This window comes from Ulvibacter sp. MAR_2010_11, assembly GCF_002813135.1.
GTDB lineage: Bacteria > Bacteroidota > Bacteroidia > Flavobacteriales > Flavobacteriaceae > Altibacter.
This window is the reverse complement of the sequence record NZ_PHTY01000001.1, coordinates 634,216-691,886: the sequence shown is the minus strand read 5'-3', so window position 1 is coordinate 691,886 and position 57,671 is coordinate 634,216. Positions and strand designations below refer to the sequence as shown.

Annotated in this window: 55 protein-coding genes and 1 tRNA gene (2 of these 56 only partly in view); 26 read left to right on the top strand and 30 right to left on the bottom strand. The window is 40.2% G+C overall.

Going from position 1 to position 57,671, the window contains the following annotated elements:
- From ATE92_RS03305 to ATE92_RS03290, 4 genes are all read right to left on the bottom strand, one after another.
- Positions 1–261, bottom strand: partial view of a cellulose synthase family protein gene (locus tag ATE92_RS03305; RefSeq protein ID WP_100802344.1) — the beginning only. The gene continues 1,233 nt to the left of window position 1, outside the view; the window shows 261 of its 1,494 coding nt (coding positions 1–261); its start codon is at positions 259–261; its stop codon lies off the left edge, out of view.
- A complete protein-coding gene (locus ATE92_RS03300; RefSeq protein WP_100802343.1) occupies positions 258–953 on the bottom strand; it encodes a glycosyltransferase family 2 protein in 696 nt (231 codons plus the stop codon). Before ATE92_RS03300 ends, ATE92_RS03305 begins: the two co-directional genes overlap by 4 nt.
- Positions 954–1,109: 156 nt before the next feature.
- Positions 1,110–2,699, bottom strand: a complete 1,590-nt coding sequence (locus tag ATE92_RS03295; RefSeq protein ID WP_100802342.1) for a 4Fe-4S dicluster domain-containing protein — start codon at positions 2,697–2,699, stop codon at positions 1,110–1,112.
- 3 nt (positions 2,700–2,702) lie between these two features.
- Positions 2,703–4,001: an NAD(P)/FAD-dependent oxidoreductase gene (locus ATE92_RS03290; protein WP_100802341.1), complete on the bottom strand. Its 1,299-nt coding sequence runs from the start codon at positions 3,999–4,001 to the stop codon at positions 2,703–2,705.
- Positions 4,002–4,159: 158 nt separating this feature from the next.
- On the opposite strand from ATE92_RS03290, the gene ATE92_RS03285 reads away from it, so the two are divergent.
- Both ATE92_RS03285 and ATE92_RS03280 read left to right on the top strand, forming a co-directional pair.
- A complete protein-coding gene (locus ATE92_RS03285; protein ID WP_100802340.1) occupies positions 4,160–4,876 on the top strand; it encodes a DUF547 domain-containing protein in 717 nt (238 codons plus the stop codon).
- A gap of 102 nt (positions 4,877–4,978) precedes the next feature.
- On the top strand, positions 4,979–5,992 hold the full coding sequence (locus tag ATE92_RS03280) for a glycoside hydrolase (RefSeq protein WP_100802339.1): 1,014 nt from the start codon (positions 4,979–4,981) through the stop codon (positions 5,990–5,992).
- 49 nt (positions 5,993–6,041) lie between these two features.
- Here ATE92_RS03280 and ATE92_RS03275 read toward each other — a convergent pair whose 3' ends face one another.
- The 12 genes from ATE92_RS03275 to ATE92_RS03220 form a co-directional block, all read right to left on the bottom strand.
- Positions 6,042–6,755: a TIGR04283 family arsenosugar biosynthesis glycosyltransferase gene (locus ATE92_RS03275; RefSeq protein WP_100802338.1), complete on the bottom strand. Its 714-nt coding sequence runs from the start codon at positions 6,753–6,755 to the stop codon at positions 6,042–6,044.
- 43 nt (positions 6,756–6,798) lie between these two features.
- Positions 6,799–7,602, bottom strand: coding sequence for a DUF547 domain-containing protein (locus ATE92_RS03270; RefSeq protein ID WP_100802337.1), 804 nt, complete (start codon positions 7,600–7,602; stop codon positions 6,799–6,801).
- A gap of 37 nt (positions 7,603–7,639) precedes the next feature.
- The gene (locus ATE92_RS03265) at positions 7,640–8,524 is read right to left on the bottom strand and encodes a sterol desaturase family protein (protein ID WP_100802336.1); all 885 of its coding nucleotides are present in this window, start codon (positions 8,522–8,524) and stop codon (positions 7,640–7,642) included.
- Between the two features lie 83 nt (positions 8,525–8,607).
- Positions 8,608–9,720: an inorganic phosphate transporter gene (locus tag ATE92_RS03260; protein ID WP_100802335.1), complete on the bottom strand. Its 1,113-nt coding sequence runs from the start codon at positions 9,718–9,720 to the stop codon at positions 8,608–8,610.
- An 86-nt stretch (positions 9,721–9,806) separates the two neighbouring features.
- Positions 9,807–10,775 (bottom strand): arsenosugar biosynthesis arsenite methyltransferase ArsM, encoded by a 969-nt coding sequence (arsM, locus tag ATE92_RS03255; RefSeq protein ID WP_100802334.1) that lies wholly within the window; start codon positions 10,773–10,775, stop codon positions 9,807–9,809.
- A 17-nt stretch (positions 10,776–10,792) separates the two neighbouring features.
- Positions 10,793–11,605, bottom strand: coding sequence for a purine-nucleoside phosphorylase (locus ATE92_RS03250; RefSeq protein ID WP_100802333.1), 813 nt, complete (start codon positions 11,603–11,605; stop codon positions 10,793–10,795).
- A gap of 7 nt (positions 11,606–11,612) precedes the next feature.
- Positions 11,613–12,299: a TIGR04282 family arsenosugar biosynthesis glycosyltransferase gene (locus tag ATE92_RS03245; RefSeq protein ID WP_100802332.1), complete on the bottom strand. Its 687-nt coding sequence runs from the start codon at positions 12,297–12,299 to the stop codon at positions 11,613–11,615.
- Positions 12,299–12,796, bottom strand: a complete 498-nt coding sequence (locus ATE92_RS03240) for a rhodanese-like domain-containing protein (protein ID WP_100802331.1) — start codon at positions 12,794–12,796, stop codon at positions 12,299–12,301. Before ATE92_RS03240 ends, ATE92_RS03245 begins: the two co-directional genes overlap by 1 nt.
- A 25-nt stretch (positions 12,797–12,821) precedes the next feature.
- Positions 12,822–13,889 (bottom strand): arsenosugar biosynthesis radical SAM (seleno)protein ArsS, encoded by a 1,068-nt coding sequence (arsS, locus tag ATE92_RS03235; RefSeq protein WP_100802330.1) that lies wholly within the window; start codon positions 13,887–13,889, stop codon positions 12,822–12,824.
- Positions 13,890–13,900: 11 nt separating this feature from the next.
- A complete protein-coding gene (locus ATE92_RS03230; protein ID WP_100802329.1) occupies positions 13,901–14,239 on the bottom strand; it encodes an arsenosugar biosynthesis-associated peroxidase-like protein in 339 nt (112 codons plus the stop codon).
- Positions 14,240–14,343: 104 nt separating this feature from the next.
- Positions 14,344–15,096, bottom strand: a complete 753-nt coding sequence (locus ATE92_RS03225) for a DUF481 domain-containing protein (protein WP_100802328.1) — start codon at positions 15,094–15,096, stop codon at positions 14,344–14,346.
- 444 nt (positions 15,097–15,540) lie between these two features.
- Positions 15,541–15,613 (bottom strand) — tRNA-Phe (locus ATE92_RS03220).
- A 145-nt stretch (positions 15,614–15,758) separates the two neighbouring features.
- On the opposite strand from ATE92_RS03220, the gene ATE92_RS03215 reads away from it, so the two are divergent.
- From ATE92_RS03215 to ATE92_RS03185, 7 genes are all read left to right on the top strand, one after another.
- Positions 15,759–16,487, top strand: coding sequence for a type III pantothenate kinase (locus ATE92_RS03215; protein WP_100802327.1), 729 nt, complete (start codon positions 15,759–15,761; stop codon positions 16,485–16,487).
- A complete protein-coding gene (locus ATE92_RS03210) occupies positions 16,487–17,725 on the top strand; it encodes a hypothetical protein (RefSeq protein WP_100802326.1) in 1,239 nt (412 codons plus the stop codon). The genes ATE92_RS03215 and ATE92_RS03210 overlap by 1 nt, the downstream gene beginning before the upstream one ends.
- Before the next feature lie 19 nt (positions 17,726–17,744).
- A complete protein-coding gene (locus ATE92_RS03205) occupies positions 17,745–19,106 on the top strand; it encodes a lipopolysaccharide assembly protein LapB (protein ID WP_100804339.1) in 1,362 nt (453 codons plus the stop codon).
- Between the two features lie 2 nt (positions 19,107–19,108).
- Positions 19,109–19,681 (top strand): LPS export ABC transporter periplasmic protein LptC, encoded by a 573-nt coding sequence (lptC, locus tag ATE92_RS03200; RefSeq protein ID WP_100802325.1) that lies wholly within the window; start codon positions 19,109–19,111, stop codon positions 19,679–19,681.
- Positions 19,671–19,871 carry a hypothetical protein gene (locus ATE92_RS03195; RefSeq protein WP_100802324.1) on the top strand — a complete coding sequence of 67 codons (201 nt, stop codon included), beginning with the start codon at positions 19,671–19,673 and terminating at the stop codon, positions 19,869–19,871. The genes lptC and ATE92_RS03195 overlap by 11 nt, the downstream gene beginning before the upstream one ends.
- Positions 19,871–21,118, top strand: coding sequence for a hemolysin family protein (locus ATE92_RS03190; protein ID WP_100802323.1), 1,248 nt, complete (start codon positions 19,871–19,873; stop codon positions 21,116–21,118). Before ATE92_RS03195 ends, ATE92_RS03190 begins: the two co-directional genes overlap by 1 nt.
- Positions 21,119–21,313: 195 nt before the next feature.
- Positions 21,314–23,413, top strand: coding sequence for a peptidylprolyl isomerase (locus tag ATE92_RS03185; RefSeq protein ID WP_100802322.1), 2,100 nt, complete (start codon positions 21,314–21,316; stop codon positions 23,411–23,413).
- A gap of 58 nt (positions 23,414–23,471) precedes the next feature.
- Here the strand turns inward: ATE92_RS03185 and ATE92_RS03180 are convergent, their stop codons facing one another.
- Complete coding sequence (locus tag ATE92_RS03180; protein ID WP_100802321.1) at positions 23,472–24,374, bottom strand: GYDIA family GHMP kinase; 903 nt, start codon at positions 24,372–24,374, stop codon at positions 23,472–23,474.
- Between the two features lie 2 nt (positions 24,375–24,376).
- Complete coding sequence (locus ATE92_RS03175; protein WP_100802320.1) at positions 24,377–25,690, bottom strand: hydroxymethylglutaryl-CoA reductase, degradative; 1,314 nt, start codon at positions 25,688–25,690, stop codon at positions 24,377–24,379.
- 145 nt (positions 25,691–25,835) lie between these two features.
- On the opposite strand from ATE92_RS03175, the gene ATE92_RS03170 reads away from it, so the two are divergent.
- The 4 genes from ATE92_RS03170 (at position 25,836) to ATE92_RS03155 (ending at position 31,893) form a co-directional block, all read left to right on the top strand.
- The gene (locus tag ATE92_RS03170) at positions 25,836–28,049 is read left to right on the top strand and encodes a S9 family peptidase (protein WP_100804338.1); all 2,214 of its coding nucleotides are present in this window, start codon (positions 25,836–25,838) and stop codon (positions 28,047–28,049) included.
- Positions 28,050–28,078: 29 nt separating this feature from the next.
- Positions 28,079–29,464, top strand: coding sequence for a peptide MFS transporter (locus ATE92_RS03165; RefSeq protein ID WP_100802319.1), 1,386 nt, complete (start codon positions 28,079–28,081; stop codon positions 29,462–29,464).
- A gap of 69 nt (positions 29,465–29,533) precedes the next feature.
- Entirely contained in the window at positions 29,534–31,282 is a 1,749-nt protein-coding gene (locus ATE92_RS03160) for a peptide MFS transporter (protein ID WP_100802318.1), read from the top strand.
- Between the two features lie 77 nt (positions 31,283–31,359).
- Positions 31,360–31,893, top strand: a complete 534-nt coding sequence (locus ATE92_RS03155) for a thioredoxin fold domain-containing protein (RefSeq protein WP_100802317.1) — start codon at positions 31,360–31,362, stop codon at positions 31,891–31,893.
- Positions 31,894–31,919: 26 nt separating this feature from the next.
- On the opposite strand, the gene ATE92_RS03150 is transcribed toward ATE92_RS03155, so the two are convergent.
- The 5 genes from ATE92_RS03150 to surE are packed head-to-tail and all read right to left on the bottom strand — an operon-like array spanning position 31,920 to position 36,819.
- The gene (locus tag ATE92_RS03150; protein ID WP_100802316.1) at positions 31,920–33,947 is read right to left on the bottom strand and encodes a ComEC/Rec2 family competence protein; all 2,028 of its coding nucleotides are present in this window, start codon (positions 33,945–33,947) and stop codon (positions 31,920–31,922) included.
- 48 nt (positions 33,948–33,995) lie between these two features.
- Positions 33,996–34,574, bottom strand: coding sequence for a C40 family peptidase (locus ATE92_RS03145; protein WP_100802315.1), 579 nt, complete (start codon positions 34,572–34,574; stop codon positions 33,996–33,998).
- Positions 34,575–34,622: 48 nt separating this feature from the next.
- A complete protein-coding gene (lpxB, locus tag ATE92_RS03140; protein WP_100802314.1) occupies positions 34,623–35,741 on the bottom strand; it encodes a lipid-A-disaccharide synthase in 1,119 nt (372 codons plus the stop codon).
- A 2-nt stretch (positions 35,742–35,743) separates the two neighbouring features.
- On the bottom strand, positions 35,744–36,043 hold the full coding sequence (locus ATE92_RS03135) for a hypothetical protein (RefSeq protein WP_100802313.1): 300 nt from the start codon (positions 36,041–36,043) through the stop codon (positions 35,744–35,746).
- The gene (surE, locus tag ATE92_RS03130) at positions 36,040–36,819 is read right to left on the bottom strand and encodes a 5'/3'-nucleotidase SurE (RefSeq protein ID WP_100802312.1); all 780 of its coding nucleotides are present in this window, start codon (positions 36,817–36,819) and stop codon (positions 36,040–36,042) included. The genes ATE92_RS03135 and surE overlap by 4 nt, the downstream gene beginning before the upstream one ends.
- 261 nt (positions 36,820–37,080) lie before the next feature.
- Between surE and ATE92_RS03125 the strand changes: the two genes are divergently transcribed.
- The 3 genes from ATE92_RS03125 to ATE92_RS03115 are packed head-to-tail and all read left to right on the top strand — an operon-like array spanning position 37,081 to position 41,184.
- On the top strand, positions 37,081–39,249 hold the full coding sequence (locus ATE92_RS03125) for a carboxy terminal-processing peptidase (protein WP_100804337.1): 2,169 nt from the start codon (positions 37,081–37,083) through the stop codon (positions 39,247–39,249).
- A gap of 7 nt (positions 39,250–39,256) precedes the next feature.
- Entirely contained in the window at positions 39,257–40,360 is a 1,104-nt protein-coding gene (locus tag ATE92_RS03120; protein ID WP_100802311.1) for an ABC transporter permease, read from the top strand.
- A gap of 5 nt (positions 40,361–40,365) precedes the next feature.
- Positions 40,366–41,184 (top strand): DNA/RNA non-specific endonuclease, encoded by an 819-nt coding sequence (locus ATE92_RS03115; protein WP_100802310.1) that lies wholly within the window; start codon positions 40,366–40,368, stop codon positions 41,182–41,184.
- Here the strand turns inward: ATE92_RS03115 and rodA are convergent.
- From rodA to purH, 6 genes are all read right to left on the bottom strand, one after another.
- Positions 41,181–42,437: a rod shape-determining protein RodA gene (gene rodA, locus ATE92_RS03110; protein WP_100802309.1), complete on the bottom strand. Its 1,257-nt coding sequence runs from the start codon at positions 42,435–42,437 to the stop codon at positions 41,181–41,183. The two genes, ATE92_RS03115 and rodA, sit on opposite strands and share 4 nt — an antisense overlap.
- Positions 42,437–44,305 (bottom strand): penicillin-binding protein 2, encoded by a 1,869-nt coding sequence (mrdA, locus tag ATE92_RS03105; protein ID WP_100802308.1) that lies wholly within the window; start codon positions 44,303–44,305, stop codon positions 42,437–42,439. Before mrdA ends, rodA begins: the two co-directional genes overlap by 1 nt.
- On the bottom strand, positions 44,305–44,811 hold the full coding sequence (locus tag ATE92_RS03100) for a rod shape-determining protein MreD (RefSeq protein ID WP_100802307.1): 507 nt from the start codon (positions 44,809–44,811) through the stop codon (positions 44,305–44,307). Before ATE92_RS03100 ends, mrdA begins: the two co-directional genes overlap by 1 nt.
- The gene (gene mreC, locus ATE92_RS03095) at positions 44,798–45,628 is read right to left on the bottom strand and encodes a rod shape-determining protein MreC (protein WP_100802306.1); all 831 of its coding nucleotides are present in this window, start codon (positions 45,626–45,628) and stop codon (positions 44,798–44,800) included. The genes ATE92_RS03100 and mreC overlap by 14 nt, the downstream gene beginning before the upstream one ends.
- 13 nt (positions 45,629–45,641) lie before the next feature.
- Positions 45,642–46,670 carry a rod shape-determining protein gene (locus tag ATE92_RS03090; protein WP_100802305.1) on the bottom strand — a complete coding sequence of 343 codons (1,029 nt, stop codon included), beginning with the start codon at positions 46,668–46,670 and terminating at the stop codon, positions 45,642–45,644.
- A gap of 124 nt (positions 46,671–46,794) precedes the next feature.
- Positions 46,795–48,327, bottom strand: coding sequence for a bifunctional phosphoribosylaminoimidazolecarboxamide formyltransferase/IMP cyclohydrolase (gene purH / locus ATE92_RS03085; RefSeq protein ID WP_100802304.1), 1,533 nt, complete (start codon positions 48,325–48,327; stop codon positions 46,795–46,797).
- A 129-nt stretch (positions 48,328–48,456) separates the two neighbouring features.
- Between purH and ATE92_RS03080 the strand changes: the two genes are divergently transcribed.
- Positions 48,457–49,713 carry an ABC transporter permease gene (locus ATE92_RS03080; RefSeq protein ID WP_100802303.1) on the top strand — a complete coding sequence of 419 codons (1,257 nt, stop codon included), beginning with the start codon at positions 48,457–48,459 and terminating at the stop codon, positions 49,711–49,713.
- Positions 49,714–50,174: 461 nt separating this feature from the next.
- On the opposite strand, the gene ATE92_RS03075 is transcribed toward ATE92_RS03080, so the two are convergent.
- The gene (locus tag ATE92_RS03075; protein ID WP_100802302.1) at positions 50,175–50,630 is read right to left on the bottom strand and encodes a GAF domain-containing protein; all 456 of its coding nucleotides are present in this window, start codon (positions 50,628–50,630) and stop codon (positions 50,175–50,177) included.
- Positions 50,631–50,718: 88 nt separating this feature from the next.
- Between ATE92_RS03075 and xrtF the strand changes: the two genes are divergently transcribed.
- The 9 genes from xrtF to ATE92_RS03030 all read left to right on the top strand — a co-directional run.
- The gene (gene xrtF, locus ATE92_RS03070) at positions 50,719–51,264 is read left to right on the top strand and encodes an exosortase family protein XrtF (protein WP_100802301.1); all 546 of its coding nucleotides are present in this window, start codon (positions 50,719–50,721) and stop codon (positions 51,262–51,264) included.
- Positions 51,261–51,689 carry an exosortase F system-associated protein gene (locus ATE92_RS03065; RefSeq protein ID WP_100802300.1) on the top strand — a complete coding sequence of 143 codons (429 nt, stop codon included), beginning with the start codon at positions 51,261–51,263 and terminating at the stop codon, positions 51,687–51,689. Before xrtF ends, ATE92_RS03065 begins: the two co-directional genes overlap by 4 nt.
- A gap of 37 nt (positions 51,690–51,726) precedes the next feature.
- Complete coding sequence (locus ATE92_RS03060; protein ID WP_100802299.1) at positions 51,727–52,272, top strand: DUF3347 domain-containing protein; 546 nt, start codon at positions 51,727–51,729, stop codon at positions 52,270–52,272.
- Between the two features lie 56 nt (positions 52,273–52,328).
- A complete protein-coding gene (locus ATE92_RS03055; RefSeq protein WP_100802298.1) occupies positions 52,329–52,739 on the top strand; it encodes a hypothetical protein in 411 nt (136 codons plus the stop codon).
- Positions 52,740–52,822: 83 nt separating this feature from the next.
- Positions 52,823–53,605: a hypothetical protein gene (locus ATE92_RS03050; RefSeq protein ID WP_100802297.1), complete on the top strand. Its 783-nt coding sequence runs from the start codon at positions 52,823–52,825 to the stop codon at positions 53,603–53,605.
- A 22-nt stretch (positions 53,606–53,627) separates the two neighbouring features.
- Positions 53,628–54,260: a heavy-metal-associated domain-containing protein gene (locus tag ATE92_RS03045; protein WP_100802296.1), complete on the top strand. Its 633-nt coding sequence runs from the start codon at positions 53,628–53,630 to the stop codon at positions 54,258–54,260.
- 82 nt (positions 54,261–54,342) lie between these two features.
- Positions 54,343–55,185: an NHL repeat-containing protein gene (locus ATE92_RS03040; RefSeq protein ID WP_100802295.1), complete on the top strand. Its 843-nt coding sequence runs from the start codon at positions 54,343–54,345 to the stop codon at positions 55,183–55,185.
- 20 nt (positions 55,186–55,205) lie between these two features.
- Positions 55,206–56,012: a hypothetical protein gene (locus tag ATE92_RS03035; RefSeq protein WP_100802294.1), complete on the top strand. Its 807-nt coding sequence runs from the start codon at positions 55,206–55,208 to the stop codon at positions 56,010–56,012.
- Between the two features lie 4 nt (positions 56,013–56,016).
- Positions 56,017–57,671 carry the 5' portion of a heavy metal translocating P-type ATPase gene (locus tag ATE92_RS03030; protein WP_100802293.1) on the top strand. It continues 853 nt past the right edge of the window, so the window shows 1,655 of its 2,508 coding nt (coding positions 1–1,655); it begins with the start codon at positions 56,017–56,019; its stop codon lies off the right edge, out of view.

The following is a 57,671-nucleotide window of genomic DNA, read 5'->3' as shown; positions in this document are numbered from 1 at the left end:
TAATTTATCTTTGGGGTATTCCAATGCTGAAATGTTTTTCAGCAAACGCTCCATCACATACATTTCGTTATACACAGGAAGCTGAATGGTCACCAACGGAATTTCATCTGAATTTTCGAAATCGAATTTCTCACAGTTTTTTTCACATTTTCTACGCGCACTAAGGTAATTGAACAGCAAATTAAGCTGTGCCAATGCATACATGAAGATAAGCAGTAATGCAATTGAATAAACCGTAATTACAAGTGTTTCAAGTATCATTTTTTAATGCTGTATTTAAAAATCCAACCCAGAATTTTAATGCCCGCAAAGATAGCACCTTTTACGGTTCCCGAAACTTTTGACACTCCAATTCGGTTTCTGTAATGGACAGGAACCTCAATATAGGTGTATTTTCGTTGTAATACCTTTAATTGCATCTCAACTGTCCAGCCATAAGTCTTGTCGACCATCCCCAAAGCCTCTAACTTCTTGTATTTTATGGCTCTAAACGGACCGAGATCAGTAAATTCAGAACCAAAGAACCATTTCATTAGGGTAGTGGCCAAGCTGTTTCCAAAGCGCTGAGGAAAAGTCATGGAACCTTTTTCACGTAATTCTTTTACACGCGCTCCAACAACAAAGTCCAAGTCGTCTTCGATTATCGGGGCTATAATTTTAGTAAGTTCTTCGGGGTAATCGCTATAATCCCCATCCAAAAAAACAATGATATCGGGTGTAATTTGTTGTTTCGAAATGTATTCCATGCCTTTCAAACAGGCTAGTCCATAGCCTTTTTCCACTTCGGAAAGCACGGTAGCTCCTGCGCTTTGAGCAACCTCGGCTGTACGGTCCGTTGAGTTGTTATCTACCACAATTATTTCAGAAACCAAGGTGGGAATGTCCCGGATTACCTTTGCAATAGAATCTGCTTCATTGTGTGCCGGGATGATGACTTTAATAAGGTGCTTCATGAATGTATTTCGTGATGCAAATTTCAGAAAAATTTACAACAAGACTTTAGACGAAGGTATATTTAATTACTAACTAAAATTATTGAAATAGGTAACGACAGTACTTTTCTGTGCAACTAATTTTATAGTCAGCTGAACTTTTAAAAAAGCTATCATCTAACGATTGTTCACGTATTGCATCAAATCTACATCGTTGCCCAATAAGATTTCATTGCCCTCGATTCTGTTAGCAAGCGGCCCGTTTTCCAGTTTTAAAACCCCTCTGGGACATACAGCCGAACAAATTCCACAGCCTACACAGCTGGCGCGAACAATATTCTCGCCTTTTTGAGCATACGCCCGCACGTCGATCCCCATTTCACAATAGGTTGAACAATTGCCGCAGGAAATACATTGTCCGCCGTTGGTTGTAATTCTGAATTTAGAGAACAAACGTTGCTGCAATCCCAGAATTGCTGCCATAGGACAACCAAAGCGGCACCAAACTCTGTTCCCGAAAATAGGATAAAACCCCGTACCAATGACACCGCTAAAAATAGCGCCTATAAGAAAACCATACGACTGTCGTAGCGTTTCAGCTTCAAAGAGGAACAATGTTTTTCCGGCTGTAAAATGCATCCCGATTAACACCAGTACAATCACCAGATATCCGAAGGCTCCGTAACGGGCATCTTTTTCCAGTTCCTTACGTTTAAAAAACCATATTGCGGCGAAAAGCAGTGTAAGAAATACGCCAACGCCAATTAAAAACACATCTTTTGTGAGCCAGTATTTTGAGGCATCATCACCCAAATAGGAGTGTACTACTGCTGTGGTCATTACCACTACAAAAACCAAGACACTATGCACCACCCAACGTTCAATTTTCCAGGCGTTCATACTTTTATCGCTCAAATGTCTAAAGGGATCTCCGGCAGTTTCGGCAAGACCGCCACAGCCGCACACCCAGCTGCAGTACCAGCGTTTGCCGTACTTATAGGTTAGGATCGGGGTAATTATAAAGATGGAGGCAATTCCGAAGAGCAACAAGGCCAGTCCCACATCGCCTGCCGAAATAAAACTGTCTACCCGGTACTGCTCGAAATTGTAATAATTGAGCGGCCAGATATTTTTTAGATCGTAATAGGGTAGTGAAAAGGTGTCCGAATTTAACCGCGCCATAAATTCCGGGATCAAAAAGGCGAATGCGGTTTGGAAAAACATCACACTTATTGTTCTGATACGTTCGTATCGGTTATGCCGATATTTCCATATAAATTTTGTTCCGAAGGAAAGAATTGCAATGGTATATAAGGTTCCGTACACAAACCACTGACTCGCAGGATTGCCGCTCAATAGCTTGCTCAACGGGTCGAAGAAGGCAATAAGCCCCTTGTTGTCACCTTCCTGCACCAATCCCAAAAACTGCGGGAAGAAGTACAAAACAATATAAAAACCGGTAAGCGAAATTCCTGTAATCCAGGCCAAATACCCGCGACTGGTAATGGATTTAAACCAAACCCCATCATTTTTAATACCCTCCTGCTTATTTTGGTAAGCACCTTTGGCAAACCAGACCACTCCGCCGAGAATAGAAATTAGAGCAATCCCTAACCACACCCCTTTGTTGGGAAAATTGAGATTGACAGCAGCCAGCACTAAAAGGAAAAGTCCGAAGACACCCAGAAATGTAGCCAGTTTTTGCTGCGTATTAATCGATTTGGGAGGTTCGCCTGTTAGAGACATATTTCGTTGTACAGTACTCATAACTTAGACGTTTACGGGTTGATTGTTATAGGTTGAAAGTATTTCTTTTTCGAATCCGGAATAAAACTCCGGATCGAAATTGGCTTCTTTTAAATGTTTTATGATATAATCGATAGACTTTTTTTCTGAAAGCCATCGGTCCAATACTTCGTGTTTCATTCTAATTCCGAAGGTATTTATACCTAAAAATTCTTCGGTCTCTTTATGATAAGCTACGGTAATACATTTGGTATCGTCCTCGTGTTTCCAATGAAAATGGGCTTCGTATTCTTTTGGTTTTGCAAATACCCACCCATAGGTTTGGTATTCGATGTCAAAAAATTTGGCACTGTTAAACCAATGTCCGGGTTTGTATTCCCGTTTATTTCCGCAGATGGTTTGGGCGACCACTTCGCCCATCATACGGCCGGTATACCAAACTGCTTCGATGGGCCGTCGATTGCCGATGGCCTCGTGTTGTTCGGCGCAATCACCAATGGCGTAGATGTCTTTTTTATTGGTTTCCAGAAAACGATTCACCTTTACACCGCGACCCAGTTCAATTCCGCTGTCTTTTAAAAAATCGACATTGGGAGTGACTCCTGCTGTTAAACCCACAACGTTGCAAGGCAATTCTTCGCCTGTTTCTTCAATTACTACTGCACGGGCTCTCCCGTTTTTATCAGGAAGGATTTTTTTTAAATTGGTGGAAAGTCTCAGGTCTATATGGTGACTTTTTATATGCCGATTCAACATTTCGCTTTCGCCTTGCGGAAGTACTACGTTCCAAAAACTCTCTTCCCGAACCAGAAAGGTCACCGGAATTTGTCGTGTGGAAAGCATTTCGGCCAATTCAATTCCAATGAGTCCACCGCCTACTATCACAGCGCGTTCGCATATTTTATTGTTAGGCGCATTTTTTTCCAAGGCTTCCAAATCCTGTAACGAATACAATCCTTGCACACCGTCCAAATCCTGTCCCGGCCATCCAAACATATTCGATTTGGAACCTACCGCGATAATTAGTTTGTCGAAATTAATTTGTTCACCATCAGATAATGTTAGCACTTTGTCTTCGGGAGAAACGGTTTTTACAAATCCGCGTTTCAGGTCAATCCTGTTTTTCTTCCAGAAATAATCTTCGTAGGGTTTGGTGTGTTCATATTGCATATGTCCCATGTAGATGTACATAAGGGCGGTACGAGAGAAAAAGTGATCGGATTCGGCAGAAATTATCGTAATTTTTTTATCGGAAAGCTTTCGAATATGACGGGCAGCAGTAATGCCTGAAATTCCGTTGCCAATAATGACGATGTGTTCCATAAACTGAAATTGGTTGCTGTGTATGTCGCAACTAAAGTTACTAACATTACAGGGATTGTCTCTTTTTAAATGATAAAATTTTCTTAAAACGAAATATCTATCCAATCTGTAAGTTACATAATAGGTCGCCCGACTTACTGACGAACGAACTCTGAAGCATGATACCTAAACTTTGTATTCTTCCCGTATTATTTTTTGTGGGAATTTTAAACGTAACAGCCCAATCTCCCCAAGCTTTTTTTGACGAAGCCGATGCCCTCTTCGGGAAGTATGTTGCCAATGGAAAAGTAGATTACAAAGCACTTCATTCCAATCCGCAAACTTTACAAATAGCACTTACCACTGCAAAAAACACCAGGGTTTCAATATCCAAGCCAGACGAATACCAAGCCTTTTGGATCAATGCCTATAATCTGGCAGTATTACAGGGTGTTTTGAGTAATTATCCCACAAATTCTCCGTTAGATACCAAAGGGTTTTTTGATACCGTAAAGTATGATGTAGGAGGTCAATCCCTTACGCTTAATGATATTGAAAACAAGATGCTTCGGGCCAAGTTCGATGAACCCAGATTTCATTTCGTTTTGGTCTGCGGCGCCAAAGGCTGTCCGCCGCTAATTTCGCAAGCCTATCGTCCTTCAGTTTTAGAAAAACAATTACAACAACAAACAGTTTTGGCCTTAAATAACGATTCATTTATAAAGGTTACCGGTGGAGAAGTGAGTGTTTCGGAAATATTCAAATGGTACCGGGAAGACTTTGTAAAGGAGGGAAAATCTGAAATCAATTTTCTGAATAGCTATCGAAAAGAAAAGATATCGCCCAATTCGAAGCTCTCATACTACACCTACGACTGGCGTTTAAACAGCAAATAGTTAAGTCTTCCCGCCTGTGGTGTAACCCTCAAACACTGCAGGCTGCGGAAGCACAACACAAGAAAATTTATTGTATTTTTCGGAAGCAATTACTATTTTCTTATGAAAAACCTCACCCTTATTTTATACGGTCTTTTTGTCTTAACCGGTTGTGCCCAAAAGTCGCCCGACGATCCTAAGATAAATGGAGTGAGTTTTGTTGCCTCTCCCGATGAAGTTTCTCAAGACCATATTGTTCCGGTATTGAATCTCAATGCAAATTATGCTTCGGTGATGCCATTCGGTTTTATCAAAACTCTGGATCATCCCGAGGTTGTTTTTAATACAGAGCGTCAGTGGTTAGGTGAAACCAAGGAAGGTGTAAAGCAATGCATTACCAAATTACATGGTAACAATATTCAGGTGATGCTGAAACCACAAATTTGGATATGGCGTGGAGAATTTACCGGGAATTTAAAAATGACTTCCGAAGAAAATTGGGAAGCGCTGGAAGCCTCATACCGTACTTTTATTCTTGAATTTGCACAGGTGGCAGAGGAGACTCATGTTGCTATATTTTGTATCGGGACCGAGCTGGAGCAATTTATTATTCACAGACCTCAATTTTGGCAAACACTTATTGTCGAAATAAAAACTATATATAACGGAAAACTCACCTACGCCGCAAATTGGGATGAATACAAACGAGTACCTTTTTGGGATGCTCTGGATTATATTGGAGTGGATGCTTATTTTCCGGTTTCGGAAAGTAAAACACCAACTTTTGAAGCAATAAAATTAGGATGGCAACCCTGGAAAGTGGAGTTGAAATCGGTGGCTGAAAAGCACAGGAAGAAAATTATTTTTGCCGAATTTGGTTACCGTAGCGTAGATTATGCCGGTAAAGAGCCCTGGAGGAGTGACCGCGATATGAATGAAACAAATCTGGAAGCCCAGACCAACTTGACAAAAGGTTTATTTGAAGAAGTATGGAATGAGCCCTGGTTTGCCGGAGGTTTTGTTTGGAAATGGTTTATACAACACCCGGAAGTGGGAGGTATGGAAAATAATCAATTTACACCACAAAATAAGCCTGCCGAAGAGGTTATCCGACAGGCTTATAAAGAGAACAATTAGTATATGCGTAAATCTGCACTATTTCTTCCTGTAAACGATAAGCTTATTTTTAAATTTCCGGTCTGGAGATATGATTGAGATAATAGCTGTATAAGGCTTCGGGAGAGGCTCCCATTCGGTTTTTTAAATGAATCATCATAAAATGAAACTGGAGCGCCCAAGTTCCCCGTTCACGGTACTTACGGGAAGAGGTAGTGATATACTCGGGGATTACCGTAAAACGCGTTGTACTGTACAACCGATTAATAAATTCACAATCTTCGTAAATGGTATAGGTTTCATTAAATCCGCCTAAACTCTGAAACAATTCCTTTGTTATAAATAAGGACTGGTCACCTCCTCTGCAAACTTTGAGGTTAAATCGCGTAAACCATTGGGAAATTTGCAATAACGGATGTTTGGTGTCAAATTTCATACGAAAACAACCTGTGGTGTCTCCTTTTTTTACTTTCTCTACAATATGTTTGTCGAAATGTTTCGGCGGAAAAGAATCTGCATGCAGGAAATACAGTATACTGCCTGAGGCATGTCGAGCGCCCGTATTCATTTGTATGGCTCTCCCTTTATCTGAAGCAATAAACTGAATCGTAATTTCGGTTTTTTCTGAAATATCGGCAATTACCTTTGGCGTAGTATCTGTGCTTCCTCCATCTACTACAAGTATTTCAGTAACAAAATTAGGAGTGCTGTTTTTTTGCAAATACAACAACAACGCTCCAATGGTTGCCTCTTCATTTAACACCGGAATAACGATACTTATCATATTCTAAACTTACAAAATAAAAGCGGCCCTACTATTAGCAAGCCTATTTTTGTTCATTGAGATTCCAATCGTATTCTTTGTATTGGATGGTTGCACTCTTGGCTATTTGAGTCTTACTAAACCGATTCACATATCCAATAACGTCTTGTTTGCCATTTACTTCAAAGTCTTTTTGATACCAATCAAAAATAGAAGACAATTTAGGATTATTGGTATTGAGGTCATTTTTATCGCTATTGATAAATTCTTTAGTAGCTCTGTCTAATTGTTCATTGATTTTTGAAGCGACAAAGGCTTCGTTAAGCAATTTAGGACAAGAAATGGATGCACAATTAATAGCAAAATGAATTCTCGGCTCGTTCATTTTCCGAAGGATACCATTTTCAATTCCCCCTAAAGAGAGATTGTTGTCACCAATTGGCACCGAACCCTTGGTCCAGACTCCACTTATATCTTTAATGCTTTTTACCGGATAATTGTCCAAAATAGCATTTACCGTATAGGCGTTATAGGCATTAATGTAATAGGCGAGCAATTCTTGCACACTCCAGTCATCGTTTGGTTCTTGCTTAGACAGCATTTGCAAATATCCCGTTAGCGCGGCTCTGTCTTTCTGAAAACCTTTGTAATCTACCAGACCATCACTATTAACGTGTTTTTTTAACAGGGCATCCCATTGTTTATGGTTCACATTTACAGCCGAATTTGCCGTAGTTGAGGTAAGTTTTCCTTCAACCTCTTTAGTAGGTTGCCCCTGACTGCTCAAGCCTGCAGCCGAAAAAAGATTACAGCTTTGTAATAAAAAGGTAAAGAAGAAAAGAGTTAGGCCAAATTTTAAATAGTTCATGGTTTCTGTGTTTAGTTCAAAAAATATACGAATCTGCTTACTTTTTGGTTTTTAAGGGGTATAATTCCTGCGTAATAAAATCCTTTGGAAAGGTTTCATCTCCTGAAAAACCCAATTCTATATCCCGACCGTCATGAGGAACGTGATTCGTTTTAAAAAGATAATCCCAAAGACTTAGAGTAAGACCGTAGTTAACACCGTATTGGGTATGTTTTGGCAAAACTTTGGCGTGATGCCAAATATGCATCTTCGGATTGTTGAAAATATAACGCAAGGGACCGTAGTCCCAACCCAGATTGGCATGATTTAAATGTCCAACCGTAAGTGCGAAAAAGTGAACAATGGCTACATCTTCAATATTGAATCCCCCGATAATCGCAATTGGAATGTACAATAGCGATTTATACACTACGGGTTCCATCCAGTGATACCTAAGATGAGCCGCAAAGCCCATTTCCTTAACTGAATGATGCACCTTGTGAAAATTCCATAAAAATGGAACGCGGTGTAATAATCTATGGGTGTTCCACTGCACAAAGTCTGAAACCACAAAGAAAATAAGCAGACCAACCCCATAGGGAAGTGCATTGGCATTAAACAGTTCGAAGTTAGAAATTTGCAATCCTACTACCCCAAGAAAATCGTTGAATAGTGCTTCGGCAGTATTGGAAAGAAAAATAAGTACGATGAGATTCAGCAGAAAAAAATTAAAAAACATATAAAAGGTATCCAGCCAAAAATCCTTTCGGAAGACCTTTTGGTTTTTCCGCCAGGGGAACAGTAATTCCAATATCCAAACTCCCAGCGACACGGCAATGAGTCCGTAAAAATAATTTTCCCAGTGAAAACGGGTAATTTCATCCAGTAGATACCGAAAATATCCTGCATAAGACTCCCTGAAAATGTCGAGGTATTTTTCCATTTGGTTTAAGCGATTGCGGGTTGGTCGAAAGTTATATTCACTAATTTCATAAAATATTCGTGAAATAGTTAAAATTATTATCCTTACAGCGCACTCTCGAGCAATTTAAAAATCAAGCCACTTATAATGGCCGCAATGGGCAAGGTGAGCAGCCATGAGAGTAAAATTTTTGAAACCATTTTTACATCGGCCTTCTTGGTAACCGTTCCAATTCCAAAAATGGATCCCACCGAAACATGGGTTGTTGAAACCGGGAGTCCATGCACACTGGCGGTGGTAACCAAAATCCCCGTGATCATATTTGCCGTAAATCCCTGACCGTGATTCATAGGTGTAATTTTCTTGCTCATAGTAACGCCCACTTTTTTGGCATTGACCAGTCCACCAATTGCCATGGTAATAGCAACGGCTATCATACCCCATTTAATATCCATGGCATCAATTATCACCAAAAGACCTACAATTTTTGGGGTGTCGTTCAAGCCTCTGGCAAAACTAACAACTCCTGCACTTAAAAAATGCAGGCTGTCCAAAACCGATTGGGAGGTAAGTCCTAAAATTCGACCTTTATAGGTTTCGGAACAATCCTTTTTACAGGTGGAAACTTCAATAGTGGTAAAATCGTCCATTTTGTCATTCGAATTTGCAAGTTGTAAAGCGGCTTGTTTTTCAGAAACACAAACACAACTTTTCTTGGTAATTCCCAGGTTTTTGCGAGCCTTTCTGAAAATAATATAGAGGATAAAGCTCAAGACGGCCGCCATTAACGGACTCAAAACAAGCGGAATTAAAAAGGTGTTTCCCAGTTTCGAAAAATTGAAATCGGCGCCAATCGCCATAAAACCTGCTCCAAACAAAGCACCAACAAGTCCGTGTGTAGTAGAAATTGGCATTCCTATTTTTGTGGCTAAAAATACTGTGATCGCTGCTCCCAATGCAATAGATATGGCAAATATTGGATTTTGTATTAGCGTATCGGGCACCAATCCTTTTCCTGAAAAGTTCTTTACCAGTGCTCCCGCTAAAAATATGGCTGCCACCGATCCTCCAAAAGTGGTGATGGTAGCCCAGCCGATTGCTTTTTTGTAGTTGGTCGTTCCACTGCCAAACAGAGTAGCTACTCCTTTAAAATTGTCGTTTGCTCCATTACTAAAGGCCAGGAAGCAAGCAGCAATAAAAAGTAGCACTAAAATCATAACAGCTTTTTTTGGTTTGAAATAGTTACGAAATAAATTGAAGCTTAGTTTTTAAACAACCTCTGTTTGTTTCTCACCTGTTTCTGTTAACAGCATCCTCCTCCGTCGTAATGGAAGGTAGATTCGCTGAAGTAAATATCATCTCGTCCTAAGCTTTTCAAGGCTGCTGCAGTTTTATCACAAATAGCCAACGGCTGATTTTTCAATAAAATATGCCCTTTTTTATCATCTAGGTAATCCTGGTCACCGAAATAGATAGCAGCTTTTCCGGTAAACACACAGGGGCCGTCTTCGGGCATGGGATCTTTAATGGCGGCTACTTCAATTGATTCTATGTAAATAAGCTCGTCGGTTGGATAGTTTTTGGGGTCGAGAATACGGTAAGGTTTTCGGGCTCTTATTTCGATGGTCCCGAATCCTACATCGGTTAGGGCTTTTACATAATCGGCTATGGGAATGCTTCCGCTAAGACATAAGGCACGTAGTCGGGCATCGTTTCGCAAGGTGTCATTCATAGGCTGTTCACAGGTAGGATCGCTCATTACCAATCGGCCGTGAGGTTTCAACACACGATACATTTCTTCGATGGCACGTTTTAAATCTTCGGCTTTAAAAATATTAAACAAACAATTTTGAGCCGCCACGTCTATGGTATTATCTTCAACAGGAAGATGTAAGGCATCGCCTTTTTTAAGTTCCACAAATTCACTTTTAAACCATGGATTTCCCGCTTCGGCTTCTTTGAAATTTTTTCGGGAGGCTTCCAGCATTTCGTCAACCACATCTACACCAACCACACCGCCTTTTTGCCTGTTGAAATACGCAAACTGCAGCAATTCCATTCCGCCGCCAACACCCACGTACAAAGTTCTGGGGTTATTGGTTAAATCGCGAGCATGTACGGTACTTCCGCAGCCGTAATTCATTTCCTGCATGATTCTGGGTATTTTTAATCCGGGTAATTCCCAAACAGGGTTAGTAGTACAGCAAAGTCCTACATCGGGGGTGAGTGCTGCTTCTTTATATAGGTCGTGGGTAGTATCCAGGTAGCTCATAAATTCTGTTGAGTTTGTTATAATTGTTTTAGTAATTCGGTAAACAAGGTAATCATATTGGGTTCGGCTTTTCCGGCCATGGCTATAATTTCGTTGATGTCTACGGGTTTTAAATTGTCCGGATCACATTCGTCGGTTAAAACCGATAAGGCTGACACCGGGAGTCCCAAATGATTGGCGACTATAATTTCGGGAACAGTACTCATGCCAACGGCGTCGGCACCGATAGTTTTTAAATAACGATATTCGGCACGGGTTTCCAGCTGTGGTCCCACTACGCTTGCATATACTCCTTTGTGTAAAGTGATGTTGTTCGATTTTGCAATGGCTTCCAATTTCGAGTTCATTGCGGCATCGTAAGGGGCGCTCATATCCACAAAACGTTCGCCCATTTTATCGACCCCATGAAAGGCGAGGGGAGAACCCCCTTGCAGATTTATATGATCGTCGATCAACATGATCTCCCCTTTTTTGAAATCGAGGTTTATTGCTCCGGAAGCATTGCTGACCAATAATTTTTTTACACCTAGCAGATGCATGACTCGTACCGGAAAAGTAACATCCAGGAGGCTATACCCCTCGTACAGGTGAAAACGACCTTGCATTACAATTACTTTCTTTCCTGAGAGCGTTCCGTAGATTAACTTGCCTTTGTGAAACTCAACCGTGGCGGTTGGAAAGTTGGGAATGTGATTGTAGCTTACTTCGCTTTCTATTTCAATCGTATCGATTATTTGTCCAAGTCCGGTGCCTAAAATTATACCAACTTCCGGGGCTTCAAAACCGCGTTGTTGCAAATAGGCTACCGATTGTTCAAGAAATTTGTTCATGCGTTGGTTAAATTGTTTGTTCAGTTTGGTTTAAAAGTTGTTGAAATACCGGATTATCCTTTATGTCCTCATATATATCTACATCGTTTCTAAGAGGCAGTTTATATAGGGATTCATTTTTCAAGTCGGTCAAGGTACTGTCTAATACCGAATTTGTTCCCCATTGTTTGTTGCTGAAAAGTTCAGGTTTCACATGCCGCATTCCCAAAAGGTAGTAGCCGCCGTCGGTTGCAGGGCCAATCACAAAATCATGCATTTTTAGTGCTGTAAACGCCTTTTCCAAATGGGTTGAATCTATATCGTACATGTCGCTTCCAATAATAATGGCTTGTTCGTAGCCCATGGTGAAAATTTCGGAAAACGCATTTTGCATTCGTTCCCCTAAATCGGTCCCTTCCTGTAATTTCTTTCTGAAAATTTCAGAATCCCAACAGTCGTCTTTCCAGATTTGTTCGGAATAAAACACAAATTTATCTGCCGAAACCGGTTTGGTAATCGCAACGGTATGAGCGAGTAGGAAGTTGTATATTTTTAAGGCTTTTTCGTCGCCAATAGTTGCGGCAAGTCGTGTTTTGCATTTCCCCAATTCGGGATTTCGGGTAAAGATAATCAGGGCTTTTTTGGACGCAGGAAAATGAAAATCTTTCGCAAATTCCGCACCTCCTGCCGTGTCTTTCTTCGTTAAAACTGCCATTAGTAAACTTTTTCGGCTTTGGTAAGCCATTTTCCCCATAGGATGGAATACGCGTGTACTCTTTCGGTTTTGTTTCCTGTAGAATCTATAACAGGATAGCCTTTATTTTTCCACTTAAAAACTCCCCCATATAAATTCTTTACATTGGTAAAACCTGCTTTTTTCAGTTTTTCGCCAATTTCTTCTGAACGAATTCCGAGGGAACAATAGACCACCAAAGGTGTATTTTTATTCGTAATTTCTTTTGAAATCACTTCCGAAGCAAACTCCGTAAAACCTATGTATTTTGCTGAAGCGATATGACTCACCTCATATTCTTCTTTTTCTCGGGCATCCAGAATTACTACCGGTTCATGCAGCTGTAAACGGCGCAACTCTTCTACCGAAATATACGGAATACTGTGTGTATTGAAAACTTTAAGCAGATTGTCAATCGACTCTTGTGCAAACAAGGAAGTTGTTACTAAAAAGCCGAATATGAGCAAGGTGTTTTTCATTCGCAAGTTATCGAAACAGTGTATATTATTCAGCTACCGCTCCCTGACAGCTACTGCCGGCACCGGCCGTGCATCCGTAACAATGCTGGGAGGTCACAATGTTTCGGTTGTTCAGTAAATCCTCGTTGTAGTCGTTAATGTGCTTTACCTTGCTGGCTACTTGCAATCCCAGCATCTGATTGAAATCGCAGTCGTATAAAAAGCCATCCCAGCTAATTGAAATGGTATTGGTACACATGACGTTGGTCACTGCCTTGGGATTGTACGCATCTACCAATTGATACATATAGTCTTCGTAATTCTCGGAAGCAATTAAATAGTCCAGAAAACGTGAAATTGGCAAATTGGTAATGGCAAACAAATTGTGAAACTGTACTCCAAAATCGTCCATTAAGGCCTTTTTGAAATCCTTTTCCATACTCGCCTGATCTCCCGGTAAGAAAGCACCACTGGGGTTATAGACCAAATCGAGACGCAGGTCACTGTTTGGCATTCCGTAACCAATTGCGTTTAATTCTTGTAGGGCTTTTATAGACTTGTCGAAAACACCATCGCCACGTTGTTTGTCGGTTTTACCGCGTGTCCAGTGGGGCATAGAGCTTACCACGTGCACATTGTGTTCTTTAAAAAATTGTGGCAGGTCGTAGTATTTTTTGTTGGCGCGAATGATGGTAAGATTACTTCTTACAATAAAGTCCTTGATTCCGGCCTTACTGGCCTCATCGACAAACCAACGGAAATTCGGATTCATTTCGGGGGCACCGCCGGTAAGATCCAGGGTATGTGCGCCGGTATTTTTTATAACTTCCAGACATTGTTCCATGGTCTCACGGGTCATAATTTCGGTACGATCCGGGCCGGCATCTACGTGGCAGTGTTCGCACACCTGATTGCACATATAACCGACATTAATTTGAAGGATTTCCAGTTTTTTGGGGCGAAGCGGAAACTGATGTGTTTCTTTTATTTTTTGCGCAAAGGTTGGTAGGCCGCCACTTTGAAAAATACCATTGGACAATATTTCCAGTTGTCTTTTGGCTTCAGCGAGCTCACTTTCTCGTTTGTGTAGGGATTGGGTTTTTAGTTTCGACATAAAAGGGATTCTTATCCGTCCAGTTTGTTTACTTTATTCATCATCATCACTCCATGAACCAGGGAAGCACCACTTTTTATGGCAGCGCCCACGTGCACAGCCTCCATCATTTCTTCTTTGGTGATACCGCGTTGCAGTCCGTCTTTGGTATAAGCATCGATACAATAGGGACACATTTCGGTGTGGGCAACGGCCAGCGCAATTAGCGACTTTTCGCGTGCTGTCAAGGCCCCTTCTTCGAATACCTTTGTATAGTAATCGAAAAATTTTGCACCCAATTCTTCTCCCCATTCGGTGATGTTACCAAATTTTCTGAGATCTGCCGGGTCGTAGTAGTTGTTTCCTGCCATGGTGATTTGCCTATAAATACGAATAAAATGCGTAAACGGTTTGTATTTCGTAAATATAGACAATAGTCTTGCTTACGAAAAAAACTTACAAAAGATTTAAGAAATTAGTCGAAGAAATAGGCTACTCCTGTGGTAAAATCGTATTGTGAATTAGGAATACCTACTGCCGGCGCTTGGTCGAATAGAAAAGTATATGTAGTTGAAAAGGCAAAGTTTTTGAACAAGGAGATGGTTAAGGACGACTGATTGGAAACCCGGTAATCACTAAATTTTGACAATTTTGGCTGATAATAGGTAGTGCTATTGAAGCTAATGGTTTCGGTAGGATACAGACTGAAAGAGAGGTAGGCGCTGCCTCTAAAATCTCTTTGAATGGGCGTAATGCCATCGGCCAGTTCTTCGTGTTCATACATGATAAGAGTGCCGAGATAGAATTTATATTTTTCGGAGGTGGAGAGTTTAAATCTGGGTCCTGTTCCCACCAGACCTCTAAAATCGATTAAGGATACCTTGTTGTATTGTCCTTGTACAAAGACTTCCCATGCGATACGCGGGTGAAATCGATAGTTGTAACGGAGGTGGGAAATCCCGTTATTCTCCAGTTTTTCTCCTTCAATTTTTTGAAATTCCACATCGTTTTTGAAAAGTACCAGATGTTCGTGCATCTTGTACTGAACGTGAATATTACTGGAGATAGTAAGGAAGTCGTTGGTATTGCGTTTGAGTGCAAAATTTAGTCCGGCCGATCCGGAAAAGCCGCTGGTATCGGTCACTTTCCGAAGTGATTCGGCATTGAGAACCTGAGCGTGTATATTAAGTGAGAAGCATAGAAAGAGAGTGAGAAGAAGATATCTCATGGCGCGTTGGTTGGTTGGTTAGTGTTATAAAAGTATGAAAAAGACTTTTTATCACAAATTAAAACAACTCACTACCTTATCGAAACAAAATTTTGCTGTCACATTGAGCGCACCTGCCTGCCGGTAGGCTGGGTCGAAATGAAAGCAAAATCAAATGTCCGATGGACATTTGGTGAAGATACCCGCGACAGCGGCGAGTTGAGATTAATATTTAGAAGGTTAATAAGAGCGCTATTAAACAGCCAACTACTAATAAATACGGCTCACTATCTCCAGGGTTCATTCGCCTGTGGCGAATGTTCCTTTAATTCCACTACTGCAACTACAAAACCCACTGCCCTTGGCAGTTTGGTTATTTATTGTCAGCTTCTCAGAAAAGTAAAATTCTCTTCGAATCTTCCAATAAAAAACCCGAAACTTTCGTTTCGGGTTTTGTAAGTGATGTGGTACCTCCAGGAATCGAACCAGGGACACACGGATTTTCAGTCCGTTGCTCTACCAACTGAGCTAAGGTACCATTATTGAGAGCGCAAATATAACCCTATTTTAGCTTTTGCAAAATATATATCGAAAAAAATAATGGAACTTTCATTTTCAATTTAATACAGTCTTAACAATTCCTTATAACTTCAAATTGTACATTTAACCCCTTATACCACCCAATGAATTTAGTTATAGATGTAGGGAACACCTTATTGAAGTTTGCCATTTTCAAAAATGATGCGATTCAATTAAAAAAAACGTGTTTAAAAAAGGACTTTCTGGAAACCCTCACCGAAGCATTAGACAGCTTCCCCGATGTCCACAATTGCATCGTTTCTACAGTTGCGAATCTTTCGGAACACCAATTGTTGAAATTACAACAACGCGTTCCGGTTTTTGAACTCACCCATTCGGCAAAAATTCCTTTTTCAAATTTATATCGTACGCCAACTACGTTGGGCGTAGACCGAATTGCGCTGGTAAGTGCTGCTGCAAAATTATTCCAAAATAGCAATGTGTTGGTGGTAGATGCAGGTAGCTGTATTACCTACGATTTTCTTTCAGAAAATAAAGAATATCTGGGAGGTGCGATATCACCGGGAATTGAAATGAGATACAAAGCTCTAAATACGTTTACTGAAAAACTCCCGTTATTGGATGTTAGTTCTCCTAAAAAATTGATTGGTAATTCGACGGCAACCGCCATCCATTCAGGCGTTGTGCGAGGAGTTTTGTACGAAATTGACGGTTTTATTGAGGCGTATTCTGAAAATTATAGCGATTTAACAATTATTTTAACAGGAGGAGACGCTCATTTTTTGCGAGATAGCTTAAAAAATGGCATCTTTGCCAACTCAAATTTTTTATTGGAGGGCTTGAATTATATATTAGAACTTAACAAAGATTAATGTTGAAACAAATCATAATAGCGGTATTTCTACTAATTACGGGTGTTTCACTGGCCCAGGAGGGGACCACTTCTCCCTATTCTTTTTACGGTATTGGAACCCTGAAGTTTAAAGGGACAGTAGAAAATAGAGCTATGGGAGGGTTAAGTATTTATTCCGATAGTATTCACCTGAATCTCCAAAATCCGGCCGGAATGGCCGAATTACAATTGGTAAACTACAGTGTTGGCGCAAGTCATAAATACGTAGATCAAAGCACAACAGATGCCAATAGAAGAGCATCTACCACTTCTTTAGATTATTTGGCTATCGGTATCCCAATGGGGAAACTAGGGGTTGGCTTCGGATTAATCCCGTATACCTCAGTGGGGTATAGTTTACGATCTGAGGATGGAGACACTACTACAGATTACACCGGCTCCGGCGGATTGAACAAGGCCTTTTTATCGATGGGTTATAAGGTAACTCCAAAGCTAAATATTGGGGCTGAGGTGAATTATAACTTCGGAAATATTGAAAATACTACCATAAGTGACACCGGAGTGCAGTATGCCACTCGGGAAATAAACAGATCCGATTTATTAGGGTTTAGTTTTAATTTTGGAGCTTCCTATAAAACAATGGTTTCTGAAAACCTGGAATTATCCACTTCGTTGACCTATACACCCGAGACCAATTTCAATGCCGAAAATAGCCGATTCCTTGCTTCGGTGTTGTTAACCGATTCAGGTGCTGTGGGAGTAGTTGTGGAAGATGAAATTCCTGTAGATGATACAGATTTTACCTTTCCTTCACAATTTACAATTGGGAGCGGATTGGGAAAACCTAAAAATTGGTTCGTAGGATTGGAATATACAAATCAAAAAACCAGTAACTTTACAAATCGGACGTTCGAGATATCGGATGTAACTTTTGAGGATGCTGCCAAATACCGATTGGGAGGATTTTATATTCCCAATTATAATTCTATTGGAAACTACTGGAAACGAGTGGTGTATCGAGCCGGAATTCGATATGAAGAAACCGGAATTAACATAAGTGGTCAAGGGATTAATGAGTTTGGCATATCTTTTGGAGTTGGTCTACCTGTTGGAAGAGTATTCTCGAATGTGAATCTGGGATTCGAAGTAGGAAGACGAGGAACTAAAGACTTTGGTTTGATACAAGAAAATTTCTTCAACACATTTTTAAGTCTGTCGTTAAACGACAAATGGTTTGAAAAAAGATATTATGATTAAAAAAGTAAACACACGAATTATGAAAAAGAAAGGAATCTTATTATTAGCAACATTAACACTCACTTTTGGAGTTTCAGTATTTGCACAGGCTCCGGATGATTGCAATATAACATTGTCCTTATTTGCCGAACCGGCCAAAGCAAAAAATTATGAGGCAGCATTACCTCATTATCAAAAAGTAATCACCGACTGTCCAAAATTCAGCCTGGCAACTTATCAGTATGCCGAAAGAATGTTTAAATACTTTATCGACAAAGGAGATAAAAGTAAGGTGGAAGATTTAATTAAATCTTACCAACTGCGTATGGCAAATTTCCCAACTAAAACAAAAGAAGGGGATGTTCTGGCCGATATTGCACAGGTGAAGTTCGATAACGATCTTGGCACCAAAATGGAGCAATTCAACGCATTCGATTTGGCCTACAAAAAAGACGCGGAAAACTTTATCAGTCCAAAGAGTTTGTATACCTATTTCTCTTTGGCGGTAGATTTATACAACGACGGTCAAAAAGACCTTCAGGAAGTATTTGATCTATACGATGTAGTTTACAACAAAATAGAAAAAGAAGAGAGCGACCTGGCAGCCGAACTTACCAAATTATTGGATAAGCAGGAATCGGGCGCAACGCTTACCTCAAGAGAAACCAGGAATTTAAGTGCTTACGAGACAAACCTGAATGCCTATGGAAAGGTAAAAGGAAGTGTTGATGGTAAATTGGGTCAGTTGGCAGATTGCCCTAACCTTGTTCCTTTGTATACAAAAGATTTTGAAGCCAAGAAAACCGATATTGATTGGGTGAAACGTGCAGCCGGACGATTAAGTGCCAAAGATTGTGACGATCCGTTGTTCTTTAAATTGGTACAAGAATTACACAAATTAGAGCCTTCCGCTAAGTCTGCTTACTATTTGGGTAAATTGGCCGAAAAGGATGGAAACGCTAGTCAGGCCCTGGATTATTTTAATCAGGCAGCTCAATTGGAAACCAATCCTAGTGATAAGGCAAGAGTATATTATAGTATTGCAGAGAACTTCCGTAAAAAAGGAAGCAGCGGTCAAGCCAGAACTTATTATATGAAAATGGTAGAAGCCAAGCCTTCGGCAGGTATTGCTTATCTTAAGATAGCAAATATGTATGCTGCAAGTGCAAACAATTGTGGTACTACAACTTTCGAAAAGAGAGCTATCTATTGGAAAGCCGCCGAAATGGCCGATAAAGCCGCTCGAGTGGACGGATCAATTGCAGGTTCGGCAAATGCTACTTCAGCAAGCTATAGAGGACTTGCACCTCAAAAAACCGATATCTTCAGTGAAGGAATGGCAGGAAAAACCATCTCTTTCAATTGTTGGGTTGGCGGAAGCGTACGAGTGCCTAACTTATAAGAATGAACACTGGTAAACATATGTTTAAAAGCGTGATGGTGCTGCTTTGCACCATCACGCTTTTTGCATGTGAAGGAAATTACAAAAACGTTCAACAGTTAAATCTGGCAGACGGTGCCCCGGTTGCCGAAGGTAAAAACATCAATTTAAAGTATACCGATTCGGGCAAAGTAGTGACCAATCTCATTGCACCGGTGCTCCACGATTATTCAAATTTTAAATTTCCCTATCAGGAGTTTCCCGAAGGTGTTGAAGTGCGTTTTTGGAACGAAAAGAATGAAAAAAGTACCGTAACTTCAGACTATGCAATTCGGTTTGATCAAAGCAATATTGTAGATTTGCGGAAGAATGTTGTTCTGGTAACCAGTGACAGCACTATTTTAAAAGCCGAACAATTGTACTGGGATCAAAAAAATCAATGGGTTTTTACCGATCAGCCTTATCAAATGAAACTAAAAGACGGTTCGTATAACGACGGAGCCCGTTTCGATTCCAGTGAAGACTTTACCAACTTTTTATCCCGAAAAAATCAGGGAGTACAAATAATAGATCAAAAGAAAACCAATGGGAACTAAAATTTACCGCCTTTTTGAATACGCTTATATTGTAATGGCATTTTTCGCAGCCTATGTAGCTTATGAAAACTGGACAGATAACCGAAACAGGGCGTATTTATTTGCATTTTTTACGGTAGTAGCTATTTTTATGTATTTCTTTAAGCGTAATTTCAGAAGGAAAATGGAAGAACGCAATAAAAATCGTTAATGGAATACCTTGTAATTATTGTTATTATGCTTATCCTCTCCGCCTTTTTTTCGGGGATGGAAATTGCCTATGTGTCTTCCAATAAGATTCATATAGAAATTGAAAAGAAACAAAACAATTTTCTGGCAGGAGTCCTCAAAAAAATAACCAAACGCCCTTCCAAATTTATCGCCACCATGCTCGTTGGTAACAATATCGCCTTGGTGGTTTACGGGTTCTATATGGGGGATTTGCTTATGGACATAATTCCGGAAGCATTTTCCGGGCTCTTGGTACAAACCATTATCTCGACCCTGGTAATTTTACTTACAGCCGAGTTTTTACCGAAGGTATTTTCTCAAATTTATGCAAATAGTATTGTAAAAATATTTGCCGTTCCGGCCTACCTCTTTTACCTATTATTTTCAGTGATTTCCGAATTTATCATGTGGATTTCCGATTTGGTGTTGCGTATATTTTTTAAAACTAAAGGGGATACCATTCAGCTTACATTCAGTAAAATTGAATTGGGAAATTACATCACCGAACAGATGGAAACTTCTGAAACTCCGGACGAAATAGATACCGAAATTCAGATTTTTCAGAATGCCTTAGACTTTTCAGAAGTAAAATCCAGAGAAGTGATGATTCCCCGTACCGAAGTGGTCGCAGTAGACATTGAGACCACACCTAAGGAATTGAGTAAGATTTTTTCGGACACCGGACTCTCAAAAATTTTAGTGTACAAGGAAAACATCGATGATATTTTAGGATATGTACATTCCTTCGAACTCTTCAAAAAACCAACTCACCTAAAAAAAATATTAATGCCCGTGGTGTTTGTCCCCGAAACCATGTTGGCCAAGGACGTGCTCAACATTTTGAGTAAAAAACGCAAAAGTATAGCGGTAGTGATAGACGAATACGGAGGAACTTCAGGAATAATGACCGTGGAAGATATTATAGAAGAATTGTTCGGTGAAATTGAAGACGAACACGATTCGGTTGCATTGATTGAAGAAGTTTTGGCTGAAAATCATTATCAGTTTTCGGCTCGTTTGGAAGTAGATTATTTAAATGAAGTATATAAACTCAATCTTCCCGAAAGTGAAAACTACGAAACACTTGGAGGAATGATTGTAAACAGCACCGAAGAAATTCCGGATCAAAATGAAACGCTTGAAATAGCAAACTACAACATAAAAATTCTCGAAGTTTCAAGTACCAAAATCGAGTTGGTAGAACTGAAACGTATTAGCGAAGATTAGTTTTTTTAGATTTCTCATTTTTTTTCATTTGAATCTTTTATAAATGGTGGGAAAATGGTATTTTCGCCCCCTAAATAAAATGAAGCTTATTCCTAAACTTCAACCTTATACACTTTGATAGGGTAAACACGGGAAACTAACATAAAACTCCTTTCACAGCGCATAGCTACTAAAGGAGCTAAATTAAATGTACAGATGGCAGTTTTAAACAGTATTAGAAAAAGAGGGGTATTCCTTATCGTGATTATAGCTTTGGCCTTGTTTTCTTTTGTATTAGCAGATGTTATACGTAATGGTGGAATGTCTACAGACAAAGGACAAACTAACGTAGCCACGGTAAATGGAGTAGATATTCCGCGTCAGGAATTCATGGAGAAAGTGGAAGTAGCACAGCGTTCTTTAGGACCTAATGCGCCATCTTCTCAGGCAATGGATATTGTGTGGGAACGCGAATTACGTCGTGTACTAATGGAAGAGCAATACGAGGAAATAGGCCTTGTTGCCGAAACCGAATTTACCAACAATGCGTTAAGCAGAAATTTGGCAAGCAATCCTACGTTTCAAGACGAATCGGGAGCATATAGCGAAGCAAAAATGTTGGAATACGTTGCCGATGTGAAGGCAAACAACCCACAGGCATACGACCAGTGGTTGGAATATGTAAAAAACACAAAGCAAACAGCACTTGAAAATACTTATTTAAACCTTGTGAAAGGAGGAATGATCGCTACTTCGGCCGATGGTGAGAAGGAATATCGCTTTCAAAGTGATAAAATTAATATTGAATTTGTTCAAATTCCTTATACCAATATCCCAGACGACCAGGTTCCTGTAAGTGATGACGAAATTGCCAAGTATGTGAAAAGCCATGCCAAAGAGTTTGAAGTAGAACCTATGGTAGACATTCAATATGTTTCGTACGTTGAAGAGCCATCTCAAGAAGATATCGAAGCTGCCAAAGCCGAAATTGCTACCTTGAAAGACTATGTGCTAATTAGTGGTGACACCCTTCCGGGATTAAAAAATACTACCAGTTACGAAGAATTTGTAAATGCTAATTCAGACAACGCTTATTCAGATTCATGGTACTATAAAAACGAACTTCCGGACGCTTTAAAGGATACTATTTTTAAAATGAATGTTGGAGATATCTACGGACCATATCAAATAAATAATTCATTGAGCCTTACCAAATTAATTGGGACGCGTCAATTGCCCGATACGGTTTCGGTTAGACACATATTAATTCCTGCCGGTTTAAATCCAACCGACAATAAGACACGTACCGACGAGCAGGCGAAAGCTACAGCAGACAGTATTATGGCGGTAGTAAAAGCCAACCGTTCTAAATTCCCTGAAATTGTTACCGCCATGTCTTCAGACAAGGGAAGTATTGAAAAAGGAGGTCGCTATGAGAATTTTGTGTATACCGCTATGGTTCCTGAATTCAGAGACTATTCCTTCGAAAATAAAAAAGGAGATATTGGGGTAGTAAAAACACAATTCGGATACCACATTATTGAAATTGAAAATCAGAAGAATTTCGAAACCGTAATCAAAACAGCAACCGTTACAAAGGTGATAGATGCTTCTGAAACTACCATCAACGATATCTTTTCGAAAGCTACTGCCTATGAGGTAGAAGCACAAAAAGGAGACTTTACTAAAATTGCCGAATCACAGAATGCAGTGGTAAAACCTGTAAATAAAATTGGAGAATTGGATTCTAATATTCCGGGTCTTGGCAGTAACCGTTCCATTGTTACCTGGGCGTTTGATGAAGATACCGAGGTAGGTGATGTGAAACGATTTAATGTGGGAACTGGTTATGTGATTGCACAATTAACCCGTAAAAACCAAAAAGGACTTATGAGTGTGGCTGAGGCTTCGACCAAAGTTACTCCTATCTTGCGCAACGAGAAAAAGGCTAAGAAAATTCGCGAGTCTGTGACTGGGTCAACACTGCAAGAGATTGCTGCCAGTCAGAAAGTAACTGTGAAAAATGCAACAGCTATAACCATGGCAAGTCCAACTCTGGCTGATGCCGGAACCGAACCTAAAGTTGTAGGAGCGGCGTTTGGTAAAAAAGCAGGTGAGGAAACCGGTTTTATCGATGGTAAAACAGGCGTGTTTAAAGTACGTGTGTTGGCGGTTAACAAAGCACCCAATTTAGATAATTACACTACGTATTCCAATCAGTTGAACGCTAAAGTGGTCCCAACCGTAAATACAAATCTGTATAAGGCACTTAAAAAGACAGCCGATATTGAAGATAACAGAGCTTCTTTTTACTAGAAGTCCTGCGATAACTACATAAAAAATCCTCCTTTGCGATACGCGAAGGAGGATTTTTTTATTTCAAAAGGGCATCAAAATCCAGTATGGTATGATAGCCTTTATTCCTAAAGTATTCCTTCTCGGCTTCACCGCCAGTAGCCAGTATAAAATCTCCTCCCCAGGCGCCTGAACTTTTTAAACTGTGCGTATAGTTACTGAAAAGCCGTTCTTTAATGGTGGGAAGTTTTATTATTTCTGAAATAACTGCCTCGTGTTGCTGAATTAACTTCTCAAATTCGGCTAGCGTATGACAGCGGATAAGAGTTTCAGTTATGCCACTAATTATTTTAATGGCTTCCTTGTTGCCTGAAGCATTTTTATAGCGTGCAATTCCTTCCTTGCTGTCTTGTTTTCGGTTGAGGTGTACAAAAAACAATTTATTGGTAAAATTCCATGGAAGAGATACAGGTGTCATACCGGGTATCTGGTTCTGAATTTGGTATAAAATAGGGCTATCGTGTTGGGCTGCGGCAATATCGTATCCGCTGCCTCCAAAACTTTTTGAAAGTAATTTAAATGCATCCACTTTCGCCCATTGTGCAATGTTGTTGAGTAAGGTAGAAGAACTTCCCAAACCCCAATTTTCCGGAAAATCTAATCGCGTGATTACCTCCAGGCCTTTTTTTTCGGATAAAAAATCCGGATTCATTTTTTTTGCGGCGACAAGGATGTTCATCAAGGTTTGTTCGGTGGCATTTTTGGCTTCGGAAGTCTCTACTTGTGATACGTCAAATTGTGCCGAAAACCATGTGGCACCCTTTGCATCGAGACTCGTCCAACTTATTCCTTTTTTTTCTGAAGGGATTACTTCAAGCGATTGTCCGTAGCGAGTGGGAATGGCCAATGCTTTTGCGCCATCGAGCACCACATATTCGCCTGTGAGGAGTAATTTTCCGTTGCTGTAGTAGGTGTGCTTCACAGTTAGGTGCGTAGGGTTTCAACAAAGCTAACCACCGCACTATGCGAAACCGTATTTTCTTTAAAATAACTAACGGCCTTTTCTTTTTCTCCTTCGGAAGCTTCCAACTGATTTAAAATATTCATCAAATGCATTTTCATATGCCCTTTCTGAATTCCTGTAGTCACCAACGACCGGATTGCAGCAAAATTTTGTGCGAGTCCGGCAACCGCAACTACTTGCATCAATTGCTTTGCATCGGGTTTTTGAAGTATTTCGAAAGCGAGTTTTACCAAAGGATGCAATGTGGTGAGTCCGCCTACGGTTCCTAACGCCAACGGAATTTCAATCCAAAAAGTAAAGATTCCATTTTCCACCTTTGCATGTGTAAGACTGGTATAGTCGCCGTTTTTAGCAGCATAGGCATGTATTCCCGCTTCCACGGCTCTAAAATCGTTACCGGTGGCGAGAATAACTGCATCAATCCCGTTCATAATACCTTTGTTATGAGTAACCGCCCGGTGTCTTTCGGCTTTAGCAATCGCTACTGCACGTACAAATTTAGTTGCAAACGTAGTTCCGTCGGTATGTTTGTCGGTTAGGTCTTCCACCCTGCAGCTTACCTTTGCTTTTACACGACAATTAGGGACATAATTAGACAGAATACTCAATACCACCTCCGGGTAGGTGTTGTGGTCTTTAAAAGGCTTAAAACGAACTGCTTCGGCTTCAAAAATATGCGCCATGGCTTCCAGACAACTGTTTATAAAGTTGGCGCCCATGGCATCGAGTGTTTCAAAGGTGGCATGTAGTTGGTAGTAGCCTTCCAGTTTTTCGGTAGCATCTATAAGGGCAATGGATTTCAATCCGCCGCCACGTTCCTGCATTTTTTTCTGAAGGGATGCTATCCCGGCTATGAGTTTCGGTTTTACTTCAGCAAAGAAATGCGTTAAAAGCTCCTTTTTTCCGAAGAAATTAAGGTGTATCTGACCGTTTTTTTCAGTGCCAAGCACTTCTGCTTTAAATCCGCCGCGCTTCAACCAAAACTTAGCGGCATTGCTAGCTGCAGCAACCACCGAACTTTCTTCAATCACCATAGGGATGGCGTAGAGATGACCGTTGATTAAAAAATTAGGTGCTATCCCAAAGGGCAAATAGTAATTGCTCAGGGTATTTTCTATAAAATCGTCGTGTAATTGTTGAATTTTTTCGTCGGGATTCCAATACTTTTTAAGTGTAGCAACCGCGTTGGGGCTGTTGGCAAGATAATTTTCTGCTAACCAGGTAATTTTTTCTTCTTTCGATTTTTTTGAAAATCCTGAAACGGGATTTGCCATACTTTTTGCAATTGAAAACACAAAGATACTATTTATAGCGAAGCTTTTAGCGTGTTATTTACTAACAAAGGGAAGGTATTTAACATAAAAACTGCCCATTTTTCGTTAAAATTTAGTAAACTTGGCGAAACAAATTTTTAACACTTTGAAGCAAATATTTTCAGTTAAGGTGCTCGTGCTGTTTCTCGCAGCGATTTCTACAGGTATAGCACAACAAAAAGAAATTACATTAGAAGACATTTGGGGAGGAACTTTCCGTACAGAACGGCTGGACGTGCTTCGGTCTTTAAACAACGGAAAGGAATATTCTGTCTTAAATTATGATCGCGATCAAAAAGCGTCCACTGTCGATGTCTACGACTACAAAAGCGGTAATAAGGTGCGTACTTTGGTGACAACAAAAGATCTGCCGGGGATAGAATACATTATTTCTTACGAATTTAGTGAAGACGAATCCAAACTGTTACTGGCAACCCAGCTTCAGCAAATATTCCGAAGATCTTCCCTGGGAACCTTTTATGTATACGATATTGCGTCTAAAAAATTGACGCTGGTTTCCCAGGAGAAAATTCAGGAGCCTACCTTCAACAATGACGGTAGTAAAATCGCTTACGGGTTCGACAATAATTTGTATGTAAAGGATTTGGCAAATGGAACCGTACAGCAAATTACCACCGACGGAAAAAAGAACAGCATTATCAACGGTATTACAGACTGGGTGTATGAGGAAGAATTTGCCTTTGTACGTGCTTTCGATTGGAATAAGGACGGAACTAAAATAGCTTTTATACGTTTCGACGAAACCAATGTACCGGAGTTTTCAATGGACGTGTACGGAAGTGATTTATACCAAACACAACAGGTTTTTAAATATCCAAAAGCCGGTGAAGCCAATGCCCTGGTAACACTGCATATGTACGATTTAGCATCTGCAAAAACCTCCAAAGTAGACATTTCGAACTACAACAATTACTATATTCCAAGAATTAAATGGACCAAGGATGCCGATGTGTTAAGTGTGCAATTAACCAACAGACATCAAAACGAATTGGATTTGGTTTTTGTGAATGCAGCTACTAATACCTCGAGCCTCGTTCACAAGGAAACCGATGCAGCCTATGTGGATGTGACAGATGATCTTACTTTTTTAAACGACAACAGTTTTATTTGGACCAGTGAGAAGAGTGGTTGGAATCATATTTACCATTACGACAAAACCGGAAAGCTTATCAACCAGATTACTATTGGAAATTGGGATGTGACAAGTTACTACGGTTTCGACCAGAATACCGGACGAATTTATTACCAGAGTACCGAAAACGGAAGTATTAATCGTGATGTGTATTCGGTATTGCGTTCGGGGAAGAACAAAGTGCGATTGAGCGATAAAACAGGCACCAACAGTGCTGCCTTTAGTGCCGACTTTACCTACTTTATTAAAACTTTTTCCGACACCGAAACTCCCTATGTTTTTACACTGAATGACGCCAAAACGGGAAAGTTGATCAGGGAAATTAAAAATAACAACGCACTTAAAAATCAGGTGGCGGGCTACAAAACCTCCCCGAAAGAATTTTCTACCATTCGAATTAACGGGGAAGATTTGAATATGTACACCATCAAACCGAAGGATTTTAACCCTAACAAGGAGTACCCTTTGTTTATGTATCAGTATTCAGGTCCCGGTTCGCAGAATGTTTCCAACAGCTGGGGTGGTGCTAACGATTATTGGCACCAGATGCTGGCACAACAAGGATATATTGTTGTTTGTATAGATGGAAGAGGTACCGGATTTAAAGGAAGGGATTTCAAAAAAATGACCCAGAAAGAACTAGGGAAGTACGAAGTACAGGACCAAATTTCCGCGGCACAAAAACTGGGGGAATTACCTTATATAGATGCAGATCGAATAGGTATTTGGGGATGGAGTTACGGCGGATTTATGGCGGCTAACTGTTTGTTTCAGGGAGCCGACACGTTTTCAATGGCAATTTCAGTGGCTCCGGTGACCAGCTGGCGTTTTTACGATACCGTTTACACCGAACGTTATATGGAAACTCCACAGGAAAATCCTTCAGGGTACGACGAAAACTCTCCTATGTCTCATGTAGACAAACTGCAAGGAGATTTTTTGTTAGTCCATGGAAGTTCAGATGATAACGTACACGTTCAGAATACAACCCGCTTGGTGGAAGCCTTGGTGCAAGCCGATAAAGATTTTGAATGGGCGATTTACCCCGATAAGAATCACGGAATTTACGGCGGAAACACTCGTTTGCATTTGTACAAAAAAATGACCAAGTTTATCCATGAAACACTGGGTGAACCTAAAGAACAAATGATTCAGATAAAAAATTAACTAACTAAACAGTAACTAAATACAACACTATGTCAACAGCTCTCCAAAATCAAAAACAACTATTCGGACATCCCGTAGGACTTTATGTGCTCTTTTTCACAGAAATGTGGGAACGATTCTCATACTACGGAATGCGAGCCATTTTTGTATTATACCTGGTAGGGGCAACTACCGATGCAAATGCAGGGTTAGGATGGTCTAACGGAGAAGCTTTGGCGCTTTATGGATGGTATACCATGTTGGTGTATGTGGCTTCCATTCCCGGAGGTTGGATAGCCGATAAATTTTTAGGACAGAAGAAATCGGTTTTAATAGGCGGAATTTTATTGGTCGCAGGACACAGTATTTTGGCCGTTGAAGAAATGTATGCCTTTTATACGGGATTAGGACTTATTATCGCCGGAGTTGGAATGTTGAAGCCGAATATTTCTACTATGGTAGGAGGTTTGTACAAGCAAGGTGATATTCGAAGAGATAAGGGATTTACCATTTTCTATATTGGAATTAATATCGGAGCCTTTTTGTCCAGTTTAATTGTTGGATATGTGGGTGAAGTACATGGATGGCATTATGGTTTCGGATTGGCAGGTATTGGGATGGCTTTGGGTCTTATTCAGTATTTGGCGGGTCAGAAGCACTTAAAGCATGTTGGTAATTTCACGGGTACTTCTGAAAATCCGGAAGAAAAAGCCGCGATGAAGCGTCCTCTTACTAAAATTGAAAAAGACAGAGTTGTTGTATTGTTTATTTCCTTCTTATTGGTAATTGTATTCTGGGGTGCTTTCGAACAGGCAGGAGGCTTGATGAATATATACGCTTCCGAAAAAACAGACAGGATGCTCATGGGATGGGAAGTTCCTGCGTCTTGGTTCCAGTCATTAAATGCTATGTTTATCATCTTTTTAGGAACTTCCGTGGCAGCATACTGGGCTATGAGAAAATTGAAAGGAAAAGTATCTACCTCACTCTTTAAGATGATTATAGGATTGATTATCATGGGTGCCGGATTCTTTTTTATGACTGCAGCTGCAGGACAGTATGAAAGTAACGGATCATCGGCCATGTATTGGTTGGTATTAGCCTATTTGTTCCACACTGTTGGAGAATTATGTATCTCTCCGGTGGCGCTTTCATACATTACCAAATTAGCACCTTTAAAGTATGCTTCCTTAATGATGGGAGTTTATTTCGCGATGACAGGATTTGGAAATAAATTAGCAGGTCTACTTGGAGAAGCTTCCGTAGCATTGGGAGAATACACCATCTTTACCGGAATTGCAGTATTCTGTGTAGGTTTCGGATTATTGGTAATGCTTTTCAGAAAGAAACTGGAAAAGTTAACACATGGCGCCGAAGACAACGAACGCATCATGAAACACGACGAAACCGAAGGTTACGAAGTAGCCGATCACTAAAAAATAAAATAAGCCTCGTTGGATACAACGGGGCTTTTCTATATCTAAACACCATCTAAATTATAGCATATGAATACCGATGTTGAAAGCATGTTTCAAGACAAAGTAATTGGTCATCCTGCGGGACTCTTTGTACTCTTCTTTACCGAAATGTGGGAGCGTTTTTCGTACTATGGAATGCGCGCCTTATTAGTGATGTTTTTTACCGCCGCTCTTTTGGACGGAGGTTGGGGGTGGCCCCGGGAACATGCCTTTGCTATTTTCGGAACCTATACTTCTTTGGTTTATCTCTCTACACTTCTGGGAGGTTATATGGCAGATAAGAAAATCGGGTATCGATGGGCAGTTGTAATAGGAGCACTATTAATGACGCTCGGACACGCGTGTATGGCGCTCGAAGTACCTTTCTTTATCTATACGGGATTAACCTTACTGGTCTTTGGTAGTGGTTTCTTTAAGCCCAATATGACATCTATTATTTCTGAAATGTATGTGAATAGGCCAGAAAAGAAAGACGGCGCCTATACCATCTTTTATATGGGAGTGAATGCCGGAGCCTTTTTAGGAATTTTGTTATGTGGTTATTTAGGAGAAAAAGTAGGCTGGAGCTGGGGCTTTGGTGTAGCCGGTATTTTTATGCTGTTTGGATTACTGCAATTTTGGTTTGCTCAGAATATATTTGGTAAAATTGGACTCAAACCGGCTAAAGCAGAACCTATTGCCGATGAATTAATTACCGACGAAACAAAACTAAATCCGTTTACACCGCTTCAATTAGGAATCATTGTTGTGGCCGCGGTATTGGGATTGGCGTGGATATTAAACGATCCTGTTTCCAAGATTAGTGAAGGAGAGTATGATTTATTCGATTTTAGTGCTTTTGGACTGGCGGGTTCTAATTTGGTGATCTTAACAGCACTGATGTTGTTTATTTTACTGTTGGTTATCCGTATTCCAAAATATACCCGAATTGTTCGAGACCGAATGTTGGCTGTAGTATTTTTTGCCTTTATCACCATCTTTTTCTGGGCGATTTTTGAACAAGCACCCGGTTCGTTAACCATTTTTGCAAGAGATTATACCCAACGTGTATTGGAAGGGGATTCGGCCATGATATTTAAAGTGATCAATTCTTTGATGACCCTTATCCCTCTGTCAATTATCTCATGGGTACTGTGGCTGTTATTTAAAAAGACATTTGCGAAATATGCCCTCTCTAATATTTTCTTGGCAACCAGTTTTATTATTATTTGGGGTATCGCGCTTTGGATGCTGTATACCGAATTCTTAAAGGATATCGCAGAAGTTCCGGCTTCATGGTTTGGCGTATTGAACTCTCTATTTATAATTGCTATGGCTCCCTTATTTTCAAAATGGTGGGAGAGTAAGTACAACCCAAATGCAAACATGAAATATGCCTTAGGGATGATACTTCTGGGAGTAGGTATGGCCTGTGTTGCCATTGGCGCCGGCGATATTGCTGTAGGTGCTGAAACCGCGAAAGTGAGTATGATCTGGTTAATCCTGGTGTATTTCTTCCATACCATGGGCGAGCTTTGTATTTCGCCTGTAGCACTTTCCTATGTGAGTAAGCTGGTCCCCGGCAGAATGATTGCCATGATGTTTGGTATTTGGTATCTGGCGGTAGCGATAGGTATGAAATTGGCCGGAGTCTTTGGCGAGGCCTCCGAAGGAATTGCTCAAACCGAAGGTCTTAGTTACTTCTTCTGGTTGCTTACGGCGGCAGCAGTTGGACTTGGGGTGCTTTCGGCTGTGTTGTATCCGGTAATTAAAAAACTAATGCACGGCGTTAGATAAACACAATAGAATAATTAAAAAAGCGTTCCAATTTATGGAACGTTTTTTGTTATATTTTTTTTGAAAAACATTTACAAATGAAAAAATTGTTACTCTTCGTATTTCTTTTAGCCATTGGTAGTGTGTCTGCTCAATCCATTAATTGGATGACCATGAACGAAGCACTTGCCGCTCAGAAGAAACAGCCCAAGAAAATATTCATGGATGTGTATACCACCTGGTGTGGTCCCTGCAAAATGCTGGACAAGAATACATTTAGCGATAAAGACGTAATCGAATTTATCAATAAAAACTACTATGCCGTTAAATTTAACGGTGAAGGGACAGAAGAAATTACCTTTAAAGACTTCACCTATACCAATCCTAATTACCAGGAAGGCAGGAAGGGAAGAAATACCACGCATTTCTTTGCCGATGCCCTCAAGTTGCGAGGCTACCCCAGCTTGGTGTTTTTCAGGGAAGACGGAACCCTGATTCAAGCGGTGCCCGGATACAAAACTCCCGAGCAATTAGAGATTTATTTAAAAATGATCGCAAACGACGATTATTTAAAACTTACTACCGCAGAGTCCTGGCAAAAATATCAGGACAACTTTAAAAGCACATTCTAAGAGTAGTATTTTAGTTAAGTGTTTCACTACTCTATGATGAAAGCTCCCTTTGTCCCCGTATGGTAAAAGGGGAGCTTTCTTTTTTCACAGGTCATGCGCCAACGTTGTATATACGAAGTGTAATTACTACCATCTGCCACTATCATCCCGGGATTTAAGCTGTCTATGAGTCGTTCCAGGTGAATACGCGGACTTTGTGCAAGTAGCACGATATCCGGTTTGAAATTGGTGGGATATACCCCCAAACTGCCTAGTATCAAAACTTTTTTTGAATTGTATTCGAAAACCGAGGGGAGTGGTGCTTCTGAATAGCTTGCAATATTTGTCGCGATTCGGTAGGATTTTATAGGATATTTGTCACTGTAATTTTGTGAAGTATCGCTTCGGAAAACATTAAGGACGTCATTCTGCTTGTGCCCAAGAATCGTTTTTCCGGAACGATGAAAGACTATAAATTGTTGGTTGGGTTGCGTATGCTTTTCAGCAATTAGAGCCACCAAAACCAAACTGAAACTCACCAAACAAATTGTAATGTTTTTAAAATTTAGTTTTTTCCAAAGCAGCATCATCACCACAATGCATAGATATGATGCTATTACTTTTGTTGCTGAAAAATGAATTTCAGTAACTAAAAAAGCTTCCTGCTGTGCAATCCAATGTATGAAGTCATTTAATACTTCAATAAGGTAATTATAAGCTGAAGCCACCATCTTTGGTAATGTATTGATACTTGCAAGAACAATTACCAATATTCCCCCAACCAGTAAAATTCCCAAAAAGGGTAGAATCACGATGTTGGTGAGGAGAAATAATCCCGGAAACTGATGAAAATAGTACAAACTGAGCGGCAGAATACCCAGCTGAGCTGCAAGTGATACCGTGACAATAGCCCATAATTTTTTTATGAGATAGTTTCTCGGGTAGTACAATTTGAAAAGTTTGGGCTGTATCCAAAGAATGAAAAATACAGCAAGATAGCTTAGCTGAAATCCTACGTGAAACAACCAATTGGGATTGCAGAGCAGTAAAATAAAATAGGACAAGAAAAGCGTATTGTAACTATTGGTAGGTCGGTTGCCGGCTGCGGCCAGGGTAAAGAATGAAAACATGGTAACAGCTCGCACCACCGAAGGTGAAAATCCGGCAATTAGGGCAAAACTCCAAAGGAGGAGCAAGGTAATAAATGTTGCGACCGGCTTCCCTTTTGGAAACCATCGTAAAGGCTTCAATAAACCGTTAAGTACTAAAAACAAAATGCCCACATGAAGCCCGGAAACTGCCAAAATATGTACAGCTCCTGCTGCGGCATATTCAGAATACATCGCCTTGTCAATATCCTTTCTCTCGCCCAACACCAGTGCCTGAATAATAGACAATTCCTCCTTCCCGAAATTCGCTTCACTTAATTTTTTTATTAGGTAAGTCCGGAGTTGTTCTGCACCTCCGCCTAGGGTTGCACTACCACTACTTTGGTAAAGTATATGTTGGGGAGTAATCTTTAGTTGATAATATACCTCTAAGGTTTTCAGGTAGTTGGCGTATTCAAACTGATTGGGATTTAAGGAATTGGGGACAACCGTACATAGCCCGTCTACAAGTAGAATTTGATCAATAGGAAGAACGTTTTGTAAACTGTCCTTGCTTAGTAAAAGCAACACCTTCCCGGAAGTTTCAGTTTGGTTTACGCCCTGTATTTCAGCAATGTATTTGGTGTAATACGCATCGGGCTTGAGAGTGGTTTTTATTTTTAGCTGAAAGACTTCAGAAGTATCTTTACGCAAATGCTTGGAGAAATGTTTTGGCTGCAGGTGTGGAAGTTTCAGTGTAAATACCGCAAATCCTATTAAAAAGAAGCAACAGTAGGTAGTAATTCCGAAGAAAATACTCGGCTGCAACCGGTACTTGTGTTTCAGCTTAAGAAATATCAAAAGTATAAAACACCCCAAAAGAGCATACAAAAAGAGGGCAGAAGTGGTTTGGAACAATGAAGCCGTTACTATTCCCAGAGTTAGGGAAACAGACAAATGGATAACGGTAAAATTGATAAATTTCATCCCGGATTTATTAAAATAAACCGGGAAGCAGCTCTAAGATACGTTTTTTTAAATAATGCGCCGAACGGCGACAAAGGCTTTTTTCCAGTAATCCTCTTCCATGGAAGAAATAATCACGCCGCGACTGGTGGTCGAATGTATAAAGAATATTTCACCGCCCTTACTTTCCACAACAAGCCCCACATGATTAATGGTACTACGGCTACTGGTTTTAAAAAAAACCAAGTCGCCTGCCGACACTTCTCTCAAAGAGATTTCAATGCCCTTGCTTGCCATATCTCTGGAAATTCTAGGCATAAGCACATCCTGCTCTTTAAAAACTGTATAGACCAGTCCCGAGCAATCCATCCCTTTATCGGTGGTGCCTCCAAATTTGTAACGGGTTCCTTCAAAAGATTTGGCGTAGTCTATGAGACTTTCAAGTACTGAAGCATTCTCATTGCTGACAATTACATTCGATTTTCCTTTGGCAACAATAGATTTTTCTCTCTTATTTGCCCTGGCCTTGCTTGAATTTGACGCTGTTTTTTCAATAGAAATAACATCATTCGTATTAGAAATTGTTTTTGAGCCACCACAGGAGGCTAAGAATAAGGGAAGTAGAGCAAGTAGGAATATTCTGTTCATTGAGGGCAAATTCCATTTTTCCGGTAGATAAAACTATAAAAAATATCGTTACGATGCCGAAATCGCTTCAAAAATTAGTTTTGCGGTTTTTTCGCTCGCGCCTTTGCCGCCTAATTTTTGTTCCAAATCGTAGTATTCTAAAAACAAGGTTGCTCGTTTATAGGAATCCAATATTTTCGACAGTTCCTTCTTAAGATTTTTGGCGTTAAATTCGGCTTGAATCAATTCGGTTACAACTTCCTTATTCAGAATTAAATTTACCAGCGAAATGTATTTCAGGTTGATTACCCTTTTGGCTATTTCGTACGAAATTCTTCCGCCTTTATAACACACTACCTGCGGTATTTTAAACAGGGCGGTTTCTAGGGTTGCCGTTCCTGAAGTCACCAAAGCTGCGTCCGAAATACTCAACAAGTCGTAGGTTCTATTCAGTAATAAGTGTACGTTTTGTTGCTGAATAAACGGAGCGTAAAAGGTTGCCTCTTGACTTGGAGCTCCGGCGATTACAAATTGATAGTCTTTAAATTCTTCTACCACCGAAAGCATTACATCCAGCATTTTGGAAATTTCCTGTTTTCGGCTTCCGGGGAGTAAAGCAATAATAGGGCGTTCATCCCAGCCCTGTTCTTTCTTAAAAATTTCGGGGTGTACCTGCTTTCGGTGGGCCAAAGCGTCTATAAGTGGATGCCCCACAAAATGCACAGGGAAATGGTGTTTCTTTTCATAAAAATCCTTTTCAAACGGTAGAATTACGTACATCGCGTCCACATCACGCTTAATGCTTTTTATACGACCTTCCTTCCATGCCCAGATTTGAGGTGAAATGTAATAATGTGTTTTAAAACCTTTTTGCTTTGCCCATTTGGCAATACGAAGATTAAAGCCGGGATAGTCTATAAAAATGATGACGTCGGGATTATAGCTTTCAACATCCTGCTTACACAGTTTGATGTTTTTTAAAATGGTTACCATGTTGGCAACCACCTCAGCAAACCCCATAAAGGCCAAATCGCGATAGTGTTTTACTAAAACTCCCCCTGCCTGTTCCATTAAATCACCACCCCAACACCTAAAGGACGCCTTGGAATCCTCCTTGGTAAGCGCTTTCATAAGATTGGCTCCATGCAAATCTCCGGAAGCCTCTCCGGCTATGAGGTAATATTTCATGATCAATAAAACTTCGAAATTAGTATCACAATTGCTGCCACTAAGGTAGCCAATACAACGCCTCGCGCTCTATAGAATTGTTTCTTTTTCAGAAAAACAAAGAATACAAGAAAGTTTAATAATGCTCCTAAAGCAATTATATTTCCCAGTAAATCCTCTTCAATTGCAACCTGGAAGGTACTTTCAATACTCAAATCTTTTACCAGGGATAAGAAGAAAAGGTATAAATAGGAACCTGCAAGATTAGAAACCAACCCTAGTAGCAATCCAATGCCTATTTCTTTCGGAATATTTGGTTTCATGATAAATCCCAGGTATTAATATCTTTTATGGCATGGTGTGCAGTAAGGTCAAATTGCACAGGCACTACCGAAACATAACCGTTATGCAGCGCCCACTCGTCGGTATCTTCGCCTTTGTCTTCATTGATAAATTCACCGGTTAGCCAATAATATTCACGTCCTAAGGGATTTACACGCTTGTCGAATTGTTCTTCCCAGTGTGCATTCGCTTGACGGCACACTTTCATACCCTTTATGTCCTTTTTGCCAAGTTTCGGAATGTTTACATTTAAAACAACGCCTTTTGGGAGTCCGTTTTTAAGACATTGAGAGGCAATTGCTTTTATATATTTTTTACTCGGCTCGAAATCGGCTTCCAGATTATAGTCCAATAATGAAAATCCGATGGAAGGAATACCCAATGTACCCGCTTCCACGGCCGCACTCATGGTGCCGCTGTAAATAACGTTGATAGACGAATTGCTTCCATGATTAACGCCGCTAACACATAAATCGGGTTTGCGTTTAAGGATTTCGTTCACTGCCAACTTCACACAATCAACGGGAGTTCCGCTGCAACTGTATTCGGTTTGAGGCGCATCTTTGGTAACGGTCACACTGTCGCAATACAAGGTGTCGTTAATAGTGATGGCGTGACCCATACCACTCTGTGGCGAATCGGGTGCAACAACACAAACATCCCCGAGGGTGTTCATTACTTCAATAAGGGCACGTATCCCGGGAGCCGTGATTCCGTCGTCGTTGGTAACGAGTATAAGAGGTCTTTTTTTGGACATGAATGCTAATTTTCAACACAAAAATACAATTATTAAAAGTCAAAACACAAATCCCTATCCCCAACTTAAAATTTCTAATAAGACCATGACTTATTTAAATTAGAATAGGGAATATTCTTGTATTAAATACGTTTATAGTACATTGCCGTATTCCTGTTTCACTCCGGTTGTTTAACAAAAAATTAGTATCATTATAAGGTATTGGCACGGTTTTTTATATAATTTAGGTGACTCAAAATTAAGACGATTGATATGCGCATTATGAAAAAGAATTTAAAAGTGTTATTCCTCGCTGTATTTGTAGCCGCTGCTTCCTGCAGTTTTACGACTAAGGAATTTAATGACCCCGACAAAGACAAGCTGCTTATAGACTTAATTACCTATGTACTGCAGAAGGGTCATTACAATCCCGCCGATATGGACGATGCGTTTTCGGAAGGTGTGTACGAAGACTTTATCAAAGGTCTGGATCCAATAAAAAGATATTTCTTAGCTTCAGATATTGCTGAATTCAGCAAGTATAAAACTGAAATCGATGATCAGATTAAAAACAAGGACCTTACCTTTTTTAATGTGGTATACCAGCGATTTACCCAGCGAATGAATGATGCCAAGGGAATGTATGATGTGGTTTTGAACGAACCCTTCAATTATAATGATAACGAGGTAATCAATGTAGATTACGACAAGTTGAACTACGCCAAGAGCACAAAAGAATTAAAAGAACGCTGGAGATGGCAGTTGAAATTCTCCACAATTTCTTCGTATTACGATTTGGTCGAAGAGAAAAGCAAATCGGAAGAAAGAAAAAGGGAAGCTGCTTCGAAAGGAGAGGACTACACCCCCAGCGATAACGAAAATATGACGCTGGTACAATTGGAAGAAAAGGCCAGAACAGCTACAAAAACTTCTTTAAAAGAATATTTCGAATTTACCGACGACCTTGAGCGAAAGGATTATTTCGCAGTTTTTTTAACGACCATCGTTGAAGAATTCGATCCGCATACCAATTATTTTGCACCACCGGACAGAGATCGTTTCGATTTGCGCATGTCGGGGAAACTGGAAGGCATTGGAGCCAGACTTCAAAAGAAAAACGACTATATAAACGTGGTTGAAGTTATTAGCGGAGGTCCTGCTTGGCGAGGAGAACACATTGCAGTGGGAGATGTTATTTTAAAGGTAAAACAAGCCGACGAAAAAGAGCCGGTGAGTATTGTGGGAATGCGTATTGACGATGCCGTAAAATTGATAAAAGGACCCAAAGGAACTCAGGTTACCCTAACTGTAAAACGTGTGGATGGAACCATAGAGGAAGAAATAATTACCAGAGATGTGGTCGAATTGGAAGAAACCTACGCAAAATCTACCGTAATTGAAAAAGAAGACCGAAAATTCGGATTGATAAATCTTCCACAGTTTTATTTCGACATGGAGAATTACAAGGAGCGAAATGCTGCGAGTGATGTAAGAAAAGAAATTGAGCGATTAAAGGAAGAAGGAATGGAAGGTCTTGTATTGGATTTACGGGACAACGGAGGAGGATCTCTTAAAACGGCTGTTGACATTGGAGGACTGTTTATAAAAAACGGACCTATGGTACAGGTAGCTTCGGGAGGTGGTAAAAAAGATGTTCTTAGCGACGATAATAAAGAAGTGGTTTGGGACGGACCTTTGGTGATTTTAGTAAACGAGTTGTCTGCTTCGGCTTCTGAAATTTTAGCGGCTGCCATGCAGGATTACAAGCGAGCCATCATCATTGGAAGCGAACAAACCTATGGAAAAGGAACTGTTCAGAATTTGATTGATTTAAATCAGTGGTTACGAAATACAGACATGGGTGATATGGGAGCTTTAAAGCTTACCACCCAGAAATTCTATCGTGTTAACGGAGGTTCTACCCAATTGGAAGGTGTAAAAAGCGATGTAGTGATGCCCGATCGCTACAGTTATATAGACATAGGGGAGCGTGATTATGACAATCCGTTGCCATACGACAAGATAGAACCTGCCAAGTACGATGTTTGGGATGGCTATATCGATTTCGAAGAAACTATTAATAAGAGTAAGGCACGTATGGCAAAAAGCGCACAATTGGCGATGATTGAGCAGAATGCACGTTGGATTAAAACAAAGCGTGACGAGATGGACGTGAATTTAAATATCGATGCCTACACTGCCGAAATAAAAAAGCGCAAGGAAGAAACCAAAAGGTTCGATGCGATTGATGAATACGATAACAAATTAAGCTATAAATCGCTTCCTTATGAAGTTGAATTAATGCGTCAGGATACGACATTACGCGAAAAGCGTAAGCGTTGGCACAAGAGTTTGGCGAAAGACATTTATGTTGAAGAAGCAGTGCATGTGTTGGAAGATTTGAAATTAAACAATATTAGAAAAGGGAAAATGGCGAACATTAAAAATTAATTTTTTAATGAGTAAGGCAACCTCTTTAACTAAAATTGCGCTCCAAAAGTTTAAACGAAGCTTTTGGGGCGTTTTTAGTTTTAGTTTTTTGGCGCTATGTGTGTTTGTTGCCATTTTCGCCTACGCCTTGGCGCCGGACAATTCACAAAATGCCAATCAGATGCATTTGTCTATTCACAGTAAGTCTCCGGGTTTTAAAGTGCAAATGCTCACCATCCCTTCGGCAGTAAAAGAAGAAAGTGGGCTTTCCGCCTTTTTCTTCGGAAAGCAAAACGCAGCGACCGAAATTCCAATAGCCAATTATAAGCTGAAGGAGAATTCGTTGCAAATTACCGAGTATACTTTAGACGGAACAGAAGGACTTCAGAAGGACTACAACCTAACGCTTTTCCCTGAAGCCAGGCAACTGGAAGATATTCCGAAGCGATACATTTCAGAAAAAAAATTCATCCTGGGAACCGATAAATACGGACGGGATTTGTTGAGCCGAATGCTCATTGGAATTCGAATATCCCTGGCGATTGGTTTTGTGGCTGTGTTTATTTCGTTGATTATTGGCATTACTATGGGCGCCATAGCGGGTTATTTTGGAGGGAAGGTAGATGCAGCCATTATGTGGATCATCAATGTAACATGGTCCATTCCTACCTTGTTATTGGTTATTGCCATTACTTTGGCACTGGGAAAAGGTTTCTGGCAGGTTTTTATTGCGGTAGGACTTACCATGTGGGTAGAAGTTGCCAGAGTAGTAAGAGGGCAGGTGTTAAGTGTAAAGGAAATGCAATACGTCACCGCTGCTCGAGCCTTGGGATTTTCAAATTTTAGAATCATCACAAAACACATTCTTCCCAACGCCATGGCGCCGGTTATTATTATTTCGGCGGCTAATTTTGCGGGAGCCATCCTTATTGAAAGCGGCTTGAGCTTTTTAGGGATTGGCGCGCAACCCCCCACTCCCAGTTGGGGAGGAATTATAAAAGATCATTACGCCTATATTATTTTGGGGAAACCCTATCTTGCCGTTATTCCGGGTTTGGCTATTATGAGTTTGGTTACGGCTTTTATGCTGATTGGGAACGCGCTGAGAGATGCGTTGGATGTTAGAAATTAATTGAAATGAGCCGAAAATATTTGTATCCCTTGTTAACTGTTTTAATTATTGCCGGCCTGTATTATGCCGAACAATATGTAGATACACAAAATGAAGCCTATCCTGAAACCGTTGAGGACACTTCAGAATCGGCGTATTCCGAATTTGACGCCTCTTTTTTACCGGTTTCAACTACGGGAGCCTTGGTAACACATTCTTATTTTACCTTGTCCTATTCTGAAGCCCACGAACAGGCAGAATGGGTGGCCTATGAACTCGCAAGAAAACACCTTTCCAAAAACGAGTTTGACCGCCCCGATTTTGTGGAAGATCGTAAGATAGCATCGAAATCGGCACATTGGAGAAGCTATAAAAATTCGGGATACGACAGAGGGCATTTGTGTCCTGCGGGAGACAGAAGGTTCAACTTTAACGCCTACCACGAAACTTTTTTGACCTCCAATATAAGTCCGCAGAACAACGACTTCAACGGAGGAATCTGGAATAAGTTGGAGCAAAAGGTGCGTTTTTGGGCCAAGAAATATGACGGATTATTTGTGGTAACAGGAGGAGTTTTAAAAGAGGGTTTGCCAACAATAGGGGGCGAAGGGGTTTCGGTTCCGGAGGCTTTTTATAAAATTGTATTGGATGCTTCGGAAGGGCACTATAAAGCGATTGCATTTTTAATTCCGAATGAACCTACCAACAATTCATATTACGATTATGTAGTCACTATCGATTCGATCGAAGCGCAAACGGGAATAGATTTCTTTCCGAAACTTTCAGAAAATATAGAAAAACAGCTGGAAGCTACAATAGATTTAAAAGCCTGGGGTATACGTTAGGCGTTGATGTAATTTGAAGCATCCAAACGCACAAAAATAAACAGTAAAATTGTAAAGCCCCATAACCCGGATCCTCCATAACTAAAGAAGGGCAAGGGTATTCCCACCGTAGGAAACAGTCCGGTTACCATCCCGACATTTACAAAAAAGTGTAAGAACAAAATAGAAGCGACACTGTACCCATACACCCTGCTAAACTGGTTTTTTTGACGTTCGGCCAAATGGAGAATTCGCACGAGAAGCGCGACAAACAGAATCACTACCAATAGACTTCCTAAAAAGCCCCATTCCTCTCCTACGGTGCTAAAGATGTAATCTGTGTGTTGTTCGGGAACGAAGTTTCCCTTAGTTTGTGTACCCTGTGTCCAACCTTTTCCGGTCCAGCCCCCGCTTCCAATAGCGATCTCACTCTGATTGGTGTTATAGCCAATTCCCTTGGAATCCACTTCTTTGCCAAGCACAATATTAAAACGATCTCTGTGACGCTGTTCGAAGACATTTTCAAAAATATAATTCACCGAAAAAGCAAAACCAATACATGCGGTCGCAATTAAAAGATATTTAAATAGGTTTGGGCGTTTTTTGCGATTCCGAAAAAATAAAATTCCCGCAATAAGTACAACTCCCATAGCAACCCAAATCACGCCAAAGACGAGTGTCCCTACAAAGAGTGCGGCAGCAAAAAGCCCGAATAAGAGATACACAAAATGAAGTCCCTCACGATATAGTGGAAATATAAATGCGATGTAGATAAGGGCACTTCCGGGATCCGGTTGCGGAATGATTAAAATTGCAGGTAGGGCGATGAGTATAAAAGTGCGTAGTTGGTGTTTAAACTCCTTGACATTGGTTTGGATGTCACTTACGTATTTCGCGAGTGCTAAGGCCGTTGCTGCCTTCGCAAATTCACTTGGCTGAAGTCCGTAGTTTCCAAAAGCATACCAGGAAGTGGCTCCGTTTATATTTTTTCCGAAAACAAACAGTCCCACTAACGACAGCAAGGCGACAATATAGATAACACTCGAAAATCGTTCGTAAAATTTGGCCTCGATGGCCAATATAAAAATGATAAGTAGAATGCTGAGACCGATAAAAAAAAGTTGGCGGGTGTAAATCTGACTCAAATCAAAGAATCCGGAAGCAGTATCGCTTAGCGAAGCCGAATAGATGTTCATCCATCCAATACCTACCAAGGCTGCATACAAAAGCATGGTAGGCCAGTCGAATTTTGAAATCCCTTTCCCGCTTGCCATTATTTGTTAATTGTAAAGGGTTGGCCACTGTATGGTTTTAGGTATTCCGCTTCCAAACTTCCATTGAGGACGAAATTTTCCATATCGGTTCGGGTAATTTCACCTTTTAAGTATTTTTCGATCATTAGACCTGCAATTCGACCTGCCCAACGAGAACCCCAATATCCGTTTTCCACAAATACTGCGATCGCAATTTTAGGATCGTCTTTGGGTGCAAAGGCAATAAACATGGAATGATCTGTCAATTGCATACGCTTCCCGCCAATGCGAATGTAGTTTTCGGAAGTTCCCGTCTTTCCGCATATTTCAATTCCGGGAACTTGAATGCTTGAAGCTGTCCCGCGATTGTATACGTCGAACATACCTTCCACGACCGGCTCGAAATATTTGGGATCGACGGTGGTGAATAGTTTCTCGGTGTACTCTTTGGGAATGGTATCAACTGTACTTACATTTTTTATAATATGCGGTTTATAGTACCATCCTCTGTTGGCAATAATGGCGGTAAAGTTTGCCATTTGCATAGGCGTTAATGAAACCTCGCCTTGTCCTATGGCATTCGAGATTGTTGCTGTTGCAAACCATTTGTAGGTAGGGTAGTCGTAACTGCGGTTGTAGTATTCCGAATTGGGGATAAATCCTCTTCGACCACTGGGCAAATCGTAACCCATAAAATTCCCTAGTCCGAAACTGCTTAAATGTCTTTTCCAATTGTCGATTCCTTCTTGAGGCGACGGATATTTTTCAATAATACGCCGATACACCGTACAAAAATAGGCGTTACATGAGTTCGCTATTCCACCCACCATGGCTAAGGGAGTAGCATGATGGTGACAGCCCAATTTTCTGCCTCTTCCGTAGATATACCCTCCGTGGCAATAAATTCTTTCTTCGGTATTAACCACATCTTCCTGTAAAGCTATCAATGCGGTTAACGCCTTAAAGGGAGATCCGGGAGGATATTCACCCTGAAGTCCGCGGTCAAACAACGGTTTGGCAATGGTATCGTACCAGAGTTTTGTATAATTTTTAGAGCGTTCTCGACCTACCAGTAGGGCCGGGTCATAATTTGGAGCAGTGACCAATGCTAGAATTTCACCTGTAGCCGGTTCGATAGCAACGATGCCTCCGCGTTTGTTTACGAATAATTTTTCCCCGTATTCCTGAAGCACGGCATCAATAGTTAACGTAATATCCCTACCTCGCTCGGGCAGGGTGTCAAAGATCCCTTCCTTATAGGCACCAATATCTCTGTTAAAACGGTCTTTTTGAATGTATTTTACACCTTTAATGCCACGCAGCACATCTTCATATTGTTTTTCTACACCCTGACTTCCAATTAAATCCCCCATTTTATAGTAAGGATTCTTTTCGATGATACGGTCATTTACTTCCGCGATATAGCCCAATACGTTTGCTGAATGGCTTACCTGATAATCGCGCAAGGATCTTTTCTGAATATAAAAACCTTCGTATTTGTGCATTTTTTCAGAAAGATAGGCGTATTCGGCTTTGTTTAATTGTGGAATCACTACCGATGGAAGACGAGGTGAATAGATTCGGGCCTTTTTCAGAATAGAGCGAAAATCTTCAATGGTTATCTTTAGAATGTTACAGAATTCTAATGTGTCCAATGGTTTTACATCCTTCGGAATTACCATGACGTCGTAGGACGGCTGATTGGTCACTAATAATTCTCCGTTTCGGTCGAAAATATAACCGCGCTGCGGATAATCGTAAATTACTTTTATGGCATTACCTTCAGATAATTTCTGAAAAGAGGTATCGTAAATTTGGAGATAGAACAACCTCCCGGCAAATACAATTCCGGTTATTAGAACAATAGAAAAGAGTAATAGTTTTCTCATTACGATTTTCGGCTAAAAAGCAATAACGCACACAGGATTAATACAGTGCTGAATATCCCTGAGAATAACGTAGATTTTAGGATTAATAATATATGTGAAAAGCTGAAAATTTCCAAACTAAATAATATGAAATGATGTATCATCACTATTGCGATGATGTAAACCAGGCGCTCCGTTGGGGGAACCTTATTCAATTTAACCATATTGTATTCGTAGCTCACTCCAAAAGAAAATTTTAGAATAAGCGGACGTATATAAGCTATAAACACGCAGGCTGCGGCATGCACTCCACCCGAATCTCCAAAAATATCGACCGTAATTCCCAAAAGAAAGCTTAAAAAAATGAGTAAGCCCTTATTCCCGTTTATTGGAAATATTAAAATAAAAAGTACGTAAACGTAGGGATTAATATACCCCAGAAAGTTGATGTGATTTAAAATCAATACCTGAAGGAGTACCAAAGTAATAAATCGCAGTATTGTAATAAGTATTTCACTGTTCTGCATCGTCAACCTCTTTTTCCAATTGTAAAATCTCTTCGGCTGCCTGATTTTCTATAATGTAAACATGATGAATGTTGGTCATATCGTTGAACAACAAAATATTTAAATTGTAGTAATTATCATTCTTCCCTAAAATAACCTCATTGACGGTTCCAATAAGAATTCCTTTCGGAAAAATTGTAGATCTTCCGCCGGTAACAACTGTATCGCCTTCTTTCACTACAGCCAGTCTGGGAACATCAGTAAGTTGAACGATGTTCGGTGTTTTGGTATCCCATTTCAAGGTTCCAAAATGTTCTGAATGCTTCAATTTGGCATTAATCTGGCTCTTGGTATTGAGAATGGATTGTATTGTAGCATAATTTTGCGACACCGCGTTTATAATCCCAACAATTCCTTTGGAAGTAATCACTCCCATATCGATTGCGATACTATCTTTTGCGCCACGGTCTATTGTAATATTGTTCTTTGTTTTCGAAAAATTGTTGTTAATTACTTTGGCCGAAAAGAACTTATATTTTGATGGCAATGTGGTACTGTCCGGTAACGGATTCGCGGCATTTGAATTATAGCTTTCCAATAATTTCCGAAGCAGCATGTTTTCGTCGACTAATTTTTGGTTTTCTTCCCGAAGTCCGAAATAATCAGTAACATCACTTTTTAACGTATAAATTCCGCCGGTAATAAAGTTGGAAGAGCTAACAAACTTACTCTTGTGAAACGAATGAGATCTTATGGTAAGTGAAAGAGAGATGATAAACAAAAGACCAAACAACAGGAAATTTTTATTCCGTATAAAGAAAAATAGTATCTGTTGCATAGCGTCTTACTTCCTATTTTATCAATACGCTCTTGTATTTAGCTAGGTTTTTCAAGCAAATTCCTGTACCTCGAACTACAGCTCGTAAAGGATCTTCGGCAATGTAAACAGGTAAATCTGTTTTTTGAGACAAACGCTTGTCTAAACCACGCAGCATAGAACCTCCACCGGCCAAATAAATTCCCGTGTTATAGATATCTGCCGCGAGCTCGGGAGGTGTTTGTGATAAGGTTTCCATCACGGCATCCTCAATACGAAGAATCGATTTGTCAAGTGCCTTGGCTATTTCACGATAAGAGGCTTGTACCTGCTTTGGTTTTCCGGTAAGCAAATCCCGTCCCTGAACCGCCATATCTTCCGGAGGTAATTCTAAGTCTTCGGTAGCAGCTCCAATCTGTATTTTTATTTTTTCAGCGGTACGCTCTCCCACATATAAATTGTGTTGGGTTCGCATGTAATAAACGATGTCATTTGTAAAAACATCTCCCGCAATTTTAACCGATTTGTCACAAACAATTCCGCCTAATGCGATTACGGCAATTTCGGTGGTACCACCTCCAATATCCACTACCATATTTCCTTTGGGTTGCATAATATCGACCCCGATACCAATGGCAGCAGCCATAGGTTCGTGAATAAGATAGACTTCTTTTCCGTTTACACGTTCGGCACTTTCTTTTACCGCTCGCATTTCAACTTCGGTAATTCCACTAGGTATGCAGATCACCATCCGCAACGAAGGTTTTAACCATCTCTTTTTCAGCGCCGGAATATCATTGATGAACATGTTGATCATCTTTTCGCTTGCATCGAAATCGGCTATTACTCCATCTTTTAATGGGCGAATGGTTTTAATGTTTTCGTGTGTTTTTCCTTGCATCATGGCGGCTTCGCGTCCTACTGCAATTATTTTCCCTGTGGTACGGTCGCGGGCTACAATAGATGGAGCATCCACAACAACCTTGTCATTGTGAATAATGAGCGTATTGGCAGTTCCTAAATCGATGGCTATTTCTTCAGTTAAGAAGTCAAAAAATCCCATAAGCTATTTTGGCGGTATTGATATTAAACGTGTTGCGTTTTAATTGTTTTACTTTTCCTTCTTTTTTCAGAATTTACAAATGCAATACTGAAATAAAAGGCTTCAGTAACAAATGTACTAAAATTTAGTGCTTAAAATGACGTGTGCCGGTAAATACCATTGCCATTTTATTCGCGTTACAATAATCGATGCTTAATTCATCTTTTATTGAGCCTCCCGGCTGAATTACAGCAGTGATACCCGCATTGTCTGCAATCTCCACACAATCGGGAAAAGGAAAAAAGGCATCACTGGCCATTGCTGCTCCTTCCAGGTTAAATCCAAATGATTTCGCTTTTTCAATAGCCTGACGCAACGCGTCTACTCGAGAAGTCTGTCCTGTTCCGCTTGCACACAGCTGTTTTCCCTTTGCCAGAACGATGGTATTGGATTTTGTGTGCTTGCAAATTTTGGAGGCAAATAACAAGTCTTCTAACTCGTTTGCAGACGGTTTAGTATCTGTTGCCTGTGTTAAATTTTCGCGACTGTCCGTAATTCCATCCCGATCCTGTACCAATGCGCCGTTCAAACAGCTCCTGGTTGTCGTTGCGGGTAAGTTTATTTTCTTCTGAACCAATAAAATACGGTTCTTTTTACCCTTTAAAATTTCGATTGCTTCCGAAGAAAACGCAGGAGCAATTACTACCTCACAAAATAGCTTGTGAATCTCTTCTGCGGTTACCGCATCAATTTCTGTATTACATATTAAAATTCCTCCAAAAGCCGACACCGGATCTCCTGCCAAGGCATCTACATACGCCTGAAGTACCGTTTCGCGTTGTGCTATGCCGCAGGCGTTGTTGTGTTTTAAAATCGCAAAGGTTGGCGCTTCCCCGGTAAATTCTTCCATTAAATTTACGGCAGCATCTACGTCCAGCAAGTTGTTATAACTTAATTCTTTTCCGTGAAGCTTATCGAACATCGCATCGAAATCACCAAAAAAGAAACCTCTTTGATGCGGATTTTCACCATAACGAAGTACTTGACCCTTGGTTTCACTAATTTTCAGTGAAGGAATACTATGGTCGCTGTTGAAGTAGTTGAAAATTGCCGAATCGTAATGCGAAGATACGTTAAACGCTTTGGCAGCAAAATGCCTCCTGTCTTCAAGGGATGTTGTACCATTTTTTTCTGAAATGATTTTCAGGAAGGCTGCATAATCCTCCATAGATGAAACACAAAGGGTGTCTTTAAAGTTTTTGGCGGCCGCTCGAATTAAAGAAATTCCTCCAATGTCTATTTTTTCGATAATGTCTTGTTCCGAAGCTCCCGAGGCCACCGTTTTTTCGAAAGGATACAGGTCTACAATCACAACATCCAATTGCGGGATACCGTATTGCTCCATTTCTTTTACGTCACCTTCATGATCTTGTCTGTTTAAAATTCCTCCAAAAACCTTTGGGTGTAAGGTTTTAACACGTCCTCCTAAAATTGAAGGATAATCGGTGATATCTTCTACCGCAACGACATCAATTCCTAAATCATTGATAAATTTTTGAGTCCCTCCCGTCGAATAGATGGTGACGCCCAATTCGTTTAATTTTTGGACGATAGGTGCCAGTCCGTCTTTATGAAATACCGAGATTAATGCTGAAGTTATCTTTTTTGTGTTGTTCATGGATAGAATTTAAGAATTGCCGTGCCTTTTGAAGGTGCAAAAGTACATAATTACACACGAATGTTGTAACATAAATTAGGAGAAAACGTCTTATCTTTATTCTGAAATTAATTTCGCAAAAACCAACTCATGTTAATCTATCTGCGCGTACTAAAGGAAAGCTTTAATTTTGCACTCAATGCCCTTAGAAATAACAAGCTGCGTACTTTTTTATCCCTGGTAGGTGTTACAATTGGAATCTTCTCTATAATTGCGGTTTTGGCTGCGGTCGATTCGTTAAAACAGGAAATTGAAGGCAGTATTTCTTCTTTGGATAACAGCACAATTTATTTAGGTCGTTTTTCTTTTGGCCCTACCGATGTCCCGGTTTGGAAACGCGAACAATTTCCCGATGTAACCTACGAAGAGTATCAATATCTCAAGCGAACCGTACCCGATTTATACGCAGCTTCGTATACCTTGAATGTACAGCAGGAGACCATTAAATACGAAGACAAATCGGTGGGCAATGTAGATGTAGGAGCCGTAACCGATGAATATTATGAAATTGAAGCCCTGCAAATTGCTGAGGGAAGATTTTATAACGAATCGGAATCCACTAGCGGAGCCTCTGTGATTGTGATGGGCGATGAGATAGCCAAAACATTATTCGGTTCTGCTGAAGCTGCTATTGGAAAGAAAACACGGATGTATGGCAGGAAATTTACGGTCATTGGGGTTTTAAAAAAGGAGGGAAGTGGATTGTTTGGAGGTTCCAAGGATACCTCTGTTTTTATACCTGTAAACGTAATCCGGAAGATTTTTGGTGATAACAATAAGAATCTATTTCCCTTTATCATTATCAAACCTGAAAAAGACGTTGATCAGGCCGAATTTGTAGCCTTATTAACGCAGAAACTGAGAATGTCAAGAGGTTTAAAGCCCGATGAGATTGACAACTTTTTTGTGAATGAATTACAGGGTTTCAGTGATTTTATCGATAATATCACAGGACAAATGAACATTATTGGTTTGGTGATAAGCGGCTTTTCGCTACTTGTAGGTGGCTTCGGTATTGCCAACATCATGTTTGTAAGTGTGAAGGAGCGGACCAATCTTATTGGAATTCAAAAATCTTTGGGAGCCAAGAACCGCTTCATTTTATTGCAGTTTTTGTTTGAAGCTGTAATCCTTGCCATTATCGGCGGATTAATCGGATTGTTTTTAGTGTTTATTGTTTCGTTGGTTGCCTCTCAATTTACGGGTGACTTTGAATTTGTATTGTCTCCGTGGAATTTATTCTTAGGAACAGCAATTTCGGCAGCTATCGGATTAATTTCCGGAATCCTGCCGGCAATATCCGCATCACGACTGGATCCCGTGGAAGCTATTAGAACAGGGATGTAGGTTGGATTTACGATTTACGATTTGGAATTTGAAAGTTGAATAGCTATAAGCTTTAGGCTGTACGCGGTTATGATAAGAACTAATCTATTCTCTACTTCCGATTGCCTTTTCCCTTTTTCCTTCGCCGCTTACTTCTCATCAAAATTAGTTTCAATGAAAACCTGTTGACTACTTGTCTTTCCGTGCTTGATACGGAAACCAATTAATGTAATCTGCAAAGTAACTGGACGCCGTTTCTAGAACGGCGTGACAAAGCATAAAATAAGGATTTACGATTTACGATTTGGAATTTGAAAGTTGAATAGCTATAAGCTTTAGGCTTTAGGTTGTAAGCAGTTATGAGGAAAACTAATCTATTCTCTTTTTTCTATTTCTCTTCTTTAATTCCTAATTCCTAATTCCTAATTCCTAATTCCTAATTCTTTTCACCGTTCATCGCTCACGCTTCACTAATAAAGGGGCTATAAAATTTCCGCAACCTGCTCATTTACCCATTCCAAAAAGCGCTCGTCTTCAGAAGAAAAAGGATTTGCAGAGTGTGAGTCTATGTCTATCTGACCAATATTCTTCCCATTTTTAAACAACGGAATCACAATTTCGGCCTTTACATACAGGCTACATGCAATGTAATTGGTCTGTGCAGTGACATCGGCAACCACAAAATTGGCGTTCGATTCGGCTACTTGTCCGCAAATGCCTTTCCCAAACGGAATCACAGTGTGATCTGTAGGTTCTCCTGCAAATGCTTTAAGATGCAAGGTCCGTTCTGCTTCATTGGCAAAATAAAACCCCACCCAGTCGTAATATCCCACCGCAGTTTGCAATAGTTCACATACTTCTGTAAGGCGTTGTTCCGCTGTTTCAGCAGTATTTGCAAGAATTGTAGTTACTTTGGGTCTAAGGGAGTCAAATGGCATGGTGTATAATTTTTAGTAAAAGTATTTCAAAACACACAGATACACCAACATCTAATTCTATATTTTTGTTAAAAATAGCAGATATCTCTTGAAAGCTTTGTTTCAGAAATACAAAACAGTGATCCGCTTTGTCGTGCTGTTTTTAGGTTCCTATGTGCTCCTCAGCATTTGCTATGCAGTTTATCTTCAGCTTTCAAAAGGAGGCGCCTTTACACCCGATTTTATTACAAATTTAGTAGCCAAACAAAGCAGTGCCATTATAGGCGGATTTGGGTATGAGGCCCTGGTACAGCCCAGCATCACCGAACCCATTATGGAGTTGTACGTAAATGGAAAATATCTTGCACGAATTATTGAAGGCTGTAATTCTTTGAGTATTATTATATTATTTATGGCCTTTGTGATTGCCTTTGCCGAAAAATTTAAAAAAACGCTGTTATTTTTATTCGGTGGTGCGGTTTTAATCTATGCTGTTAATATTGTGCGAATCGTGATACTGGCTGTTTCTCTGTATCACTTTCCTGAGCATAAAGAAATTTTACACGGCGTGGTTTTCCCCGGATTAATCTACGGAATGGTTTTTCTTCTCTGGATGTTATGGGTACGCATGCTAACGCCTAAAGTAAGGAGATGAAAAAGCCTGTTACCATACTAACACTGCTGGTTTTGGCGACACTTTTGGTGCTCATCCGGATGTTTGAAGAGACACTATTTTACAATCCTTTGCTGTACTTTTTTAAAACAAATCACAGCACACAACCTTTACCCGAGTTCGATACGTATAAACTTTTGGCCAATGTGAGTCTTCGTTTTCTTCTAAATACCTTACTTTCTTTAGCAATACTCTGGACAGTGTTTAAAGAAAAAGAAGTGGTGAAACTCTCCGCAATTTTATACGCCTTTCTGTTTGTTGTATTGATTGCCATTTTCACCTTTTTATTATTTAATTCGGAAGCAGGAGAACACCTCACCTTATTTTATGTTCGCAGGTTTTTGATTCAGCCGTTATTCCTGTTAATTTTATTACCAGCGTTTTATTTTCAGAAGAAAAATAAGTAAGAATTAGGTATCTTTGCACTTCCTAAAAATAGATATAATGAAATATCCTTTTATCAGCTTGTTTGCAATAGTGCTTTTCAGCCTTGGCGCATGTGTCGATTCGAAAAAAGAGTCGGAACCGGAAATTGTTGAAGTAAAAACCCAAGAAACGCCTGAAGTATATACCTCCGAAGCAATGGTTGCCGAGTTTAACGATCCGAAAATAGCCGAAGTTTATGTGCAATATATCAATGTAAAAACCGCTCTGGTGAACACAAACGCAAAGGATGCAGCTCTTACAGCTTCTAAGCTTAAAGAAGCTTTATTGGAAGTATCAGAGAATCAAAAAATGCTTGAGACTACCGAAAAAATAATGATGAGTGACGATGTGGAAGTACAACGGACAGCTTTTTTTGAATTATCTGCGGCCGTCGATTCTTTGATTTCTAAAGGTTTAAAATCCGGGACTATTTACAAACAATATTGTCCAATGGCATTTGGAAATACAGGTGCTTTTTGGTTAAGCAATAGCAGAGATATTATGAATCCGTACTTTGGTGACAAAATGCTGAAATGCGGACGTATACAAAAAGAGATTAAATAAAGTTTAACAAAATTTGAACTTTTTAAAACGCTTTTTGATGTAATTTTGTACTCGTAATGAGAAAAATCATTTCCATATTCTTATCTGTTTTACTACTAGCCAGTAGTAGCGGAATCGCCTATGCCCAGCATTTTTGCGGAGAGTATGAAATGCTTTCGGAACTTACCTTAGGTGAAAAGAATCTTTCCTGTGGCATGTCTATGGATATACCCGATTGTGAGACCAAGGGCACTTCCGAAGATCACGACTGCTGTGATAATCATTATACACAGGTAACTACCGATGATACCTTTGCCAAGGCTTCTTTTGAGATAAACTTTACTAAAACTTTTGTTGCTGCCTTTGTTTCGGTGTTTGTATTGGAACAACCGGCAATTTATACCACCAATTTAATTTCTTTCGCGGAATACCATCCGCCACCACTCGAACAGGACTTTCAGGTGTTGTACGAGACTTTCCTTATTTGATTTTTAAAATTAGCAGGGATGTGTTCTTCTGAAAATAATTCAGAATGAACCACTAATCTATTAATTTTTTAAATCGAATTTTCATGAAATATAAAATAGGACTTTTAGTCATTTTATTTGGTGCCGCAGGACAATTTGTTGTGGCACAAGGCCCTCCCATTACCGGGGACAAACCTATTATGTTGGGAGGTAATACTTTCGAAGTAAGGACACTCACGGAAGTTAGAAATACCAATGAAGGGACATTTGTAAAAGCACCCCTTATGGGAGACTATATTATTACTTCCGATATATCGGTTTCTGCTGTTGTACCTTTTGTTTCATACGACTTTATGGATAGCAGAGGGAGTGGAAATACGCTTGGGGATATCAATCTAATTGGAAAATACCAGTTCTATCGTAAAGATGAAATGGGAAAAACCTTTCGGATGGTAGCCAAGACCATGCAAACACTTCCTACAGGAGATAAACTCGGACTTAAAGGAATGAGCACCGGAATGTATTCGGGTTACTACGGGGTGATTGCCGGTTACGAATCTTTAAAATTGGGAATTTCCAACGAAGTAGGTTACCAATGGGTTCCGGACGGAGTTTTTGACAAGTTTCAGTACAAACTGGGATTTGGAGTGCCGTTGTTAAAACCCACCTATCCTGTAAATCAGCTCAACCTGTTTTTTGAATATTCAAGCGAGTCATACACAACCTTAAATGAGTATCAATTGTTGTATGCCCAAGGAATTCAATATGCTAAAGGAAAGGTAACTGTAGATGCGGCTGTACAGTTTCCATTAATTCAGGACATTGCAAATTCTGCCGAAAAAGATTTCAATTATTCCGTGTTCCTGGGAATGCGGTACATTTTATAAACCTATTAAAACATAAAACAAAATGAAAAAATCAATAATAATTACAGTTATCGTAGCATTAATAAGCACGATGGGTATGAACGCCCAAAAGCAAATGGATCAATTTGAAATTCAGGTTGACGGACTAGGTTGTCCGTTCTGTGCCTACGGATTGGAAAAGAAGTTCAAGGAATTCAAAGGAATTAAAGAAGTGAAAATCGACATTGAAACAGGTGATTTCTCCTTTGCATATCCTTCAGAAAAAAGTCTTTCCTTAAACGATGTTGTAACACAGGTTGAAAAGGCAGGATACACTCCTATTACCACCAAAATTACACGTGCAAATGGGAAAGTGGAGTCTTCCGGTGGAAAAGCAGAAAGCACAAAAATGGACATAGCACAACTTACCAATAAGTCTGTTTTTGTGGCAGGAAACTGTGGCATGTGTGAGGCCAGAATTTTAAAAGCTGCAAAATCCATTTCAGGCGTTTCCAATGCCTCGTGGAATCAGGATACTAAAATGTTGGAGGTTGGATTTGATGCTTCTCAGACTTCTGTAAGCGCAATAGAAAAAGCAATTGCAACTGCAGGACATGATACCAAAGGGCATAAAGCAGCCAAAGACACATACAACGATCTTCCGGGATGTTGTAAATACGAGCGTTTGGAACAATAAAAAAAGAAACTCCTCTTGTAAACTTTACTTTTAAAAGAGCTTGCAAGAGGATGTTTAAGTAATCTCAAAATTTTATAAGTTTATGAAATATTTTATATCGGTTGCAATTGTGATCGCAACCTTAATGAGTTGCCAGACTAAAGAAGCTCCTAAGAGTTGGCAGCTGGCGAAAGTAATAAAAACTGAAGGAGTAAATCCAATTGGAATCGCAGCTACTTCGGATGGAATTTGGTTGAGCGATGGAGACCACAATCGTTTGGTTTTAATAAACGAAAACGGAGCAATACTGAAAAGTATAGATTCTTTGGAACGCCCCATGCATATTTCGTCTTTTAATAATGAGCTGATTATTCCGCAGTATGGAAATGATGTGGTGATGCGATACAATGCTTCGGAAATGGAGATGGTAACCGTAAAGGATAGTTTGGATGCGCCGGCAGGAGCAGACTTCAAAGGGGATGAAATTGCGATTGCAGATTTTTATAACAACCGTATTTTATACGCAAAAGACGGAATTAATTTTATTTCCTTCGGAAAAGAAGGGAAGGCAGAAGGAGATTTTTATTATCCTACCGATGTTCAGATTACAACAGACAGAATTTGGGTGGCCGATGCATACAATAACCGTGTACAGGCATTCGACAAGGAAGGAAAATTTGTAACTGTCATAGGTGCAAATGAGAAAATGAATGCTGCAACCGGGATTTATGTTTCGGAAAAAGAAGTGTTTGTAACCGATTTTGAAAATAACCGAGTACTGGTTTATGACCACACAGGGGTGCTTCAGCAAGCACTTTCAGAAAGTATTGAAAAGCCAACAGATGCTATCCTGGTGGACGGAAAATTATATATTTCGAACTATCGCGGTAGTAAAATAACCGTATACGAGTGGAAAGAAGCAGCGGCTCCTTCCAAAGAAAAGTAGAATCTTAAATAAAAATAAATATGAAAAAAATACTGGTTTTATCGATTGTCGGCATCTTGACAATACAGAGTTGTAAAGAGCATCAAACTAATACAAATGTGGCTTCCGAAGGTGACAGGACCGAGGACGTTGTCAAAACAGCGGAGTCTGTAAAACCGGTATCAACTAAAGTACAGGATACCATTTATACGAAGGTTGAGAGTTCGGGGTCTTTGAAGGATATCATGAATGGAAAAATGGGTGCGACGATTGCTTTGAAAGATCTTGAAGGTATACCTAATTTATACGCTATAGGAGCACTTGAGAATCTAACAGGTGAAATCCTTATTTATAATAGCGATCCAATTATTAGTCGGAGATCAGACAAAATGGTGACTGTGGATCATACATTCAAAGATTCGGCAACACTATTGGTTTCAGCTCAGGTAGCAGAATGGCAGGATATTCCGGTACCCACCAGTGTAAAAAGCCAAGGGCAGTTCGAAATATTTTTACAGCAGCAGGCGCTACAGAGAGGTGTAGATACTTCAAAACCCTATCCTTTTATTTTAACCGGGGGTATTGCAAAACTGGACTGGCACGTCGTAAACTGGAATTCTAACAATGCCGATCATACCAAGAAAAATCATTTGCAATCGAGTTTAAAAGGAGTGTTAACACATGCTTACGTTGATATTTTAGGCTTTTATGATGCTAAAAATGACGGTGTTTTTATTCATGAGGGTTCTAAAACACACATGCACTTTAAGGCCCGCGATGCAAATTTGGCGGCACATGCAGATAAAATCTTCCTGGGGAAAGATTTAACCCTAAAATTGCCAAAATAAAGTTATGAAACACCGCTATGACATATTGGGAATGAGCTGCAACGGGTGTCGAAACCATGTTGAGAAAGCGCTCAATGAAGTAGAGGGAGTAGTAAAGGCCTCGGTCGATTTGGAAAAGGCGGAAGCCCTTATTGAAATGAAATCTCACATTGCTTTGGAAACCTTTCAGAAAGCACTTGCTGCCTCTGGAGGGAATTATGAAATTTCGATGCCGGGATCAAAGAAGGAACACGCTCAAAAGAACATGCCTTCAGAAAAGCAAAAACCGAAAGGCAACGGAACAGGAGTATTTTATTGCCCCATGCACTGTGAAGGCGACAAAACCTATGACAAGCCCGGCGATTGCCCTGTTTGTGGGATGGATTTGGTGGAGGAAGTGAGTCTCACCCGAAGTACTACTCAGTATACCTGCCCCATGCATCCTGAAGTTGTTAGAGATGAATCGGGTTCTTGCCCTATCTGCGGAATGGATCTGGTGCCTTTAAAAGCTGATGTTTCAGCTGAAGAAAATAAATACAGGCAATTGTCGCGTAAATTTTGGATAGCAGTAGCATTTACACTGCCCATTTTCCTAATTGCCATGTCCGAAATGATTCCAAACAATCCGTTGTATCAACTATTGGAACTAAAATATTGGAATTGGATTCAATTTGGATTGTCAATTCCCGTGGTGTTCTATGCAACCTGGATGTTTTTTGAACGCGCCTACCGCTCCATTAAAACATGGAATCTAAACATGTTTACCCTCATAGGAATTGGTGCAGGGATTGCATGGTTGTTCAGTGTAGTGGGAATGCTCTTCCCCGATTTTTTCCCGGATCAGTTTAAAACACACGGGGGAACGGTACACGTGTATTTTGAAGCTGCCACTGTAATCCTAACTTTGGTGTTGTTAGGGCAGTTGTTGGAGGCCAGAGCGCATAGTAAAACCAATAGTGCCGTAAAGGAGTTGTTAAAATTAGCTCCTAATGAAGCTATTCGAATTGTGGACGGTAAGGAAGAAAAAATAACGATTGATAAAATTCAAATTGGGGATTTACTGCGGGTGAAACCGGGGGATAAAATACCTGTGGATGGAGTTATTACCGAAGGTCAAAGCACCATAGACGAATCGATGATCTCAGGGGAACCCATTCCGGTTTCAAAAAAGGAAGGGGACACTATTCGCTCCGGAACCATCAATGGAAAACAATCCTTTGTGGTAAAAGCCGAAAAAGTTGGGAGTGATACGCTGCTTTCTCAAATCATTGAAATGGTGAACAAGGCGAGTAGGAGTCAGGCGCCCATTCAAAAACTAGCCGATAAAATTTCCGGCTATTTTGTACCCATTGTAGTTATAATTTCACTCATCACATTTGTAGTTTGGGCAATTTTTGGCCCCGAACCGGCCTATGTATTTGCACTCGTCAATGCCATCGCGGTGCTGATTATTGCTTGTCCGTGTGCCTTGGGACTTGCAACACCCATGTCGGTTATGGTGGGTGTTGGGAAAGGAGCGCAGTCCGGCGTGCTGATTAAAAATGCTGAAGCCCTTGAAAAGATGAACACCATCGATACCTTGATAATCGACAAGACAGGAACAATTACCGAAGGTAAACCTTCTGTTGAAAGTGTTGGATCGGTATCCGATTTTTCAGAAAAGGAAGTCCTCTCCTATAT

What these genes read in the sequence shown, in the direction of transcription:
- ATE92_RS03300 (WP_100802343.1), bottom strand. Translation starts at nt 953, where the DNA reads ATGAAGCACCTTATTAAAGTCATCATCCCGGCACACAATGAAGCAGAT.
- ATE92_RS03295 (WP_100802342.1), bottom strand. Translation starts at nt 2,699, where the DNA reads ATGAGTACTGTACAACGAAATATGTCTCTAACAGGCGAACCTCCCAAA.
- ATE92_RS03290 (WP_100802341.1), bottom strand. Translation starts at nt 4,001, where the DNA reads ATGGAACACATCGTCATTATTGGCAACGGAATTTCAGGCATTACTGCT.
- ATE92_RS03285 (WP_100802340.1), top strand. Translation starts at nt 4,160, where the DNA reads ATGATACCTAAACTTTGTATTCTTCCCGTATTATTTTTTGTGGGAATT.
- ATE92_RS03280 (WP_100802339.1), top strand. Translation starts at nt 4,979, where the DNA reads ATGAAAAACCTCACCCTTATTTTATACGGTCTTTTTGTCTTAACCGGT.
- ATE92_RS03275 (WP_100802338.1), bottom strand. Translation starts at nt 6,755, where the DNA reads ATGATAAGTATCGTTATTCCGGTGTTAAATGAAGAGGCAACCATTGGA.
- ATE92_RS03270 (WP_100802337.1), bottom strand. Translation starts at nt 7,602, where the DNA reads ATGAACTATTTAAAATTTGGCCTAACTCTTTTCTTCTTTACCTTTTTA.
- ATE92_RS03265 (WP_100802336.1), bottom strand. Translation starts at nt 8,524, where the DNA reads ATGGAAAAATACCTCGACATTTTCAGGGAGTCTTATGCAGGATATTTT.
- ATE92_RS03260 (WP_100802335.1), bottom strand. Translation starts at nt 9,720, where the DNA reads ATGATTTTAGTGCTACTTTTTATTGCTGCTTGCTTCCTGGCCTTTAGT.
- arsM (WP_100802334.1), bottom strand. Translation starts at nt 10,775, where the DNA reads ATGAGCTACCTGGATACTACCCACGACCTATATAAAGAAGCAGCACTC.
- ATE92_RS03250 (WP_100802333.1), bottom strand. Translation starts at nt 11,605, where the DNA reads ATGAACAAATTTCTTGAACAATCGGTAGCCTATTTGCAACAACGCGGT.
- ATE92_RS03245 (WP_100802332.1), bottom strand. Translation starts at nt 12,299, where the DNA reads ATGGCAGTTTTAACGAAGAAAGACACGGCAGGAGGTGCGGAATTTGCG.
- ATE92_RS03240 (WP_100802331.1), bottom strand. Translation starts at nt 12,796, where the DNA reads ATGAAAAACACCTTGCTCATATTCGGCTTTTTAGTAACAACTTCCTTG.
- arsS (WP_100802330.1), bottom strand. Translation starts at nt 13,889, where the DNA reads ATGTCGAAACTAAAAACCCAATCCCTACACAAACGAGAAAGTGAGCTC.
- ATE92_RS03230 (WP_100802329.1), bottom strand. Translation starts at nt 14,239, where the DNA reads ATGGCAGGAAACAACTACTACGACCCGGCAGATCTCAGAAAATTTGGT.
- ATE92_RS03225 (WP_100802328.1), bottom strand. Translation starts at nt 15,096, where the DNA reads ATGAGATATCTTCTTCTCACTCTCTTTCTATGCTTCTCACTTAATATA.
- ATE92_RS03215 (WP_100802327.1), top strand. Translation starts at nt 15,759, where the DNA reads ATGAATTTAGTTATAGATGTAGGGAACACCTTATTGAAGTTTGCCATT.
- ATE92_RS03210 (WP_100802326.1), top strand. Translation starts at nt 16,487, where the DNA reads ATGTTGAAACAAATCATAATAGCGGTATTTCTACTAATTACGGGTGTT.
- ATE92_RS03205 (WP_100804339.1), top strand. Translation starts at nt 17,745, where the DNA reads ATGAAAAAGAAAGGAATCTTATTATTAGCAACATTAACACTCACTTTT.
- lptC (WP_100802325.1), top strand. Translation starts at nt 19,109, where the DNA reads ATGAACACTGGTAAACATATGTTTAAAAGCGTGATGGTGCTGCTTTGC.
- ATE92_RS03195 (WP_100802324.1), top strand. Translation starts at nt 19,671, where the DNA reads ATGGGAACTAAAATTTACCGCCTTTTTGAATACGCTTATATTGTAATG.
- ATE92_RS03190 (WP_100802323.1), top strand. Translation starts at nt 19,871, where the DNA reads ATGGAATACCTTGTAATTATTGTTATTATGCTTATCCTCTCCGCCTTT.
- ATE92_RS03185 (WP_100802322.1), top strand. Translation starts at nt 21,314, where the DNA reads ATGGCAGTTTTAAACAGTATTAGAAAAAGAGGGGTATTCCTTATCGTG.
- ATE92_RS03175 (WP_100802320.1), bottom strand. Translation starts at nt 25,690, where the DNA reads ATGGCAAATCCCGTTTCAGGATTTTCAAAAAAATCGAAAGAAGAAAAA.
- ATE92_RS03165 (WP_100802319.1), top strand. Translation starts at nt 28,079, where the DNA reads ATGTCAACAGCTCTCCAAAATCAAAAACAACTATTCGGACATCCCGTA.
- ATE92_RS03160 (WP_100802318.1), top strand. Translation starts at nt 29,534, where the DNA reads ATGAATACCGATGTTGAAAGCATGTTTCAAGACAAAGTAATTGGTCAT.
- ATE92_RS03155 (WP_100802317.1), top strand. Translation starts at nt 31,360, where the DNA reads ATGAAAAAATTGTTACTCTTCGTATTTCTTTTAGCCATTGGTAGTGTG.
- ATE92_RS03150 (WP_100802316.1), bottom strand. Translation starts at nt 33,947, where the DNA reads ATGAAATTTATCAATTTTACCGTTATCCATTTGTCTGTTTCCCTAACT.
- ATE92_RS03145 (WP_100802315.1), bottom strand. Translation starts at nt 34,574, where the DNA reads ATGAACAGAATATTCCTACTTGCTCTACTTCCCTTATTCTTAGCCTCC.
- lpxB (WP_100802314.1), bottom strand. Translation starts at nt 35,741, where the DNA reads ATGAAATATTACCTCATAGCCGGAGAGGCTTCCGGAGATTTGCATGGA.
- ATE92_RS03135 (WP_100802313.1), bottom strand. Translation starts at nt 36,043, where the DNA reads ATGAAACCAAATATTCCGAAAGAAATAGGCATTGGATTGCTACTAGGG.
- surE (WP_100802312.1), bottom strand. Translation starts at nt 36,819, where the DNA reads ATGTCCAAAAAAAGACCTCTTATACTCGTTACCAACGACGACGGAATC.
- ATE92_RS03125 (WP_100804337.1), top strand. Translation starts at nt 37,081, where the DNA reads ATGAAAAAGAATTTAAAAGTGTTATTCCTCGCTGTATTTGTAGCCGCT.
- ATE92_RS03120 (WP_100802311.1), top strand. Translation starts at nt 39,257, where the DNA reads ATGAGTAAGGCAACCTCTTTAACTAAAATTGCGCTCCAAAAGTTTAAA.
- ATE92_RS03115 (WP_100802310.1), top strand. Translation starts at nt 40,366, where the DNA reads ATGAGCCGAAAATATTTGTATCCCTTGTTAACTGTTTTAATTATTGCC.
- rodA (WP_100802309.1), bottom strand. Translation starts at nt 42,437, where the DNA reads ATGGCAAGCGGGAAAGGGATTTCAAAATTCGACTGGCCTACCATGCTT.
- mrdA (WP_100802308.1), bottom strand. Translation starts at nt 44,305, where the DNA reads ATGAGAAAACTATTACTCTTTTCTATTGTTCTAATAACCGGAATTGTA.
- ATE92_RS03100 (WP_100802307.1), bottom strand. Translation starts at nt 44,811, where the DNA reads ATGCAGAACAGTGAAATACTTATTACAATACTGCGATTTATTACTTTG.
- mreC (WP_100802306.1), bottom strand. Translation starts at nt 45,628, where the DNA reads ATGCAACAGATACTATTTTTCTTTATACGGAATAAAAATTTCCTGTTG.
- ATE92_RS03090 (WP_100802305.1), bottom strand. Translation starts at nt 46,670, where the DNA reads ATGGGATTTTTTGACTTCTTAACTGAAGAAATAGCCATCGATTTAGGA.
- purH (WP_100802304.1), bottom strand. Translation starts at nt 48,327, where the DNA reads ATGAACAACACAAAAAAGATAACTTCAGCATTAATCTCGGTATTTCAT.
- ATE92_RS03080 (WP_100802303.1), top strand. Translation starts at nt 48,457, where the DNA reads ATGTTAATCTATCTGCGCGTACTAAAGGAAAGCTTTAATTTTGCACTC.
- ATE92_RS03075 (WP_100802302.1), bottom strand. Translation starts at nt 50,630, where the DNA reads ATGCCATTTGACTCCCTTAGACCCAAAGTAACTACAATTCTTGCAAAT.
- ATE92_RS03065 (WP_100802300.1), top strand. Translation starts at nt 51,261, where the DNA reads ATGAAAAAGCCTGTTACCATACTAACACTGCTGGTTTTGGCGACACTT.
- ATE92_RS03060 (WP_100802299.1), top strand. Translation starts at nt 51,727, where the DNA reads ATGAAATATCCTTTTATCAGCTTGTTTGCAATAGTGCTTTTCAGCCTT.
- ATE92_RS03055 (WP_100802298.1), top strand. Translation starts at nt 52,329, where the DNA reads ATGAGAAAAATCATTTCCATATTCTTATCTGTTTTACTACTAGCCAGT.
- ATE92_RS03050 (WP_100802297.1), top strand. Translation starts at nt 52,823, where the DNA reads ATGAAATATAAAATAGGACTTTTAGTCATTTTATTTGGTGCCGCAGGA.
- ATE92_RS03045 (WP_100802296.1), top strand. Translation starts at nt 53,628, where the DNA reads ATGAAAAAATCAATAATAATTACAGTTATCGTAGCATTAATAAGCACG.
- ATE92_RS03040 (WP_100802295.1), top strand. Translation starts at nt 54,343, where the DNA reads ATGAAATATTTTATATCGGTTGCAATTGTGATCGCAACCTTAATGAGT.
- ATE92_RS03035 (WP_100802294.1), top strand. Translation starts at nt 55,206, where the DNA reads ATGAAAAAAATACTGGTTTTATCGATTGTCGGCATCTTGACAATACAG.